37 protein-coding genes and 7 pseudogenes are annotated in these 43,945 nt (G+C 69.7%); 27 read left to right on the top strand and 17 right to left on the bottom strand.

What is annotated here, in order from left to right:
• Positions 1 to 93: pseudogene (locus tag AB0I68_RS35060) on the top strand (ABC transporter ATP-binding protein); the annotation flags it as partial.
• A gap of 144 nt (positions 94 to 237) precedes the next feature.
• Here the strand turns inward: AB0I68_RS35060 and AB0I68_RS35065 are convergent.
• Complete coding sequence (locus AB0I68_RS35065) at positions 238 to 453, bottom strand: hypothetical protein (RefSeq protein WP_363181447.1); 216 nt, start codon at positions 451 to 453, stop codon at positions 238 to 240.
• Between the two features lie 624 nt (positions 454 to 1,077).
• Here AB0I68_RS35065 and AB0I68_RS35070 point away from each other — a divergent pair.
• The 3 genes from AB0I68_RS35070 to AB0I68_RS35080 all read left to right on the top strand — a co-directional run bounded on the left by AB0I68_RS35070 (position 1,078) and on the right by AB0I68_RS35080 (position 6,524).
• The gene (locus tag AB0I68_RS35070) at positions 1,078 to 2,469 is read left to right on the top strand and encodes an NAD(P)/FAD-dependent oxidoreductase (protein ID WP_363181448.1); all 1,392 of its coding nucleotides are present in this window, start codon (positions 1,078 to 1,080) and stop codon (positions 2,467 to 2,469) included.
• A 322-nt stretch (positions 2,470 to 2,791) separates the two neighbouring features.
• The gene (locus AB0I68_RS35075) at positions 2,792 to 4,438 is read left to right on the top strand and encodes a serine/threonine-protein kinase (protein WP_363181449.1); all 1,647 of its coding nucleotides are present in this window, start codon (positions 2,792 to 2,794) and stop codon (positions 4,436 to 4,438) included.
• A 442-nt stretch (positions 4,439 to 4,880) separates the two neighbouring features.
• Positions 4,881 to 6,524, top strand: a complete 1,644-nt coding sequence (locus AB0I68_RS35080) for a sigma-70 family RNA polymerase sigma factor (protein ID WP_363181450.1) — start codon at positions 4,881 to 4,883, stop codon at positions 6,522 to 6,524.
• Positions 6,525 to 6,769: 245 nt separating this feature from the next.
• Here the strand turns inward: AB0I68_RS35080 and AB0I68_RS35085 are convergent, their stop codons facing one another.
• Positions 6,770 to 6,961: a hypothetical protein gene (locus tag AB0I68_RS35085; protein WP_363181451.1), complete on the bottom strand. Its 192-nt coding sequence runs from the start codon at positions 6,959 to 6,961 to the stop codon at positions 6,770 to 6,772.
• Positions 6,962 to 7,610: 649 nt separating this feature from the next.
• Here AB0I68_RS35085 and AB0I68_RS35090 point away from each other — a divergent pair.
• From AB0I68_RS35090 to galE, 14 genes and pseudogenes are all read left to right on the top strand, one after another.
• A complete protein-coding gene (locus AB0I68_RS35090; protein WP_363181452.1) occupies positions 7,611 to 8,015 on the top strand; it encodes a GFA family protein in 405 nt (134 codons plus the stop codon).
• A gap of 195 nt (positions 8,016 to 8,210) precedes the next feature.
• On the top strand, positions 8,211 to 9,596 hold the full coding sequence (locus AB0I68_RS35095) for a phosphotransferase (protein WP_363181453.1): 1,386 nt from the start codon (positions 8,211 to 8,213) through the stop codon (positions 9,594 to 9,596).
• A 48-nt stretch (positions 9,597 to 9,644) separates the two neighbouring features.
• The gene (locus AB0I68_RS35100) at positions 9,645 to 10,124 is read left to right on the top strand and encodes a GNAT family N-acetyltransferase (RefSeq protein WP_363181454.1); all 480 of its coding nucleotides are present in this window, start codon (positions 9,645 to 9,647) and stop codon (positions 10,122 to 10,124) included.
• Entirely contained in the window at positions 10,121 to 10,624 is a 504-nt protein-coding gene (locus AB0I68_RS35105; RefSeq protein WP_363181455.1) for an NUDIX hydrolase, read from the top strand. Before AB0I68_RS35100 ends, AB0I68_RS35105 begins: the two co-directional genes overlap by 4 nt.
• Positions 10,625 to 11,282 (top strand): annotated as a pseudogene (locus tag AB0I68_RS35110) (M15 family metallopeptidase).
• A gap of 34 nt (positions 11,283 to 11,316) precedes the next feature.
• Positions 11,317 to 13,692, top strand: a complete 2,376-nt coding sequence (gene fxlM, locus AB0I68_RS35115) for a methyltransferase, FxLD system (RefSeq protein ID WP_363181456.1) — start codon at positions 11,317 to 11,319, stop codon at positions 13,690 to 13,692.
• Positions 13,689 to 14,246: an AAA family ATPase gene (locus AB0I68_RS35120; RefSeq protein ID WP_363181457.1), complete on the top strand. Its 558-nt coding sequence runs from the start codon at positions 13,689 to 13,691 to the stop codon at positions 14,244 to 14,246. The genes fxlM and AB0I68_RS35120 overlap by 4 nt, the downstream gene beginning before the upstream one ends.
• A gap of 30 nt (positions 14,247 to 14,276) precedes the next feature.
• Positions 14,277 to 14,540 (top strand): annotated as a pseudogene (locus AB0I68_RS35125) (hypothetical protein); the annotation flags it as partial.
• 101 nt (positions 14,541 to 14,641) lie between these two features.
• Positions 14,642 to 15,223 carry a hypothetical protein gene (locus AB0I68_RS35130; protein ID WP_363181487.1) on the top strand — a complete coding sequence of 194 codons (582 nt, stop codon included), beginning with the start codon at positions 14,642 to 14,644 and terminating at the stop codon, positions 15,221 to 15,223.
• Between the two features lie 21 nt (positions 15,224 to 15,244).
• On the top strand, positions 15,245 to 16,003 hold the full coding sequence (locus AB0I68_RS35135; RefSeq protein WP_363181484.1) for a PIG-L family deacetylase: 759 nt from the start codon (positions 15,245 to 15,247) through the stop codon (positions 16,001 to 16,003).
• Between the two features lie 100 nt (positions 16,004 to 16,103).
• A complete protein-coding gene (locus tag AB0I68_RS35140) occupies positions 16,104 to 16,997 on the top strand; it encodes a carbon-nitrogen hydrolase family protein (RefSeq protein WP_363181458.1) in 894 nt (297 codons plus the stop codon).
• A 135-nt stretch (positions 16,998 to 17,132) separates the two neighbouring features.
• The gene (locus AB0I68_RS35145) at positions 17,133 to 18,722 is read left to right on the top strand and encodes an NUDIX hydrolase (RefSeq protein WP_363181459.1); all 1,590 of its coding nucleotides are present in this window, start codon (positions 17,133 to 17,135) and stop codon (positions 18,720 to 18,722) included.
• Between the two features lie 216 nt (positions 18,723 to 18,938).
• Complete coding sequence (locus tag AB0I68_RS35150) at positions 18,939 to 19,328, top strand: hypothetical protein (protein WP_363181460.1); 390 nt, start codon at positions 18,939 to 18,941, stop codon at positions 19,326 to 19,328.
• Positions 19,329 to 19,654: 326 nt separating this feature from the next.
• On the top strand, positions 19,655 to 20,650 hold the full coding sequence (gene galE / locus AB0I68_RS35155) for a UDP-glucose 4-epimerase GalE (RefSeq protein ID WP_363181461.1): 996 nt from the start codon (positions 19,655 to 19,657) through the stop codon (positions 20,648 to 20,650).
• An 88-nt stretch (positions 20,651 to 20,738) separates the two neighbouring features.
• Here galE and AB0I68_RS35160 read toward each other — a convergent pair whose 3' ends face one another.
• From AB0I68_RS35160 to AB0I68_RS35170, 3 genes and pseudogenes are all read right to left on the bottom strand, one after another.
• Positions 20,739 to 21,269, bottom strand: a complete 531-nt coding sequence (locus AB0I68_RS35160; RefSeq protein WP_363181462.1) for a hypothetical protein — start codon at positions 21,267 to 21,269, stop codon at positions 20,739 to 20,741.
• A gap of 150 nt (positions 21,270 to 21,419) precedes the next feature.
• Positions 21,420 to 21,644 (bottom strand): hypothetical protein, encoded by a 225-nt coding sequence (locus tag AB0I68_RS35165; RefSeq protein ID WP_363181463.1) that lies wholly within the window; start codon positions 21,642 to 21,644, stop codon positions 21,420 to 21,422.
• A 603-nt stretch (positions 21,645 to 22,247) separates the two neighbouring features.
• Positions 22,248 to 22,540 (bottom strand): annotated as a pseudogene (locus AB0I68_RS35170) (transposase); the annotation flags it as partial.
• A 295-nt stretch (positions 22,541 to 22,835) separates the two neighbouring features.
• Here AB0I68_RS35170 and AB0I68_RS35175 point away from each other — a divergent pair.
• The 3 genes from AB0I68_RS35175 to AB0I68_RS35185 all read left to right on the top strand — a co-directional run bounded on the left by AB0I68_RS35175 (position 22,836) and on the right by AB0I68_RS35185 (position 24,879).
• Entirely contained in the window at positions 22,836 to 23,453 is a 618-nt protein-coding gene (locus tag AB0I68_RS35175; protein ID WP_363181464.1) for a hypothetical protein, read from the top strand.
• Between the two features lie 194 nt (positions 23,454 to 23,647).
• The gene (locus tag AB0I68_RS35180; RefSeq protein ID WP_363181465.1) at positions 23,648 to 24,136 is read left to right on the top strand and encodes a GNAT family N-acetyltransferase; all 489 of its coding nucleotides are present in this window, start codon (positions 23,648 to 23,650) and stop codon (positions 24,134 to 24,136) included.
• Entirely contained in the window at positions 24,133 to 24,879 is a 747-nt protein-coding gene (locus AB0I68_RS35185) for a hypothetical protein (protein ID WP_363181466.1), read from the top strand. Before AB0I68_RS35180 ends, AB0I68_RS35185 begins: the two co-directional genes overlap by 4 nt.
• A gap of 85 nt (positions 24,880 to 24,964) precedes the next feature.
• Here AB0I68_RS35185 and AB0I68_RS35190 read toward each other — a convergent pair whose 3' ends face one another.
• The 3 genes from AB0I68_RS35190 to AB0I68_RS35200 form a co-directional block, all read right to left on the bottom strand.
• Positions 24,965 to 25,573, bottom strand: coding sequence for a hypothetical protein (locus AB0I68_RS35190; protein WP_363181467.1), 609 nt, complete (start codon positions 25,571 to 25,573; stop codon positions 24,965 to 24,967).
• A gap of 379 nt (positions 25,574 to 25,952) precedes the next feature.
• Positions 25,953 to 27,362: an NF041680 family putative transposase gene (locus AB0I68_RS35195; protein WP_363181468.1), complete on the bottom strand. Its 1,410-nt coding sequence runs from the start codon at positions 27,360 to 27,362 to the stop codon at positions 25,953 to 25,955.
• Between the two features lie 187 nt (positions 27,363 to 27,549).
• On the bottom strand, positions 27,550 to 28,419 hold the full coding sequence (locus AB0I68_RS35200) for an IS5 family transposase (RefSeq protein ID WP_363181470.1): 870 nt from the start codon (positions 28,417 to 28,419) through the stop codon (positions 27,550 to 27,552).
• Between the two features lie 266 nt (positions 28,420 to 28,685).
• On the opposite strand from AB0I68_RS35200, the gene AB0I68_RS35205 reads away from it, so the two are divergent.
• Complete coding sequence (locus AB0I68_RS35205) at positions 28,686 to 29,264, top strand: TioE family transcriptional regulator (RefSeq protein ID WP_363181471.1); 579 nt, start codon at positions 28,686 to 28,688, stop codon at positions 29,262 to 29,264.
• 94 nt (positions 29,265 to 29,358) lie between these two features.
• Here AB0I68_RS35205 and AB0I68_RS35210 read toward each other — a convergent pair whose 3' ends face one another.
• On the bottom strand, positions 29,359 to 32,016 hold the full coding sequence (locus AB0I68_RS35210) for a glycosyl hydrolase (RefSeq protein ID WP_363181472.1): 2,658 nt from the start codon (positions 32,014 to 32,016) through the stop codon (positions 29,359 to 29,361).
• Between the two features lie 802 nt (positions 32,017 to 32,818).
• On the opposite strand from AB0I68_RS35210, the gene AB0I68_RS35215 reads away from it, so the two are divergent.
• The 3 genes from AB0I68_RS35215 (at position 32,819) to AB0I68_RS35225 (ending at position 35,079) form a co-directional block, all read left to right on the top strand.
• Positions 32,819 to 33,019, top strand: a complete 201-nt coding sequence (locus tag AB0I68_RS35215) for a hypothetical protein (RefSeq protein WP_363181473.1) — start codon at positions 32,819 to 32,821, stop codon at positions 33,017 to 33,019.
• A 64-nt stretch (positions 33,020 to 33,083) separates the two neighbouring features.
• A complete protein-coding gene (locus AB0I68_RS35220) occupies positions 33,084 to 34,061 on the top strand; it encodes a transposase family protein (protein ID WP_363181474.1) in 978 nt (325 codons plus the stop codon).
• Between the two features lie 163 nt (positions 34,062 to 34,224).
• Positions 34,225 to 35,079, top strand: a complete 855-nt coding sequence (locus AB0I68_RS35225; protein ID WP_363181475.1) for a transposase — start codon at positions 34,225 to 34,227, stop codon at positions 35,077 to 35,079.
• On the opposite strand, the gene AB0I68_RS35230 is transcribed toward AB0I68_RS35225, so the two are convergent.
• From AB0I68_RS35230 to AB0I68_RS35240, 3 genes and pseudogenes are all read right to left on the bottom strand, one after another.
• Positions 35,037 to 35,468 carry a 2OG-Fe(II) oxygenase family protein gene (locus AB0I68_RS35230; protein WP_363181476.1) on the bottom strand — a complete coding sequence of 144 codons (432 nt, stop codon included), beginning with the start codon at positions 35,466 to 35,468 and terminating at the stop codon, positions 35,037 to 35,039. The genes AB0I68_RS35225 and AB0I68_RS35230 overlap by 43 nt on opposite strands.
• A gap of 69 nt (positions 35,469 to 35,537) precedes the next feature.
• Entirely contained in the window at positions 35,538 to 36,287 is a 750-nt protein-coding gene (gene istB / locus AB0I68_RS35235; RefSeq protein WP_363181477.1) for an IS21-like element helper ATPase IstB, read from the bottom strand.
• Positions 36,284 to 36,862: pseudogene (locus AB0I68_RS35240) on the bottom strand (IS21 family transposase); the annotation flags it as partial. The pseudogene AB0I68_RS35240 and the gene istB, both read right to left, overlap by 4 nt.
• A 62-nt stretch (positions 36,863 to 36,924) precedes the next feature.
• Between AB0I68_RS35240 and AB0I68_RS35245 the strand changes: the two are divergent.
• Entirely contained in the window at positions 36,925 to 37,200 is a 276-nt protein-coding gene (locus AB0I68_RS35245; RefSeq protein WP_363181479.1) for a hypothetical protein, read from the top strand.
• A 23-nt stretch (positions 37,201 to 37,223) separates the two neighbouring features.
• On the opposite strand, the gene AB0I68_RS35250 is transcribed toward AB0I68_RS35245, so the two are convergent.
• The 5 genes and pseudogenes from AB0I68_RS35250 to AB0I68_RS35270 all read right to left on the bottom strand — a co-directional run bounded on the left by AB0I68_RS35250 (position 37,224) and on the right by AB0I68_RS35270 (position 42,713).
• On the bottom strand, positions 37,224 to 39,689 hold the full coding sequence (locus AB0I68_RS35250) for a site-specific integrase (RefSeq protein ID WP_363181480.1): 2,466 nt from the start codon (positions 39,687 to 39,689) through the stop codon (positions 37,224 to 37,226).
• Positions 39,686 to 40,261 carry a site-specific integrase gene (locus AB0I68_RS35255; RefSeq protein ID WP_363181482.1) on the bottom strand — a complete coding sequence of 192 codons (576 nt, stop codon included), beginning with the start codon at positions 40,259 to 40,261 and terminating at the stop codon, positions 39,686 to 39,688. Before AB0I68_RS35255 ends, AB0I68_RS35250 begins: the two co-directional genes overlap by 4 nt.
• 49 nt (positions 40,262 to 40,310) lie before the next feature.
• A complete protein-coding gene (locus AB0I68_RS35260; RefSeq protein WP_363181485.1) occupies positions 40,311 to 40,910 on the bottom strand; it encodes a site-specific integrase in 600 nt (199 codons plus the stop codon).
• Positions 40,911 to 40,992: 82 nt separating this feature from the next.
• Positions 40,993 to 42,009, bottom strand: a pseudogene (istA, locus tag AB0I68_RS35265) (IS21 family transposase); the annotation flags it as partial.
• 191 nt (positions 42,010 to 42,200) lie between these two features.
• The gene (locus AB0I68_RS35270; protein WP_363181483.1) at positions 42,201 to 42,713 is read right to left on the bottom strand and encodes a 2-oxoglutarate and iron-dependent oxygenase domain-containing protein; all 513 of its coding nucleotides are present in this window, start codon (positions 42,711 to 42,713) and stop codon (positions 42,201 to 42,203) included.
• Positions 42,714 to 43,102: 389 nt separating this feature from the next.
• Here AB0I68_RS35270 and AB0I68_RS35275 point away from each other — a divergent pair.
• Positions 43,103 to 43,901 (top strand): annotated as a pseudogene (locus AB0I68_RS35275) (aminotransferase class I/II-fold pyridoxal phosphate-dependent enzyme).
• Positions 43,902 to 43,945 lie beyond the last annotated feature (44 nt).

Here is a 43,945-nt window from a genome sequence, read left to right on the forward strand (position 1 = left end):
CTCACCACCGGGCTCGACCCGCGAGCCCGCCGCGACACCTGGGAGCTGATCGAGGACGTCCGCCACAGCGGCGTCACCGTCCTCCTCGTCACGCAAGTCGGGGTGGCGCCTGCCGGGTGATGTTGCCGTGGGCAGCAGCAGTGCCGCAGCCTGCGCTCCCGGAACGCGGGCGGCCCAGCGACCGCGGTCTGCCACGCGCCCCGCCAGAAAGACTCGGGAGGACGGGCCGGGGCGTGGTCAGGCTGCCGCACCGTGCAGCAGGATCGACGTGATGAAGTCCGGGGCCTGGCGGGGGCCCATTTCGCCTTCGAGTGTCAGCTCCCATGCGGTCTCTGCCAGGCCGCAGAAGGTCGAGGCCAGCCAGGTGGCCGGCATGTCCTTGCGCAGCAGGCCGGCATCCTGGCCGCGCTTGATGAGCTTGACGGTCCGGGTGAAGATTTTCTCGGCCCGCATGCTGGCCTCGGCACACCCAGGACGTCGGGCTCGACGTAGACGAGGTTCCACAGCTGGGCGAACGGCGGGTAGTCGGCGACGAGCGAGGCCAGGACCTGCTCCATCGGGCGGGTGTCGGCCTCAGCTCGGGTCAGGGCCCGGTCGCAGTCGTCGAGGATCTTCCCGGCCATCGCCTGCACCAGGTCCTGGCGGGTGGGGAAGATGCGGACCAGGTCGCCCGGCTGATGCCCACGCCTCGGGCGATGACCTGCATCGAGGCCCCGCGGTCCCTGGCGAGGATCGGGATGGCCGCCTCCAAATACTTCCACCGCGTCGGTACGCATCGTCGCACCTAACCCCCAATGCCTCGTTTGACACATCGATGTATCAAAGTATCCTCTGCTGTATCGGCCTCATTGCAGTGAAGGGGCGGGTTGCTGCTGGTCGGCGCCCATATGGCGGAGGCCTGTTGGGACGGCGAGCGGTGCCCGCCAGGGTGCAGGAGGCCGTCCCGCACCACGGGGTACCCCTTGAAGCCCCCGCCGGCTTCCCCACCCACGGGCTGCCCGCCGAGTGCAACGGAGCGTTCGGCGGCAGGCTCGTATCAGCCTGTGTCAGATAGCAGATCGGTCAACAGCCATGACGATGTATCGCAGACGCTTCCTGCAGAGCGTGGGCCTGGGACTGCCCAGCCTCGCCCTGCTCTCCTCCCTCTCCGCCTGCGACGACAACGGTGATGAGACCGGGGCGGAGGACCCGTCCGGGCGCAAGAAGGTGATTGTCGTCGGCGCCGGGATCAGCGGGCTCGCCGCCGCCCGCTACCTGGCCGACAAGGGGCAGGACGTGTCGGTGCTCGAGGCACGCGACCGAATCGGGGGGCGCATCTGGACCAGCCAGAAGTGGTCCGGCGTGCCGCTCGATCTCGGCGCGTCCTGGATCCACGGGATCGACGGCAATCCGATCACCGATCTGGCCAAGAAGGCCGGCGCGAAGACGGTGGCGACCGACCTCGACAACGCCACCGAATATCTGGCCGGCGGCCAGGAAATCGAAGGTGCCCAGGCGCAGGCTTTCGCCCACTGGCGGGAGGCCACCGCCAACGCGCTGACCTCCTTCCAGAAGAAGGACGACGAGGACGCCTCGGTCCGCAGCGTCGTCCAGAACGCGCTGGGCTGGTCCAAGCTCTCGGACAGCGACAAGACCCTTGTCTCCTGGGCCCTGAACGACTACGAGCACGAGTACTCGGGCAGCGTCGATGAGATGTCGGGCCTGTACTTCGACGACGACGCCAAGATCAAGGGCAAGGACGTACTGTTCCCGGGCGGCTACGGCGCCGTCACCGATTACCTGGCCAAGGGGCTGTCCGTGCAGACCGGGCAGGTCGTCAAGCAGATCGACTGGAGCTCTGGCGGTGTGGCGGTCACCACCGGCAAGGGCACCTTCCGGGCCGACCACGTGGTGGTCACGCTGCCGCTGGGTGTCCTGCAGAGCGGGGCTGTCAAGTTCGGCCCCGGCCTGCCCCAGGACAAGCTCACCGCCGTCGGCAAACTCGGCATGGGTGTGCTCAACAAGTGCTACCTGCGCTTCCCCAAGGTGTTCTGGGCGAACACCGACTGGCTGGAGTACGTGCCGAACCTGAACAAGTACGGCCAGTGGGCGCAGTGGATCAACGTCGCCCGCCCCACCGGCCAGCCGGTGCTGCTCGGCTTCAACGCCGCCGACTTCGGCCGCACGATCGAGAGCTGGAGCGACACCCGGATCGTCGACAGCGCCATGAGCACCCTGAAGACCCTCTACGGCAGCGACATCCCCGCGCCGACGGACTACCAGATCACCCGCTGGGCCTCCGACCCGTACGCGCACGGCTCGTACTCGTTCACCAAGCTCGGCGCCACGTCCGACATGCGCGACCAGCTCGCGGCCACCGTGGACGGCCGGGTGCACTTCGCCGGCGAAGCGACGGACCGCAAGGACTACGCCACCGTCCACGGCGCCTACCGGTCGGGCCTCCGCGCGGCCAAGGAGATCGCCGGCTGAACCAGCCGACCCTGCGGGGACGGAACACCGGATCGTTCCCCCGCCGTGCAGGCGGCGGGGGAGCACGACCGGGGTTCGTCCACCAGGACCCGCGCCGGGGCGACCCCCGACGCCCGCGGGAGGGCAGCCCCCGTCGGTGCTTACCCCCGAACGCACCGGCGGGGCGTGCGGGCGGGCACCCCGCAGCCCGAACGAGCCCCCCTTGACCGGCTGCTACCCCGACGGCCATCACCGCTGGGGTCGGGCCCCGTTCGGCCGGTCGCGCTGGGGAAAGCCGCCGCACCGCGCCCCGTCTCCACCGCACGACCCGCTGGGAGCCAGCATGACCGCACCGCGCTTCGACACCCCCATGCCCTCGGCCTTCCAGGAACTCGCCCCGGACGACCCGAGCGAAGTCGGCGGCTACCGCCTCCGCGCGCGGCTCGGCGCGGGCGGCATGGGTCGCGTCTACCTCGCCCACACCCCCGGCGGACGCCCGGTCGCGCTCAAAGTGGTCCGGCCCGAACTCGCCGAGGACCCCGAGTTTCGCCACCGCTTCGCCCAGGAAGTCGCCAGCGCCCGCCGTATCCACGGCCTCTACACCGCCCAGGTCGTCGACTCCGGCACCGATGCCACCACCCCCTGGCTCGCCACCACGTACGTGCCCGGCCCCTCCCTCCAGCAGGTCGTCCACCGCCACGGCCCACTGCCCGAACGCACCGTCCTGCTCCTGCTCGCCGGCATCGCCGAGGCCCTGCAGGCCATCCACGCCGCGGGCGTCGTCCACCGCGACCTCAAGCCCGGCAACGTCCTCATCGCCGCCGACGGCCCCCGCGTCATCGACTTCGGCATCGCCCGCGCCGCCGACGCCAGCCCGCTCACCGGGACCGGCCTGCGCATCGGCTCGCCCGGCTTCATGGCCCCCGAACAGGCCCTCGGACTGCCCGCCACGGCGGCCACCGACGTCTTCGCCCTGGGCGCCCTCATCGCCTGCACAGGCTCCGGCATGCCCCCCTTCGGCGACGGCCCCGAGCCCATCTCCCTCTACCGGGCGGTCCACGAGGAACCCGACCTCTCCCACCTTCCGTACGGCCTGCACGAGCTGGTCCGGTACTGCTTGGCCAAGAACCCCGAGGACCGGCCCGGCACGGCCTGGCTGATCGAGGCCGCCCGCCGTCATCCCGCCACCGGCGGCGAACTCCGCTTCTCCGACGGCTGGCTGCCCCAGCAGGTCGGCAGCGAACTCCACCGCCACACCGACCTGCCGACCACGCCGGCCCCGCCCGCCACCGTCCTTGACCCGGCCCCGGCCCCGGTTCCGGCTGACGTCCCGACCGCCCGTGCCATGCCCGCCCCGGCACCCACTCGCCCGGAGCCTGCCCCCACCACCGGACGAAGAGCGGCAACCACCACACGCCGAAGCGCCCGCACCGCGCTCCTGACGACCGCAGCCCTCCTCACCGGCGCCGCGGCGGCAGCCTTCCTCCTGCTCAACGCCGACTACCTCGACGACCCCGGCGACCCCGGCGACCAGGACACCACCGCCACCAGCCTCCCCTCGTCCACCGGTACGACGCCCACCCCGTCCTCCGCATCCTCGCGGCCGACCACGACCCCCGACTACACCGTCCCCTACACCAACCTCGAACTCACCTCCCCCGACTCCGACTACGAGATCGACCTCAGGACCGGGAAGGTGAGCCGGGAAACCCCCGCCTGGTACCTGGGCCGCGAGACCGGCGAGTTCTACATCCCCGACGACAGCACCGCCTACATCCCACCGGCCGGCACCCCCACCCTCCCCGACTGCCTCAAGGGCCTCGACACCCAGCCCACCTCCGCCCTGCCCTTCACCACCCTGCGCGCGGGCCGCAGCTTCTGCGTCCGGGCCTACGGCGGCCGGGACATCGCCATCATCCGCATCCTCAATAACCCTTCCGACGACGGCCCGGTCAAGCTCTCCGTCACCTACTACCACCGCACCACCTGACCCACCCGCCCCTCTGAAAGGGCACCTGAACGAGAACCGCCTGGGACCGTACCGGCACCGGCGAGTGCCACCTGACCACGAGCGGCCGGATCGGCCTGACCGCACCGCCGGGGTGATCGCCGCCAGGCCGTGATTTCAACGGCTCGACCTCGCGTCGTGGCACGTCACGGCAGCGTCGACCAGCCCAGCCCCGGTCGCCTGCGGAGGTTCATCCAAGCGTAGGTCGCCACCAGAGGCCATCACGACGCTCCGCGCGACCCGAGCCCCGGCCCGGCCGACCACGAGCCGCCCGATCAAACCCAGCTCCGACGCCGATCGCCCACCGCATCGGCAGCCACGCCCACCAAGGATCCATGCATCCGCGATTTCTGTTACCCAACCGCACGTCGCAGGGTCTCCGATCACGTACGGCAAAACCAGAAGTGATCGAGGGAGCATGGAGATGACACGCACAGTGGTGGACGCGGAGCTGGTCGCGGCGGCTCGGGACGGATCGCAGGAGGCGCTGGACGAACTGGTGGGCCAGTACCTGCCGCTCGTCTACAACATCGTCGGCCGGGCTCTGCCGAGAAGCTCGGACGTGGACGACGTCGTGCAGGAAACGATGCTGCGCGTCGTCCGGGGCCTGTCCGGACTTCGGGACGAGCACGCGTTCCGGTCCTGGCTGGCCGCAGTGACGATGAACCAGATCCGCAGGCACCGCCAGTCGCGCCCCGCTCCGCCGGGTGCCCTGAACGAACTCGCGGACGTGGCCGACCCGGGTGCGGACTTCGCGGATCTGACGCTGACCGAGCTGGGCCTGTCCGGGCAACGGCGGGAGACCGTCGAGGCGACCCGATGGCTGGACGAGGACGACCGGGAGCTGCTCTCGCTGTGGTGGTTGGTCGCCACGGGTCATCTGACACGGGCCGAGCTGGTGGCCGCGATCGGCCTGGACTCCCACCACGTGACGGTCCGCGTGGGCCGGATGAAGGCACAGCTCGACACCGCGCGCGTGCTGGTGCGCGCGGTGGCCGTGGTTCCCCGCTGCGCCGAACTGGCCCAGATCATGCAGCCCTGGGACGGCCGCCCGGGCACGCTGTGGCGCAAGCGGCTGGCCCGGCACGCACGCGGGTGCCGGTACTGCGGCAGCCTGGGCGCGGATCTGGTCCCGGCGGAGCGCCTGCTGGTGAATCTCGCCTTGGTCCCGCTGCCGTTCGGCCACCAGGCGTTCGTCCTCGCGGGCTCTGCGGGGAGCGCCACCCCCACGGCGGCTGCGTCGATACGCACCGGGCCGGTGTCTCATCGACGTGTCCGCGCTCACGGGCAGGGGGGAAGGCCCCGGTTCGGGCCGTTCACCGGCAAGCCGCTGCTGGCGGCGGCCACGCTCGTGGTCACCGCCGCGGCAGCGGTGGGCGCTGGGACGCTGGCTCTGGGCCCCGACGGCGGGACCCCGACGGGGGGCCGGCAGCCCGTCCCCGCGGCGGCGGGCGCCGACAACAGCGTCCATGCGTCCTCCGCCGAGACGGCGACCGCGTCAGCGCCAACATCCTCGCCGAGCGTGACCGGCAAGCCCTCCCCCGCCAGCCCCACCGCGGCACCCACGCACGCGGCGAACCCGCCCACACCCAGCCCCACCGCCGCCCCCGCGCACACGGACCCGCCCGCCCTCAGTCCCGAAGCGGCGGCCGCGGCGCAGGTCTTCGCCGTCATCAACCAGGCCCGCGCGGCCCAGAGCCTGCCCCCACTCCAGCTCAGCACCGGCCTGGAGGCGAGCGCTGGTGCGCACAACCAGACCATGGCCGCGGGCTGTGGCCTGCAGCACCAGTGTCCGGGCGAGGCCGGGCTCAGTGACCGGTATACCGCGGCCGGCGTCAACAAGTGGGCAGGCGGGGGCGAGAACATCGGCACTGGCGGGCCCGTCGCGAACACCGCGGCCGGCATCACCAACATGGCTGCCGGCCTGACCAAGGGGATGCTCGCCGAACAACCACCCAACGACGGCCACCGCCAGACCATCCTCAATCCGGGTTTCCACCACATCGGCATCGCGGTGGTGCGCGACAGGTCGGGCGTTGTCTGGCTGACCCAGGACTTCTCCGGCTGACACTGCGCCAGGGCGTGCCGGGCGGGTCGGCCGGTGGCCATGGTGTGGCCGGCCGTCACTCACAGGCCCTCGCGCGGGATGCTGATCGCGCCTCGTAGTGATCATCCGGGTCGCGTTCGAGAAGGACAGACGGCACTGGCGGACAAAGCCTTCAGGGCCCTCGGCGGGGTGGCTGCTCATTCACAGGAACATCCCAACTCCCCTCAGGGAAGCCCATTTTACGCCGCGATCCGGCCATGCCAGGCTCAGGCGGACAGCAGCGGCACGTTGGTGAAGCGGCCTGCGGGGGTGCGGTGCAGGCAGCCCCGGCCCGCCAGGCGCTTGAGCTTGTCGCGCACCGGCTCGACCTGCCGGGCGTGGTGCCCCTGCCGAGTTCGATGGTCGGCGGGCAACGCGCTCGTGTCCATGCCCTGTTCCCGGTGAGGGACGAGCAGCATCCCGCCCGCCCCAGGCGCTGGTGACCCGTTCCAACTCGGCGGCCATCTCCAGGTCGTCGGTGTGCCCGGCGCGCGGAGCGTCGGCGAACTGCCCGAACACCACCTCAGCCGTCGCCAGTCGCGCGACTTGGGCATCGAGATCGGCGAGCTCCTTGCGCGGCTTCAGCGCGGTCGGCCTGGCGACTTCGCGTCCTCGGCCGCCGTCGGCCTGCTGTGGACACTGCTGAGCCCCCCGGGCATTCGCCTACGCCGCCGCGTGCGTGGACCGGCGCCTCCGCCCTGGCAATGTACGTGCTGCACTCAAGGCGGTAGAAGTCCGGCAAGCCGTCTGACCAAGGCCCTTGACGGAAGCCCGGCAGGAACTCATCGGTGAGCGAGAGCAACGGCACCCCGTTTCCACGGCCGAGACATGCGCCGGGACGGCCCCGCACGCGTGCCCTTTCAGTAGACCCTGTTGGCCATTCATCGCCCTTGCCTTCGAGTGATCCCAGCGCGCCGTCGAGGGGACTGATCGACCTACACCACTTTGGAGTGAACCGCTCCGCCGACACGTCCGCGTGCAACCTGTCTCATTTCACTGCGGGTACGCGAGGCCACCGAGATCCTTGAAGAGCCCTACCGCTCCGCACGTATCAAAAGGAGTTGCCCCATGACCACGCCGTCCACCACCACAACTCGTACGGGGCGCTGTCAGTGCCGGGAGATCCAGTTCGAGGTCTCCGGAGACGCTGACTACGTCCATACCTGCAGCTGTGAGCACTGTCAGGACCTGTCCGGTGGCCCGATGATGTCCTGGGTCTCCTTTCCCCTGGACAGTCTGAAGTGGACCGGTGCGAGGGGCGAGCCGGCCTGGCACTACACCTGGCCGGACTCCCGCCGGGGCTTCTGTCCGAAGTGCGGGAGCCAGCTGTGCGCGCTGGATGACGGCGCGGACAGCATCGCGATCACGCTGTCGGCGCTGGGTAACCCCGCCGATCTGGTCCCGGTCAACCAGAGCTGCCGCGACTCCGCAGTGCCGTGGCTCGCCCAGGTTCCCGACACCCGCCCCAGCTGACGCACGGGCCCGGGCACGAAAGACGCCGCCCTCGCCGCTGCCTCCACGCTGGACGCCGCGCACCCTGCCGATCGGAGACATGTTGACCATGTTCGACTCGTTGGCCGCCGAGTATCGGCAGCACGCCCAGGACGGCGTGCTGTACGAGGAGTGCCTCTTCACCGTGCTCCTCGCCCGCCGGGCCGGAGCCGAGCGGTGAGCGGCGGTGTGCGGCACACCGTGCCGATCGACGTCCACCTCATCCTGCGAAGGGAGGGTGCGGACGGCCCGGAGGTACTGCTGTCGCGGCGTGCCGGACCCGTCTACGCGAGCGGGCTCTACCACTGCCCGTCGGGGCATCTCGATCCCGGCGAGGACATTGTCACGGCGGTGATCAGGGAGGCGCGGGAGGAGACCGGTGTCGTCATCGACGCGCAGGACGTCACCGTGGCCGTCACGGTCCATCACCGTCCGCCGGTCGGCGCGGGCTCCAGGATCGGGGTGTTCTTCGAGGTCCGGCGATGGTCTGGAACACCTCGGATCATGGAGCCGGACCTGTGCGACGCGATGGACTGGTTTCCGCTGGAGGGCGGGCTCCCTGAGCAGGTGGTGGCATACTGCCGGGCCGGCCTGGACGCCTACCGCGCCCATCTGCCGGCCGCCGTGCACTTCCAGGAGCCCGACGACCCCATCCACCACGCTCCCGACCGTCCCGAGCGAACCCTCCTCCTGCCCGGCCCGCCCACCGGCGGGCCTGGACTGCCGTACGGGTTACGGGTGTTCGCGGAGAAGGCGGTGGGCCGGATCGCGGACGTCCGGGAGGTGTCCTGGGTGCGGACCGGAAGCAGGGTTTGGCAGGTCACCGGGGCTGGCGGCGGCACCTGGTACCTCAAGCGGCACCGTGGTCCGAAGTTCCACGCCCGTGAAGTCGCCGCTCTGAGAACATGGACGCCCGAGCTCGGCGCGCACGCCCCGCGCCTCATCGCGGCAGATCCCGGCGCGCTGGCCGTCGTCATCACCGCACTCGCTGGACTGCCCGTGCACGGCATGGTCATGGACCCGGCCGACGAAGCACAGCTCCAGTACGGGTTGGGAGCCCTGGCGGCCCTCCTGCACCACGCCGCCCCCGCACACCCCGCCGGGCCGTTGCCCTCGCTGGGCAAGCTGGATCGGCATCTGAAGTCGGCCGCCCCGCATCTGGCCGATGGTGACGAAGACCTGGTCCGCGCCCTGGCCCGCATGTACAACGTTCTCCCTCACGTGGCCGCTGTGCCCACGCATGGAGATCTGCAGTACCGCAACGTCCTGCTGACCGGGAGCGGCGAGGTGCAGCTGCTGGACTTCGAACGTGCCGAGTACGCCGCCGCCACCCGCGACCTGGTGCGCCTGAGCGACACCTGGACCGGCCGGGACGACCTGAGGACTGCCTTCCTCCGGGGGTACGGCAGGGGTCTCACACCCGAAGACGAGCTCCGCCTGGACTGCGAGGCGGCCTTCGACGCCGTATCCGGGATCGCCTACGGCATGTCGCACCAGGACCCCGAGGTCACCGAGCGCGGACACCGCACCCTGTTGCGCCTCCACGCCGCCCACCGCCCGTAGTTACCGGTTTTGCCCTACCGTCCCCCGCTCTTGAGGAAGGAGCACGGCATGTCCCAGGCCCGCATGGCCACCCCCGCCGACGCCGGCGAGATCGCCCGGCTGCGCTCGGAGCTGATCTTGTCCGAACCCCTCGACGAGACCTGGCTGAAGGTCTGCGCCGACCAGCTCACCACTCGCCTCCAGCCAGCAGGCGACGCCCGCGCGTACGTGGTCGATGCCCCGGGAGGGCGCCTGGCCACGTGCGCGCTCGGACTCATCCACCCGGTCCTGCCCGCCCCGAAGTACCCCAAGGGCTTGGCGGTGCGCATTCACGCGGTGGCGACCGAGCCCGCCCACCGGCGACACGGTTACGCGCGCGCCGCCTTGGCCGCGCTGCTGGCCCATCTGGAACGCGACGGGGTCACCCTGTACGAGTTGTACGCGAGCGAGGGCTCCGCCCCGCTCTACGAAGGACTCGGCTTCTCGAGCGATCCGGCGCTGATGAGGATGACCCGGTTCCCCGCCCTGACGGACGGGAGCACCTCGTGAGCCAGACGTGGCTGCCGCCGGAGGAGTTCGCTGCGAAGCTCCCCAAGGCCACCGTTTTCGGGGCGATCTTCTTCACCGACGAAGCCGACCGTCCCGTCCACCTCCACGCCACCTACACCACCACCCACCCGTGGCAGTGGCCCGGCGGAATCTCGGAGGCCGGCGAGCGGCCGTGGCAGACAGCGGTCCGCGAATGCCGGGAGGAGACCGGGCTGTGCATGCCTGGGCCGCCGCGTCTTCTCGCGGCCGTCTTCGGGCTGCCCGGCGCCGCATGGCCATTGAACACCGTGGGCTTCGTCTTCGACGGTGGCCGGCTCACGGCGGCGCAGCTCGAAGGGATCGTGCTCGATCCGGCCGAGCACGACGAGGTGCGGGCTCTGCCGGTAGCCGGCTGGGAGCCGCTCATGCCCGGACGGGACTACGCGCGCCTCCACGCAGTGATGGCGGCCCGGGAGTCGGGCGTGCCCGTGTACTTCGACGCGTGGGACTGGGAGGCGTAAATGAGCATCGTGCTGATGTCCGACCCGAAGGTGGCCGCGATCCCCGTGGCCGACAACGGGGATCGGCTGACCGACATCCGCGCCGACGGGCATTTTCCTGGTCGACGGGCGCCGCTGCGATGCGGCGGGCGCTTTCGCCCTGCTCCGGTCCGGCGTCGCGGACCGTCTCCTGCACGCCCAGGAGCTACTGCCGGACGGGCTGCACCTCCTGATCGTCGAGGGGTACCGGCCGCCGGACCTGCAGAAGCAGTACTTCCGGCAGTACACGGACCAGCTCCGCGCGGCCTACCCGGCCTGGACCGAGGAAGAGCTCCGGGCCGGGGCGAGCCGGTACGTGTCTCCGCCGGAGATCGCCCCGCACAGCGCGGGCGCGGCCGTCGACCTGACCCTCGTCGACGCGGACGGCACCGAGCTGGACATGGGCACCCGCGTCAACGCGACCCCCGAGGAGAGCGCGGGCGCCTGCTACACGCTCGCCGAGAACATCACACCTCAGGCCCGGCTCAACCGCACCGTCCTCAGCGGCGCCCTCACCACTGCGGGTTTCGTGAACTATGCGACGGAATGGTGGCATTTCAGCTTCGGAGACCGGTACTGGGCTCTGATGTCGGGCCGTCCGGCCGCCCTGTACGGGCCGACCGTCCCGCACCCGGCCTGACGTCCTGAACACCCACTGAAGGAGCACCCCGCCCATGAGCAACCCGCCCACCATGCAGGCATGGCACGACCACTACGACCGCGGCCGTGACTTCAAGCCGCTGACCGACGACGAGAAAGCCGTCCTCCAACAGCACCTGCCGCTCCCCGAGGACGACGATGGCGCCCGGGCACTGGATGTGGCCTGCGGGACCGGCGAGGTGGCCCGCCTGCTGGCCGCAGCCGGGTACCGGGTCGACGCGGTGGACTGGGCCGACGCCGCCCTCGACCGCGCCGAAGCCACGAAGGCGGACGCGATCAGCTATCACCGGCTCGACGTCACCGGCGGTGACCTCGCCTCCCTCGCCCCTGAGGGCGGCGGATACCGGGTCATCAGCATGCGCCGGGTCTTGGCCCACCTGCCCGACCGGACTCGCACCGTCGCCGAGCTCGCCGCCCTCCTCGACCCCGACGGCACCCTGTGCGTGATCACCCCGCACGCCGACCGGTACCCGGCGAAGCTGCGCGGGATCTGTCTGGACGACGCCGAGATCGACTTGCTGTGCGACGCCTGGGAACACGCCGAGCACATTGAGGCTGGCGAGTCCACGGTCCTGCTGCTGCGCGGCCCGAAGGCCGGGGCCGTCGTCTACGGGGAGAAGCGGACACCGAAGCCGGTCGCGATGGCGGGTGTCGCGGTCGTTGTCACCAACGCCCGGGGGCAGCTTCTCCTGGGCTGGAACAAGGCGCGCACCATGTGGGAGCTGCCGGCCGGGAAAGTCGAGCCGGGAGAGCCCTTCCAGGTCACGGCGGTTCGGGAGCTGGAGGAGGAGTCCGGGCTCGTGGCCCGTGCGGATGCGGTGTTGCTGCTGGGCACCCTGTGCGACGCCACGGTCGGGGGGTTCACCCGCGTCACCGAGGTCGCCCGGATCACCGACTTCACCGGCGAGCCGACGGTGCGGGAGCCCGACCTGTCCCGATGGGAGTGGCACAACCTGTCCGACCTGCGGAGCCTGCCGCAACCGCTGTTCACGGCCAGCGCCCAGGCCGTGAACGTCGCCTGGCCCGGGCTGCTGCCCAACGTCCCGGCCGCGCACCACACCCCCCGGCCCGCCGGAGACATTGCGCTCGGGTTCGGGGAGCCGCCGAGCGCCCTTCGGCTGCGCGAGCAGCGCGTACGCGATTTGGTCGACGCCAGATGGGCCGACACCGAGGAACTCCGGCGGGCTTTCGCGGCTGTGCCCCGGCACGCCTTCCTGCCCGAGCAGCCCCTTCACCGGGCGTACGCGAACGAGGCCGTGGCGACTGTCTTCGACGAGGCGACGGGCCGGTCGATGAGCTCGGTGTCCCAGCCCGAGATGCAGGCTGTCATGCTCCGTGAGGCCGGTCTGCGGCCTGGTGACCGGGTCCTGGAGATCGGGGGTGGCGGCTACAACGCGTGCCTGATCGCCGAACTCGTCGGCCCGACCGGGTCGGTGCTCTGCGTGGAGATCGACCCCTACGTGCACGCCCGCACCGTACGGTTCCTGGCCGAGACCGGATACGGGGACCGCGTCCGGGCCATCCTCGGCGACGGGACCCGCGGAGCCCCTGGCCCGGTCGTACCGGCTGGAGGCTTCGACGCGATCCTCGTGACCGTCGGCTCCAACGACATCCCGGTGGCGTGGCGCGACCAGCTCGCCGAAGGCCGAAGCCTGGTGGTGCCGTTGCGGATCGGCGGGTTCACCCGTGCCGTCGGGCTCCGCAAGCAAGCCGGCACGCTGACTTCGTCCTGGGTCAGTGTCTGTGGTTTCGTTTCGATGCAGGGTGACGGCCGGTGGGATGAGACGCCGGACCCGATCGGCGAGAGCGGCTACGGGATCCGCTGGGAGGACACCGCCCCGGCCCCCCTCGACGGCCTGGAGCGGGCCCTCACCGCTGCGGGGACCGACGTGTGGACCGGGGTAACCGTCGTCGAGAACGAGTCCTTTGAACACCTCCAGCTGTGGCTGGCGACTTCTGTGCCCGGGTTCTGCCGCCTGACGGGAGACCGTGAGCAGCCCGGCCCGGTCCAGTTGCCGAAGAGCATGGACGCCATGGCGATGGTGTCCGGCGGGTCCCTGGCCTGTGTGGTGGGCGAGCGCCTCGAACAGCAGGAGGAGCACGGCGGGACGCCCACGTGGGAGTTCCGCGTCCAGGGATTCGGACCTGACGGAAAGACCGCCGCCGACACGATGGCCGATGCCGTCCGTGCGTGGGACCGGAACCTGCGCGGACGCGCCGCCCCCGCGCTGACCGTCCTGCCCGCGGACACGCCCGACAGCTTCCTCCCCGACGGCGATGTCATCGAGAAGCGGTGGGTGCGCATCGTGACCAGCTGGCCCGGGCGTGACGGCGCCGCCAGGCGAGGCGTTGGGCAGGGTGCGGCAGAGGAAGGGGCCATCACACGGTGATCATCTGGGTCAACGGGGCGTCCGGCGCCGGGAAGTCGACGTTGGCCGCCGGGCTTCGTGCGGCGCTGAGCGGATCGGTCGTGACGAACCCTGAGGACGTCGGCACGCTCCTTCGTCAGAGCCTGGCCGGCCACCCCCGCAGGATGCGCGACTACCAGGACTATCCCGCCTGGCGGCGCCTGAGCGTCCAGTTCATCGCCGAGGTCCACCAGCTCACCAAGGGCCCCGTCATCGTCCCGATGTCCGTCCTCGACCAGACCTACGTGAGGGAGATGTTCGGGCCTCTCGCCGAGCTGGGGACTCCCTTCCACCATGTGGTGCTCCACGCCAGCCCTGATCCGCTCGAAGCCCGGATCGCAGCCAGCTGGGAGTACCCGGGCGATAGGGAGCGCAGCGAGGCTGTCCGTGCCCACCGGCGACGGCGTGCCACCGACTACCAAGAGGCCGCGGCCACTTGGCTTCCCGGCACCGCGTCGCAGGTCATCGACACCAGCCACCTCACCTCCGAGCAGACCCTCCAGGCCGTACTCACCCGCCTCCCGCTTTCTCCCTGACCCGTCGTGACCAGACCGGAGATCCGCACCGTGACCAGCCCTGTAACCTCCCGTACTGTCCGGCTCGGGACCCGCCCGAGCCCCATGGCGATGGAGCAGACCGGCCGCTTCGCCGACGCCTTCCGCACCCGTCACCCCGGCATCACCCTGGACGTCCATCAGATCGTCAGTGAGGGTGACGCGCACCGCGGGCCTCTCTCCGAGATCGGCGGGAAGGGTGCTTTCACCCGCCGGGGTGACGCGTACCTCCTGGACGGCCGTGTCAACGCGACCATCGCCTGCGCCAAGGACCTCCCCGGCGCACACGACCGGGCCCCGGGGCGGCAGGCCGGCTCTGGGACGGCGCAGCGGCCGCGGACGCCCAGCTGCCACGCGCCATCCCCCGGCCACGGATCGTGGACGTTCTGGAGTGGACGGCGGGCGATCACCGCTACCGCGCGGAGCTGTCCGAGCTCGTCCCCGGGCCGGTCATCCAATCCGGAGGGCCCGTCCTCACCCAAGACCCCGTCCTGCCGCAGGTGTGGTGGACTGAACTGAGCGCCGCTCTGGCTGCCATGGCGTCCGTGCCCACCGAGCGGCAGGCCGTCCGGCAGCAGTGGGTCGACAAGAACTTCGCCGTCTATCTCGGCATCCCGCCCGTGCAGGTCACCGCGTGGACCACCGGCCACGGGGATCTCCATTGGGCGAACCTACGTGGCGAAAATCTGGTCATTCTGGACTGGGAGTCCTGGGGGCGACTGCCCGTCGGATATGACGCTGGCCTCCTCCACGCCTACAGCCTCGCCCAGCCAGCCACGGCCGCCCGGATCCGCCACGAGTTCGCCCACGTCCTGGACACGGCCGCCGGACGGACCGGTGAACTCGTCGCGCTCGCCCAGCTCCTCCAGGTCGCCGGTCGCGGCGGCCACCCGGACCTCGCTCCCCGCTTCGCCCGCCGGGCCGAGCATCTCACCGGCACCCCCGTCCCCGTACCGTGACCGCACCTGGAGATCGCCGTGCTGCCCAGCCTGCTTGCCGTCTTCGCCCACCCGGACGACGAGTGCCTCCTCGCCGGGGGCGTCCTCGCCCAGCATCACGCCGCCGGGGCCCGCACGGCGGTGGTCACCGCCACCTGGTCCCCCGACAGCCGGCGAGCGTCCGAACTCGCGGACGCCCTGGCCGTCCTGGGCGCCGGCACCCCGCGCCTGCTCGGCTACAACGACGCCCGCAACGCCGAGGCCGCCCCGGGCCAGCCCCGGCTCGTCGACGCTCCCCTCGACGAAGCAGTCGGCCGCCTCGTCGCCCACATCCGGGACTTCCGACCCGACATCGTCGTCGGACACGACGCCCTCGGCCAGCTGACCGGCCACCCCGACCACGTACGCACGCACCAGATCACCCTGCTCGCCGTCGAAGCCGCCGGCCTCGCCCACCTGCATCCCGAAGCGGGCGCCCCGTGGCAGCCGGCCGCGGTGTACGCCGCCACGCACCCCGAGTCCGGCGTCGGCCTGCTCCGCCCACTCCTCGAAGGGGTGGGCAAGGCCGTCCTCGCGGTGCCGGACACGTACGTGACCACCAGCGTCGACGTCACCCCCTGGGCCGACGTGAAGTGGGCCGCCATCCTCGCGCACCGCGGCGAGGTCGCACGCGAACGGCCCCTGCCCAGCATCCTCGCCCGCCTGCCCGAAGCCGACCGCACCCAGATCATCCAGACCGAGCACTTCACCCGCCTCACCCCCGGCCCCACAAAGGGCGCCCCAGCCCAGCTGACCATCTGACACCCCGGCCCCGTCCGACCACCCCTTCACCGCCCACGAGCAAGCACTCACCGATCGGAGAGAGATGACGACAACTTCTGCATCCGACGAACGTCCCCGTGTGGCCAGGACATTGCGGCTGGCGGTCGCGCAGAGCACGGTCCCGGAAGACCCCACTGATCGAGGCGCGCTGCGGGCAGCCGGACAGGAGATCCGGGCCCTGATGGTCGAGGCCGCCGAGGCCGGTGCGCGGTTGGTGCAGTTCCCCGAGGGAGCGGTCACCTACCCGAGCAAGCACGTGATGGTGGCAGGCCCGGCCGGCGAGCTGGTGCCGGCTGACTGGAGCCGTGCCGCGTGGGATGTCCTGCGCGAGGAAGCGGAGTCGATCACTGCGCTGGCGGGAGAGCTCGGCGTGTGGACGGTGTTCGGGTCGATCCACCCCCTCACACCGCCGAACCGGCCGCACAACAGCCTCTACGTCGTCTCCGACCACGGGCAACTGGTCGCACGGTACGACAAGCGACTCCTCTCACACACCGAGGTGTCCTTCCTGTACTCCCCCGGACACCAGCCGCTTGTCATCGAGGTGGACGGCATCCGGTTCGGCTTCGCGCTGTGCATCGAAGCCAACTTCCCGGAGATCTTCGCCGAGTACGAACGCCTGGACGTCGACTGCGTCCTGCTGTCGGTGATGGTCGACGACGCGCCCCAGGCCCGTGTCGCTCAGTCCTACGGAACGCTCTACAACTACTGGATCGGCTACTCCATCCCGGCCCAGTTCAGCGCTACAGCGCCGTCCGGGATCGTGGCGCCCGGCGGCCGGTGGCTGGCGCGCTGCCCCGCAAACGGACATCCCGCCCTGGCGATCGCGGACATCGACCTCGACTCGCAGGACGAAGACATCACCATGGCCGTTCGCCGCGCCCGCCCCTGGAGGCGCTCTGCCCGAGCCGGACTCTACGACGAACGGACGCCCGTGGGAGACCCCCGGAGCGACGTCCGCACAGCGTTCTGACACTGCCTTACTGCCCGATTCGCCGGCCCGGACGGAAGACCGGCCACGAAACTGCGGCGCAGCTCGCGCTTCGCCGACAACCCCGGCCGTCCCCTGCAGCAGCCCGGCCCCACGACATGACCGGAGAGAGAAGCGATGACGACGACTTCCGCACCCGACGAACCTCCCAGCGTGGCGATGACCGAGGAGGCGTACGGGGTGCTGCGCGCCTCGCACGCCCTGTGGGCCGGCACCTCCGTGCTGATCACCAACCAGCGTGGTCAGGTCTTGCTTCAGCGTGTGACCTACCGGCCCACCCGGCTGCTGCCCGGCGGCGCCGTCGACAAGGGCGAGTCCCCCGCGCAGGGCGCCACCCGTGAGATGGAGGAGGAGCTCGGCGTCACGGCGACCGTCACCCGCGGGCTGGCCGTCGACTGGGTCTCCCCCGCCGGCCGCGCCACGCCCCCCGCCATGAAGTTCCCCGGAGAGTTCCTGCACGTCTTCGACGGCGGCGTCTGGGGCGAAGATCAGATCGCGGCGATCCGGCCCCGCCCGGGCGAGATCGACGGCATCAACTTCGTCGAGCCCGCTGAGCTGCCCGCTCTGATGTCTCCCGGCGACGCCCGACGGGCCCTGTCCGCGCTCCGCGCCCGCATCAACGGCGGCGGCCCCGCGTTCCTGGAGGACGGGCTCCCCATCGCCCCCACCGTCCTTGACCGAGTCGGCGTCCTGCGTACCGCCCGAGCCTGCCACCACTTCCCCTTCCACCCCGTCCCCGTCCCCGCCGGCCTCACGGTCCGCCAGTCCTGGGTCTGGGCCTTCGCCCCGGACGGGCGCGTCCTGGTGCTCCTCGAACCGGACACCGGCGCAGCGTGCCTGCCCGGCGGCACACCGGAGCCCGGGGACCGCGCAGACCCCGAGACCACGTTGATCCGGGAAGCGCGTGAGGAGGCCGCCGCCGAGCTGGCCGGCACCTGGTACCTCGGATACCTGTCCGATCCCGGCGAACCCTGCGCGCGCGTCCGCTACGCCGCCGCGCTCACGAGCCTCGGCCCGGCCCCTGTCGATCCGGCCACCGGGCGCACCTACGTCCGCATCCTGGCGACCCCGGAGCAGGCCCTAGACCCTAGAACTCTTCGGCTGGGGGCCACCTGCGGCCGAGCAGCTCCAGGCGGCCCACCAGGCCCGCAGCCTCCTCGGCATTCCCCAGGCCGGTCGCCAGCCCGTCACCGAACTCAGCAGCCCCACCGCCTGGTGACTCAGCACCACGCCCGAAGCGACCCAGTCGCGTCGAGGAACCCCATCGATACGGGCGTCGTGATCTTCCCTGACCTGGCCAGGAACAGCTGGCCGAACAACCGCCTCATCAGAAGAAAGAGACGCAGTATGCCGCGCACCATACGCTTCACGCCTCTCATCGCCCAGATACGAAGGCCCCGCTCCACCAGCACCCTCGACCAGGTGCACGAGGCCACGACCCCGCTCGGCAGCTCGGCCTGCCGCCGTGCACAGAACCGGAGGGCCTCACGACCACGGTCCGGATCGTCTCCTACAACACGCTATTCGGCGCCCGCGATGACGACGGCCTCGGCGACGACTCCCGGTGGCGTGCGGCCGCGCCGTTCCTCAAATCCCTTGACGCCGACCTGTGGCGGATGCTCCAGACGGGCCCGCGCGCGTCGAGTCGGGCGTTGGCCCAGCCGAGCACGTGGTGGTACTTGTTCTGCTCGGCACCCTGCCCGGTGACGCTCCACCGCGGCCCGGCCAGCAGGGCGGTGTGGAATCGATGGCCGGCGGTGGTGACGTTCGCCTCGGCCAGATACGCCGAGGTCATGCCCAGCTGTTCGCGGGCCTGGTGCAGGCGCCGACCACCGAGTAGGTCCCAGAAGTTACATTCCTGCAACGCGTACAGGTTTCTCGTCTCCGCAGGCACCCCTTGGACCACACCACCAGGAGGAACCAGTGTCATACCCGCAACGGCTCACCCCCGAGGAGAAGCTCGCCGACGCGAAGAAGCTGTTGAGCCTCCCGCGTATCGTCGTGATCTGCGGCTCCACCCGCTTCATGACCGAGATGAACGAGGCCGATCTGCGGGAGACCAAAGCCGGAAAGATTGTCGTCAAACCGGGCTGTGACATGAAGTCGCCGCACGAACTTTGGTCCGATCCCGTCGAGGCCGAGGCGCTGAAGGTTCGACTCGACGATCTGCACCGGGCAAAGATCCGGCTCGCTGATGAGGTGCTCGTAGTCGGCGACTACATCGGAGACAGCACCCGAGCCGAAATCGCCTACGCCCGGTCGCTGGGCAAGCCCGTGCGGTTCACGCACCCCGAAGTCGACCCTGACGCCTGACCGCCCGCTGCCACCTCGACAACCAGGGCCGCCAGCCCGCCGCCTGACCGTCTCGCGGTGGCTTCGGCCGCCGCCCACCTCACACCCTCCGCAGGCATCCCTTGGAATTGATCACCTAGAAGACTGATGAAGATCTTGTTGGGGGGCTGTCCGGCCGTGGGCCGGGCGGCCCCTGGATCTATGTGGTGGTGGGGGTGAGTACTGATTCTGGCAGGCGTCGGCACCGCCGGCTTGCGCACCCAGATTGTTGCCCACCCGCGCACGGATTCTCCGCTAGCCTGCTGCCGGTCGCCTACTGGGCCGTCGAGGTCGGGAAGAGTTGCATCGTGACGACTGTCCTTATCGCCGGAGGAGCCGGCTACATCGGAAGCACCGTCGCTTCGGCCTGCCTGGATGCGGGGATCACCCCGGTGATCCTCGACAACCTCGTTCGGGGCCGCCGCGAGTTCACCGAGGGGCGGACCTTCTTCGAGGGCGACATCGCGGACGGCGCACTGGTCGACCGGATTTTCTCGGAGCACCCGGACATCTCCGCTGTGGTGCACTGCGCCGCCCTGATCGTCGTCCCGGAGTCCGTCGCGGACCCGATCGGCTACTACGAGGCGAACGTCAGCAAGAGCCTGTCCTTCGTCAACCACCTGCACCGCAACGGCTGCGACCGCATCGTCTTCAGCTCCTCGGCCTCCATTTACCAGGCGGAGGACGGCTCTCCCGTCAACGAGGACTCGACGCTCGCGCCGCAGAGCCCCTACGCGCGGACCAAGGCCGTGTGCGAGGAGATGTTCGCCGACATCGCCGTGGCCGGACCGCGGGTGCTGTCGCTGCGGTACTTCAACCCGGTCGGCGCCGACCCCCAGCTGCGCACCGGGCTCCAGCTCAAGCGCCCCAGCCACGCTCTCGGCGTGCTCATCCAGGCCCACCAGGAAGGCCGGCCGTTCCCGATCACCGGGACGAACTACCCGACGCGCGACGGCACCGGCATCCGCGACTACGTGCACGTGTGGGACCTCGCCGCAGCCCACGTCGCGGCGATCCAGCGCTTCGACTCCATCCTCACGGACACCAAGCGCTCGACCTCGATCAATCTGGGCACGGGCAACGGCACCACCGTCCGAGAACTGTGCGATGCCTTCAACGCGGTCGTCAGCACGCCGCTGGCCACGGTCGACGCCGACCCGCGCCCGGGTGACGTGGCCGGCGGCTACACCAAGAGCGACCGCGCGGCCGAGCTCCTGGGGTGGACCCCCCAGCTGTCGCTGGAGGAGGGGATCCGGTCCGCCCTGGACTGGATCCCTGTCCGCGACGAGCGACTGAAGGACTGACAGCCCACGCTCCCGCCTTCACCCCTCCCGTGCACTGGGGCCCGGGTGAAGGCGGGATTCGAGGGCCAGTAGATGCCGCATCACGGGGTCAAGCCACGGCGCTCCAACGGTGTTCCGCCGGGGCGTTCCTGTAGGCGTGGTGGGGGATGTCGAGGCGCTGGAGAAGTTGACGGCCGGCTGTCCAGTCGGCCTCCAGGGTGCCGATGCCTCCGAGCGCGATACGGCGGGCACCCGCGCAGCTCTCGCCGTGACGGCGCAGGTTCGAGGGCACGTCGTACTCGTCCAGCCGGGCAGCTTCCCCAACGAGTTCGACGAGCTGCGGGTGGGGTGGCCGCTCGCTGAGGAGCGAGGGATCCCAGACGCTGGCGGCCGCGAAGACGGCAGGGTGCCGGGCGATCAGGTTGAGGGCGGCGAGGAGGGTGGGCACGACCACCTGGGTGAGGTGGCTCTCCTGCTGCTGGTTGGCGCGGCTTGAGTGGTTGACCAGCCACGGCGATGCACTGAACGTCGGTGCGGCGAAGAGGGTTCCTTCGCGCAGGGTCGCGGGGAGGCGCCTGATCTCCTCCAGGCCGCTGCCGTACTTGGTGCCGTCGTGCTTCTCGACGGGCAGGACAAGCACGATCCGGCGGACCGGCCCGTGGGGCCGGAGCAGGGTGACCGCGGTGCGCCCGGTTCCTGGAACGGGCTTTCCACCGGGATCCTGGTCGCAGGTAGCGGATCGGCCTCGGCCGCCGTCGGAGTGCGTTGGCCGGTCGGCATGGGGCGTTCGTCAGGTGCGGAGGGTGGCGACGGCATCTTCGTAGGTCCTCCAGTTGTCGCAGCTGAAGCGCATCTCGGTGGTCAGGAGCGGATGCGCGGTGATGTTGGCTCCGGCGTGAATCCAGCGCTGGATCGCGTCGATGAGATAGAGCTCGCCGTTCGGGCGCCGGGGGCAGGCGCGGAGGGCCTCGAAGGCGAACGGGCCGAGGACCGAGCGCGCTGCGCAGGCGAACACCCATCGGGCGTCGGTCAGGTCGAGAGCAGGACTTCTCCTTGCCTCCGCCGGCCGCGACCACGACGATGTCGCCGGGCTGCGCGAGGTCGATCGCCGCGCGGCGGACGGTGATGCCCGGGCCGAGGGCGGTGATGGCGCTGCCGCACAGCACAAGGCCGGGGGTCAGCAGGCGCAGGCAGTACGACAGGGCGCCCGTCTTGCCCAGGGCGTCCACGATCGAGGCAACGGGGAGCTGGGACAGGGCGGCGATCTCGTCGGGGGTGGGGCGGTCGATTTCGGTGCGGATCTCGCGTGCGGACATGGGACAGCCTTCCGTCAGGAGGAACGGTTGATGTTGGATAGTTCGCGCAGCGGCGCGAGGTCTTGGGCCATGAGGTCAGCGAGTGAGGCCCCGGCCGCGCTGGGGGCGCTGCCGGTGGAGAGCGCGGCACGGGTGGTCCGGCACACCAGGTGGGCGACGGACTGCACCAGGGCCGCGAACGCGAAGTCGTCCGTGGGCGGGGGCTGGAGCCGCTCGGAGTGCGGCTGGGCCGGGCCGTTGCGGTGGAGAACGAACAGCCGGACGTCTGCCTCGGCGGCCGCGCGGATCGCCTCTACGCCGCCGCCCGGCGCAGGATCTCCCGCTCGAGCTCCCACTCCTTCTCCGCCTTGCGCAGCCGGCCGTTCTCCGCAGGCAGCCGGGCCAGTTCCTCATCCCGGCTCTCTCCGGTCTCATCACCGCGGCCGTGTCCACGGCCCACGTGCTCGTCAGCCTGGCGCACCCAGCTCCGCAGCGTCTCGCCGGTCACCCCGACATCCACCGCGACCGCCGCATACGTACGCTTCCCGCCCGCCGCGCGGTACAACGCGACGGCATCGTTCCTGAACTCCACCGGATACGGAGACTTCCGTCCCACCAGGACACCTTCCCTCGGATCTGCGAGATCCATTGTCAGAGTGTCCACACCTCCGGGGGCACCTCACGGGGCCGCGTCCCCGGATCACGCACTGGACCGGTCACTGGCCGGACCAGCTGAAGGCCGCAGCCCGCGAACAATGGGTGAGCGTGTTGGCGGCGGTTCGGGCCTTCTACCTCGACATCGCCAAATGGGCTCTTGAGGATCCGAGCTGGGCGGCCTGGGCAGTACCAAGCCCGGTCCGCCGGTCCGACACCGGCGGTTTCACCAAGGTGAAGAAGAAGGCCGGGCCAAGATGCACCAGCGTGTCCGCGAACGGCTGCCCCGCCTTCCTGAACTCGTCGACACCACCGAGGGGCACCACGCTGAACAGCAACATCTGCTGACGGCAGCCGAAGCTACTCCGGTCGGTGAGACGTTCGAACAAGAAGGCCGTCAGTACCGGCGCATCGATCGGAAGGACGACGAGACCCGGAAGAGATTTCACTACCGGCCCACCATCGTGCTCGTCCAAGACCTCGCCACCGGCGAGCAACTCGACCTCACCCGCAGCGAGGACGAGGCGTTTGGGGCCTGGCGGCCATCGAGACGCTCAGGCACACCGGGATCCGCCTCGAAGAACTCCTGGAACTTACCCCCCTGGCTCTGGTGTCTCACCAGCTCCCCAACACCCGCGAGGTCGTTCCTCTTTTGCAGATCGTGCCCTCCAAGAGCAACGAGGAACGGCCTGCTCGTCAGCCCCGAGCTGGCCAGCGTCCTGGCCACCATCATCAGCCGGCTCCGCGGCGACAACGAAGGCGTCGTCCCCTTGGTCGCACGCTACGACCCGCACGAACTGGTGACCGGCCCGGTACTGCCGCACCTATTCCAACGCTCCGCACCACCAACCCACCTGACTCAAGCCGACGGTTGAATCGGGCTGGCGCCCTACCCACGGGCGTCACCGTGCTGCCCCGGGACACCCCGAACCTCGCCGACGCCTGGTCCCAGTCGCGAGTGCAAGCCCTTCCGGCTGACGTCGGGGCCGGCCCGAAACCCCTTGGACGGCGCGGGGACCGGCTTGCTGAAATGGGAAACGGCCGCTGTTGGAGTCGAAGGGATGCCGCGATGACCGAGATCAGGCTGCACCTTTCGGTGCGCGGCCTCACCGACGCGGACCTGCCGTCCTGCGGCTGGGCCGGCTCCCCCAAGCACGTGCGCGAGCTCGTCCACCAGATACGCCGCGCCGAGGCGGGCGAGATCGACTACCTGGCGGTGTGCACGCCGGTCGGGCTCCCGGTGGCGGTCGGCGGCATCGACTACACGGTCAAGCCCGGCGCCGGCACGCTCTGGCAACTCGGTGTCCACCCGGCCCTGCAGTCCTGCGGGATCGGCACGCTGTTGATCCGCTCCGCCGAGCAGCGGATCGTCGCCCGGGGCCTGACCCGCGCCGAACTCGGCGTCGAGGACAGCAACCCGCGCGCCCGCGCCCTCTACGAACGCCTGGGCTACCGGGCCTTCGGCCGCGAGCTCGACTCCTGGGACGTGGAGGCCGAGGACGGCTCGCTCCAGCGGCACGAGACGATGTGCACGCTGATGCGCAAGGACCTGGCGTGACGCTGGATTTCGAGGCGTTCGTCGCCGATGCGACGACCGACCCGGCCGTCGTCGGGCTCGTCCTCAAGGGCTCCCGGGCCCACGACGGCATGACCACCCGTCACTCCGACCACGACCTCTACGTCATCCTCGCCGACGACGCGATGAGCGAGCTGGCCGCGCTCGACGGCTACCGCTCCGCGCGGCTCGACCTGGTCGTCACCACCCTCGAACGGTTCCGCCGGCCCGCCGACTGGGAGCGGTACGCCATCGCCCGCTCCCGGGTGCTGGTCGACCGCCACAACGGGGAGATCACCCGGATCGTCGCCACGATGGGACGGCTCGGCGCCGAGGAGGCCTTCCGGTCCGCCGCCGCCCTGCTGGACGCCTACGCCAACTCGCTCTACCGCTCGGTCAAGAACCACCGCGACGGCAATCCGCTCGCCGGCCACCTCGACGCGGCCGCCAGCGTCGGATTCCTGCTCGACCTGCTCTTCGCCCTGGACCGCCGACCGCGCCCCTACAACAAGTACCTGGCCTGGGAGCTGGACCGATTCCCACTGCCCGGCTGGGAAAGCGCCGCGCTGCTGGACACCGTCGCCCGGATCACCGCGGCCGGCGAAGTGGCACCGCAGCAGCGGCTCTTCACCCAGGTCGAGGCCGCTGCCCGGGCCGCCGGCCACGCAGCGGTGCTGGACGCCTGGGGCGAGGACCTGCTACTGATGCGGCCACACCCGGACGCCCCGGCCCACCAGCCCTCCTGACCCAGCCAACAGTCGAATCGGGCAAAAACGGCTCAGAATGTGTTACAAGATTCACTTGGGGCGTCGAGAGCTTGGTGCGGCTGGACTACCGCGCCCAGCGTCCCATGGTCGGCGCAGTGCCGATCAGGCACTCGATGTCGGTCGAGAAGCCAACGAGGGCGTGGGCGGTCAGGCGCAGGTGGCCCTCAAGGCAGACCAGGTTGTCCTGCCTCTCGCCGACGAGGATGAGCGGAGGAAATCGCTCGCCTCTGATGAGCGCATGGGCTGCGTCGACGAACGGTTCGTTGGGCACGTCGAACGCCCGCAGCCCTGCCTTGATGCGTGCAGCCGCGTCGGTCGGCCGGCGACTGCCACCCGACAGTTCGACCCAGTAGGAATAGTCGAGGTAGCGCACGCCGGCCGCCTCGTTGACGGACAGGAGTGCTCTGATCCACGTGACGTGAGTGGGGAAGTTCTCGAACAGGTCGCGGTTCTCGCCATACCCGCGTGTCGCAGCGAGCAGAGCGCGACGGACGAAGTTCGCTCCAGCGTCGGAAAGGTCCGGATGCGTCAGCAACTGCTCGGCCTGCCCGGCTACCGCCAAGTGGGACCGGAGGTTCTGGCCGAACCTCTGGCTGGACAGCTCGCCGCTCAAGAAGCAGGCGACCATCTCATCCTCATTGCTCATGCCCAGTACCTGCACGACCGTCAGCATAGGAGCGACCTTGTTTGCCTGGCACCGCCCGGGCAACTCCGTCACACCGCCCATCAGCCCAGCTGACCCACGCCACGGGTCGAATCGGGTAAAGCGGTTCAGAACGTTCTCTCATACTGCTCACCGGTGTCTGCCATCGCCCACCCTCTTCGTCAGACCGATGTAGCGATCATTCCACGATGGTGACGGCCCGCACATGGCTATGTACGAAGCAGCCGGTGGGCTTGGCCGATGGCCGGCCCCGCTGCGGGGCGCATCGCGAACCCGGGGACAAGGGCGCCCTGTCGGCCAGATCCCGGCGCGGGCCCGCCGAGCCTGGGCCAAGGCGGTCCCGCTTCACTTCGCCCAAGTCGCACAGGCCACCGCCTAAGCTTGGCGTTTAACGTTGCTGGGCTTGGTGTTCCTTGATCGATTCGGCGCGTTTGACCGTCTTGCCGACGTTGTGGTGCCTGGCCTGGTGTTTGTTCTTCGAGCCCGGGGGTCGTCCAGGGCCCGGGCGAGACGGTTTCGGTGCGGCCGCCGGGCGGACCGCCGTCGCTCGGACGTTGCGAAACCCCCGCCTCACTCGGGCGGGGGTGAGGCGGCGGGGTTCGACTCGCCGCTCCCAGGGACGGCGGAGGTCCTCGGCGAGGGGGCGAGTGAGGCGGAGCTGGGTGTGGGCGGCGATGATCAGCCAGGTCCACAGGTCGGCAGTGTCCGCGCGGCGGACCTTCGGCGCGGTCCAGCCGAGGGTCTGCTTCATCAGCCGGAAGGTGTGCTCGAGGTCGAAGCGGCGTAGGAAGGCCTGCCACCACCGGTCCACATCGGCCGGCGCGGCCGAGGTTGCGGAGCACCACAGCCAGACCGGCTTCGGATCGCGGTCGCCCGGCAGGTACTCAACCTTCAGCCGCACCAACGTGCCGTGCAGGACGGGCAGTTCCTCTTCCGCGTGCTCCAGCCAGGGGCCACGGTGGGTGAGCCTGGGATGCATCCGGTCCCATGCCGTCGCCTCTGCCTTGCCGTAGCGGGTGGTGTCCGTGGCGGTGGTGACGTCGGGCTCGTGCCAGGTGTCGGGCTTGGCGAAGGACAGGACGCCGCCGTGCCGGCGGGGCCGCCCGCCCTTCGGTCCCGAGCGGGCGGGGCCCGGGTCGCGGAGCATGACGCGGGCCGAGCGCAGTCGTCCGAGCAGCGCGACGGGCAGGTCCCTCAATGCGTGGGAGAGGTAGGCGACGTCGTAGCCGGAGTCCATCACGATCAGGATTTCGGGGTCACCGGGCTTCCAGTGACTGGCGCTGACCAGGCGTTTTACGACCTCGCGCAGTTGGGCGGCGGTCACGAGCGTGGCGTCGTCCGCGGGCCCGAGGCGCACGGCGTCAAGGAGTTGGCACCAGGAGGTGCGGCCGGCCTCCAATACGGCGACGAAGGAGTACGGCCAGCCCGGGATGAGCTGGTCCGAGCTTCGGTCGCCGCGTCCGTAGACGTGGCAGAACAGCCGGTCGTCGCTGGTGGGTGCGTCGGGTCGGAGCCAGTTGCTGACGTCCACGGCCAGTACGATCCGCCCGTCGGCCGCCTTCGGCAGCGGCAAGGCCGCCAGAGCGCGACGCAGACGCGTCGGTTCGATCCAGCCCCTGTCCAGCGCCGAGTACAAGGCGCCGTGTCCGCGCTGGTGCTCGGCCGTCAGCGACAGCTCGACCAGGGTGTTCACCGGCCCGTCCGTACACAGGACCGCGTCGGTGAGCTCGAAGAGCGCGTCGGCCCGGGCGTAGAGGCTCTCGTAGAACTCGACCCGAAAGCGGGACAACAACCCCAATGCCCCACCTGCAGGCACGACGGCGGGCAGACTCACAAGCAGCGGCCGTTCTCTCGCACTTCGTTACTCGACATCTCGAAGCGTGAAGAACGGCCGCGTCTCGTGCGCCCAGGTTCCGGTGATCTCAGCAGGTCGAGTGACCGGCGACGTTAAACGCCAAGCTAAGAGGTCGTTTTATCCCTCTGTTTCATCCCAGGATCGGCTGTTTGGTCTGCTGTGTCGGGTCGCGCCAGGAGATGGTGTTCTCGCCGGTGAGGCGGCGGGCCATGAGGTCGGTCATCGCGATGTGGATGATGGCTTCGGAGCGGGTGGGCAGGGTTTCGTAGTCGCGGGCCAGGCGGCGGTGGAGCATGAGCCAGCCGTAGGTCCGCTCGACCGTCCAGCGCTTCGGGATCGGCGTGAATCCCCTGGCCCCGGGCTTGCGAGCGGTGATCTGCATGTCGATGCCGAGGGCGGCGGCGTGCTCGACGAGGTGCTGGCGGTAGCCGCCGTCGACCCACACCTTGCGGATGGCGGGGTGGTCGGCGGCGATCTGGTCGATGAGGCGGGTGCCGGCGACGGAGTCCTGCACGCTGGCCGCGGTGACCAGCACGGCGAGGAGAAGGCCGAGCGTGTCGGTGACGATGCTCCGCTTCCTGCCGACGATCTTCTTGCCCGCGTCGATGCCCTGGCCGGCGGCGGGAACGCTGGTGGAGGTCTTGACGCTCTGGGCGTCGATCACACACGCTGAGGGCTCCGCGTCCCGTCCTTCCTTCTCCCGTAGAAGTTGACGGAGGAGTCCGTTGAGCTGGGCAAATATGCCCTCCTCCGCCCATCTGGCGAAGTAGCCGCAGACGCTCTGGTGCGGCGGGAAGTCATGCGGGAGATAGGCCCACTGGCAGCCGGTGCGGTCCACATAGAGGATCGCGTTCATGATCTCGCGCAGGTCATGCCGCGGAGGCCGGCCGAAGGCCAGAGCCCGACCGCGGCGCTCGAAGCGCCACGCGGACAGCACCGGCTCGATCAACTCCCAGCGCGCATCGGACAGATCACTCGGATACGGACGTCGCGTTGTCATGATTCCGGCGTACCGCCGCGGGCCGAGTGCGCCCAGGCGCACAGCAACGACGGCAGAAGCACACAGGCCGCGAAGGCCGGACATTCTGGAATGAGACAGGAACAAGACCCAACCCGCCCCACCCGTCACCCCACCCGGCTCACAGCCATCAACTGCATATGTGGTCACTACCGCACCACGACCGACCATCTTGAGAACCACACCAAACTAGGCCAGTACAGGTTAAAACGACCTCTAAAAGCATCGCAGGTGGTTCGCCGCTCGGGGTGAACATCTCGTTCAAGGACTCCTTCCTCGCCCTGCTGCCCGGCCACGGCCGCCGGACGGCGACGTCGATCAGGCGGGCCGTCAACGGGGGCGCGGTCGACGAGGCGTTCCGCCTCATCGACGAGAGCCACGCCGAGCTGCTCGACGACCGGCAGACTCTCCAGGCCGTGGAGAGCGCCCTCCGCCACCTGGAGTCCGGCGCGCAGGCCGAGCCCACCGCATCGCCCGAGCCCGGCGACACGTTCATCGGACCCCTCGCGGCCAGGCTGGGCATCCGGCCGGCGACGCTGCGCAAGTGGGAGCGCGCCGGCCTGGTGCGCCCGCGCCGCGACCCGCGGACCGGGTACCGCGTCTACGACGAGGCCGCCGCACGGGACGCCCGGCTCGCCCATCAGCTCAGGCGGGGCGGCCATCTGCTGGAGCGGATCGCCCCGCTGATCGCGCAGGTACGGGCGGCCGGCGGCCTCGCACCGCTGGAGGACGCGCTCGGCGACTGGCACCACCGGCTGACGGCGCGCGGGCGGGTGACGCCGGCCGGGGCCGCGGAGCTGGAGACCTACCTCCGCGAGCGCGGATGACGCCGCGGCCACCGGTGCGCGGAACGGCGGAGGCCCCCGGAACCCGAAGGCGGATCCCGGGGGCCTCGCTCCTACAAGGCTGGAGCAGCGGGCGTTACGGCGTCGGCGTCCGCCAGATGCCGCGGCCGTGTGTGGCCACGTACACCTGGCTGCCGTCCGGGCTCGGCGAGAGGTAGACCGCCGGCGAGGTGGGCAGGTTGGTGCCCAGGCGCGCCCAGTGGCCGGTGCCGGCCGTGGAGCTGGTGAAGACGCCCAGGTCGGTGGCGACGACGAGGGTGCCGTCTTTGGTGACCAGGGCCGAGTTGGCCGGGGCGTCAGGGAAGGAGTCCGCGGCGGCGGTGTCGCCGCTGATGTCCGTCCAGGTCGCGCCACCGTCCGCGGTCTTCCAGACGTGGCCGTAGCCGGCGCCGGGGCCCTCGTTCCAGTGCCGGGAGAAGCCGTTGACGATGGCGTACACCGTCTTGCCGGAGGCGTCGGACGGGTCGATGGTCACGCCGGAGATGTAGCGGTTCGGGAAGGCGGCGGGCAGGTCCACCTGGTGCCAGTTGCCACCGTAGTTGGTGGCGATTCCGCGTCCGAAGGTGCCGTCGGTCTTGGAGCAGGGGCCGCACCAGGCCGCCCAGGTGACGTGGTGGCGGCTGGCGACCGCCGAGGCGGAGCGGCCGGCGCCCAGGTCGTACAGCTGGGTCCAGTCGGCGCCGGAGGTGCTCTGCCAGGTCTTCGTGTTGCCCCAGACGTACTGGCCACCCGCGACCCACAGGCCGTTCGGGTCGGTCTCGTCCGCGGCGAACGGGGCGATAAAGCGGGCACCCGGGTCGCCCGGCGCGATGTCCGTGATCACGTCCTCGGCGCCGTCGTCGCTCGCCGTGAAGCCGCAGTTGTTGGTGATCTGCAGGGCGAGGTCGACGTACTCGCCGACCGTCTGGCAGCCGTTGTCCGGGTTGACCAGCTGGTCGCCGCCGTCACCGCCGAACGGCGCCACCATCTCGCCGTTCGGGTTGAGCTGCTGGCCCTGGTACGTGGCACCCTTCGGCGCGAGCAGCGACACGCCGTTGTCCTGCAGGCCGCCCCAGACCGCCTCGCCGCTGCCGTCGGGCAGCTTCCCGGCGCGCACCGAGTAGTACTGGAGGTTGCGCAGGGTGCCGGACTCGTTGAGGTTGCGCCAGCCGTCGGAAGTTTGCGTGGTGGGCCGGGCGTAGGCGCCGCCGTCGTTGCCGACGTACACCTGCGGGGTGCCGCCCTGCCACTGCGAGAAGGCGAGGGCGTGCTGGTCGGAGTGCATCACGTCGCCGTCGCAGGAGTTCGCGGCCGCGTCGTACGAGAAGCAGGGCATGCCGAAGTTCCAGTAACGCCCGATCGCCTTCCAGGTGGCGCCGCCGTCCCTGGACTCGAACATCTCCTCAAGGCCCAAGTAGACGTGGTTCGGGTCGCTCGGGTCGACCGCGATGACCTGGTCGTACCAGGCCTGGGAGCCGGGCTGGTAGCCGGAGCCGATCTCCGTGAGCTTCATCGCGGAGCCGGATGCCGACAGCGTCGAGGATGTGGCGATCTGCTTGAACGGCCCGTTCGCGTCGCCGCTCTGGCTCACGTACACGCCGGCCAGGACCGAGGAGGCGCCGGAGCCGACGGGCTTGTTGAGGAGCTTGGGCGACTCCATCGACACGTACAGCCTGCTGCCGTCCGCCGCGTACGCGAAGGCGGCGTTGCCGATCTCGGCCGGGTTGATCGCGCCCGTCGGATTCGCGCGCTTCCACGTGGTGCCGGCGTCGGAGGAGTAGTAGAAGCCGTTGTAGTCGGCGCCGCCGCGCCAGGCCACGTTGGCCAGCAGCTTCCTGCCGTCGCTGCCGGGCTGTACGGCGATGTCGTCGGCGATGTCCGCGTAGTGGGCGTCGACCCCGCAGCCGACGCCGCTGACGCCGACGCCCGCGCAGGGAGCGAGGACCTTCGACCAGGCTGTGGACTGCACGGCGGAGAGGGGGCGCCGGAAGACGCCGTGCGAGGAGGCCGCGAAGACGTATCCGGCAGCCTTGTCGAAGGTGAGCGTGTGGACGGAGGCCGAGTCCAGCTCCGTACCGCCCACCTTGTCGTTCTCGCCGAAGGTGCCGGTGACCGGGGCGGCGAGCCGGTACACGCCGCTGCCCAGGTAGTTGTCGGACGCGGTGGTGGCCTCGCCGGTCGCCAGCCACAGCGCGCCGTCCGGCGCGACCGCGAGCGCGCCCACGGACAGCGCGGGCAGCCCGTCGGCGATCGGCGTCCACGTCTTGCCGTCGTCGCTGGAACGGAACACGCCACCGCCGGCCGCGCCCGCGTAGACCACGCCGCGGTGCGTCGGATCGGTGGCCAGGGCGGCGATACGGCCCGCCGAGTGACCCGTACCGGCACCGGAGTTGGACGCCGACTGGTCACGGTAGTGCAGCGCGTCCTCGTCGTAGGGGGACGTGGTCACCTCGGACCAGCCGCCGGACCGGACGGGCATGTTCTTGATGTGCGACCAGGCGCCGGCGTACGCGCCCGGCGCGACCTGGTCGGCGGGGGAAAGCCTCGGCTCGTTGAACGAGTCGAGGGATTCCATCAGTTCATGGGACTCCTCACCCGCCTCCTCGTGGCGGCTGGAGCCCGGGGCGCCCTCCCCGTACGCGGCGACGGGTCCCGCCCCCGCTATCAGGAATGCGGCGGCGACGACGGCGAGCGCCGTTCTGCCGCCGCGTTCCGCTCCGCGGCGCGATCTGCGCCGTGCGGAATACTCACGCATGGACTGTCTCCGGCTTCTTCGGCGTAAGGCGCGTCGCCCTTGCGGCTGCACGCGATCTCCTACTGCCGAGCGCCGGAACCGTACTCCTGTGCGCCACCGTGACCCCAGGGGTTTGCGGCGACTTTACGATCACCTGGTCGCTCGCACGTGGTGGGACTTCACGAGGCCGCCCGTGCGACCGCGACCGCCCGGCCGATGTAGACGAGGTTGACCACCGGCTGGACCGCCACGCCGCCGGTACGAGGATCGCGGCTCCGACGGCGATCTCCGCCGCCCCGCTCGCGGTGACGAGGAGACCGACGTGGCCCAGCCACGAGGGCACCAGGGTGCGGAAGTATCTGCGGAGCAGGAAGCGCCCGGTCCCCAGGGGCATCAGAAAGACCGCCAGTGTGATGACGGCGGTAGCGTTCACGGACGTGATCGTGACTCCGACCCGCGCCTGGACGCTTGAACGAAACGATCGCCGGCTCCACTTCGTGGCCGGTCTCGAAGCGACGATCTCTAACAGCGTGGTCCGCGATTGAGGTCGGGGTGTGCTGGCCTGGCGTGCTGGCTGGTGGGCGATCAGCAGGCCGGCTGTCGGGCGAGCACAAGTTCGGTGCTCGGCCTGCGGCGGGTTGGACGGCATGGGGAGCGAGCGCGATCGGCACGCGACGCTGCGGGCGTTTTGCCGGGCGGTCGGCGGGCAGGAAGCTGCCCCCGATGCTCTGGTCGACTCCGGGCTGCTTCCTGCATGTATCCCCGCTGGGAGGGCGGCTCGCGAAGTAGGCTGTGCGGCACAGCCTTTCAGGGGGGAGCCGCCATGGCGAAGGTCACCATCAGCCTTGACAGCGATCTGGCGATCGAGGTCATGCTGCTGTCCGGCACCAGAAGTCCTCAGGACGCGGTCGAGTTGATCGTCCGGGACTATCTCGCCACCAGGAGCCGCACTGAGGCTCGCACCGGCGAAGCCGCCGACCAGCATCGCCTTGTCGACCGGCCAATGCGCGCGGAGGAGGGCTAAGACCCCCTCCGCGGGGGCTGCCGAACGGCCGTGACGTGACAGTGGCCGCACGGGTTCTTCGAGTGTGACCAAGAGGTGGGCCCGTGCGGCCTTGTCCCATCCTGCTTTCTGTGGCGTCTCCCGTACACATCTCGGCGATTTGATCGAGGAGTTGGCAGATCCATGGCTTGCCAGGTGCGAGTCGGCGCTGCGTGAGCGACGTGGCGCCGAGCGGCAGCGGGAAGCCGGTGCCGGACCCAAGTACGATCTCCCCTTCACCGACCGGGTGCTGGTCACCCTGGTTCACCTGCGCACCGGGCTCCCGCATGCGGCACTGGCCGAGCTGTACGCCACGGCCCGCTCCACGATCTCCCGTGCCATCGGCGAGATTCGCCCGCTGCTGGCCGCGCGCGGCTTTGCCGTCCCCGACCGCCCCGGCGTGCGACTGCGCACCTTGGCAGACGTGTTCGCCTACGCCGAGGCCGAGGGGATCCGGCTGCGGATCGACGGAGCCGAGACCCAGGTCCGCCGCCCGAAGGCCGGCCGGCCCGGACGACGGGCCTTCGTATCCGGCAAGAAGAAGCAGAACACCATCAAGACCACCACTGTCAGCGACGGCCAGGGTCGCCTGCTGTGGTCGGGTGCTGACCGGCCCGGTCGCATGCACGACCAGACCGCGATGCGCACCGAGGGCATCGCGGAGCAGTTCCGGCTCCACCCGGAGGTGGGAGCCGAGGCCGACGAGGGCTACCGGGGCCTGGCCAACGAGTTCCCCAATCAGGTCAGCGCCCCGCCCAAGAAGCCGAAGGACGATGCGTCGCTCGGCGAGCGGTACGCCTGGCGGGAGATGCGCCGACGGCAGTCCTCGAACCGGATCTGCGTCGAGCACACCAATGCCGAGTTACGGCAGTGGCGACCGCTCCAGCGCTACACCGGCCCGCGCGAGGACTACGCCGGGACCCACCGTGCAATCGCCTCGCTTGTCTCGGACCGCTCTGCCCGCCGGCCGACCCGCCGCAAGCCGAGCACTGAACTGGTGCTCGCCCGACAGGCGGCCTGCTGATCACCCACCAGCCAGCACGCCAGGCCAGCACGTCCCAACCTCAATCGCGGACCACGCCGTAAGCTTGACTCTGTTGGGGATCTTGGCGTTTCCCGGTGCGGCAGCCTGATCAACGGGCATGCTCGGGTCGTTCCGATGACCGATGCAGCTGTCGAGGTGCCTGTTGTCCCTCCGTCCCCGTTCCGGTGAGCAAGTCCCGTCTCTGACCGCGCGGATCGCGCGGGCGAGCAACCCGAACGGCACGACGGCGATATGGGTGCGCGACCGGCTGGACGGACTGTGGTGTGACGAGGACTTCGCCGACTGGTTCCCGCGCGACGGACGCCCGGGTCTCTCGCCCGCCCAACTGGCCACCGTCTGCGTGCTGCAGTTCCTGCTCGGCCTGTCGGACCGGCAGGCCGCCAAGGCAGTGCGCTGCCGCATCGACTTCAAGTACGCGATGGCCATGGAGCTGGACGACCCTGGCTTCCACCACAGCGTGCTCGCCGATTTCCGCGACCGTCTCACCGAGGGCAACCGCGCCGACCGCCTCCTCGACCTCGCACTGGCCCGGCTCAAGGAGGCCGGTCTGGTGCGCGAGCGCACCACGCAGCGCACCGACTCCACCCACGTCCTGGCCGCGGTGCGTGACCTGACCCGGCTGGAGCTGGTCACCGAGGCGGTACGCGCCGCGCTGGAAGAAGTCGCCGGCACCTCCCCTCACCTGCTGGACGAGCTGGTCGGCGAGGAGTGGGGACGCCGCTACGGCCGCCCGGTCCGCCTGGGCAAGAACCCCACCCGCCCCAAGACCAGGATCCCCTCCCCGGGATCCGCCTGCCCGACCTCGGTGCCGTCGGCGATGGGCGATGGCCGACTGGGACGAACCCGCCCTTCAACCAGGACCCCGCAGGACACGGGTGTCGGGATGGTACCCAGCCTCGATCACATCGATGCCAGCGGCGAACAGGACCGGGGCACACATGCGGACAGGAACGCTCAGCCGGATCCGAGAAGCGACTTCAGGAAGGACATGTACTGACGCCCGGTATCGAACGGCTCGTAGCGCGCTGGATTTCCTTCGCCGAGAAAACGATCCAGGGGTGAGACGACGGCGTCGTGTCCTGGCCTGTGCTTGTACTGAATCGACAGCCTCTGAGTCCTCACCTGCCTGACGCGGTGCTCGCCGGCCACGTACAGTCCGTTCGTCCATCGCTGGAGGTAGTCACCAAGGAAGACGAAGAGCGCATCCTGGGCGAGAGGAACGCAAATCCACTCGCCCTCGGGACCCCTTACTTCCAGGCCCGGCTCGTTTTGGGTCAGGATCGTGAAAATGGAGAGATCCACATGCGGCGACATCGCGTAATCCACCGTGTTGCCGATTTCCTCGGCATGCCCGACCCCGTAGTGGTTGAAGCCGAGCCTGTGCATCTGTGAACGGTCACGATATTCCCCAGGGCTGGGGTCACGAAATTCCCCAGCCCCTCGCCTGATCGGGGGTCAGTCCGTGGACTTCTTGGGGCGCTTGTTCGGCCGGAAGCTGGGGCCGTTCATGATGACCTGATGGCTGGTGTTGATGAGCCGGTCGAGGAGGGACTCGGCGACGACCGGGTTGGGGAAGAGCGGATACCAGTCGCTGGGTGCCCGGTTGCTAGTGATGATCAAGGACCGGCCCTGCCGCTCGCTGACGAGTTCGTAGAGGTCGTCAGCCTGGGCCGCGGTGAGCTGGCGCATCGCGAAGTCGTCGAGGATGAGCACGTCGGGCCGTACCAACTCGCGGATCCGCTTGGCCCAGGTCCGGTCCGCGTGACCGCCGGCCAGGTCCGCGAGGATGCGGCTGGTCTTGGCGAAGCGGACGTTGGCGCCCTGGCGGACGGCGAGATGACCCAGGGCCTGGGCGATATGCGTCTTTCCGACCCCGACCGGGCCGAACAAAATTACCGACTCCCCAGCGTGCAGCCAGCGCAGGGCCCCGAGGTCGCGGATCTGGGCGGCGGGAAGCTTCGAGGAGGCGGCGAAGTCGAACTCCTCCAAGGTGGCCTGCTGCTCGAACCTCGCCCGGTGCAGGCGCCGTTGGAAGGCGACGGTCTCCCTGCGGGTGATCTCGTCCTGGCAGAGGATTTGGAGAAAGTCCAGGTGGCCGAGCTCTCCGCCGTGGGCCTGAGCCAGGCGGGCGTCGAGGGTCTCCAGCATCCCCGAGAGCCGCAGGGCCTTCAGCGATTCACGCAGGGCGGTGTCCATCACGCTCATCGAAGGGTCTCCTCGGCGTCGTGGTGGACCTGGTCGCCGAGATCGCCGTCCGCGATCCCGGTGGGTGCGACGGTCGCGAACAACTGCTGGGGTCCGTGGAGGAAGGCGGCCGCTCCAGCATCACCGCTGGTCTCGGGCTCGGGGTCGGTCTCGGTGCCGGCAACCAGGATGCCCTTGATGGTGCGATAGGAAGGGTCGCCGACCGCGATCGCCTTCGCGCAGGCCGCTTCCAGTCGCGTCTCGCCGCACTTCTTGCGCAGGCCGAGAATCCCTTGGGCGGCGCGGAGCCGGTAGAGCGCGTTGATCTCCAAGAGCAGGTCGATGACGGTGCGGCAGGCGTCCCCGACCTCCGATGCCTGGGTGCGGCACCAGATGGGCGTCCGCATCTGGAAGGCGATCTTCTCGGGCGGGTAGTCGCCCCGGTCGGTTCGTTTTCCCTGGTCAAGGGCCACATGAGTCTTGACCAGGTCGCCGTCGAGGAAGACCTGCACCATCGTCGCGGTGGAACGGACGTCGACCCGGCGGCCGATCAGTTTCCAGGGAACCGAGTAGAGGGTGCGGCCGACTTTGATGTGTTCTCTGAACTTGCCGGTGGGGACCTCTCGACGGCCTCCAGGACCTCGATAGAGTCGGGGCGATGACTGGGAACCGAGGCCGCTGGCCAAAGACCGATGAGGATCGCGGCGTCGAGGACGTGACGCTCTTGATACTGGAGTGGCTGGGCGAGCAGGGGGTGAACGCCATGATCAGGATGGACGCGGAGAGGCTGGCTGACAACGCGCCAGCGTGGACGTTCGCTGCCAGCGGCGGCCCATTGGCGCATGGCATGCGAGCTGACGGCAGGACTGTCCAGCAGTGCATGTCCGTCGCTCTGGCCCAGCTGCGCGACGCTGGACTGTCGGTTCCGTTTTGATCTTCGCCCGCCGTTGACGTCGATCACGATGCCGGCTTCGTCGTTTCGACGGTTCCTGTGGACTGCCCGAAACCTGGCATGCCGAGTTCGACGGCGGTCGACCGCCTGTTGACGAGCGCGTCGATCTGGGCGAGCTTGTCGTTGGCGCCCGCCAGGCTGGCTTGCAGGCCCTCGACCTCGCCGAGCCATCCCTCGCGCTCGGCTTCGGCGATACGCGCGATGAGGTTGTCGCGGATCTCCTCGATACGGAAGCGCTGGTCAGGATCGGGCCAGTGCATCGAACATCGCAGGCAGGCGTGTTCATGAATGCAAGGGGTTGAGAAAGCGCGTCCGCAGAGCCCGGTGGCGACCTTTCGCCGCTCGAAGTGGCCGAGGAATTCCTGCCACTCGGCGTCGGTGGGAGTGCGGTATTCCTCGCTCGGGCGAAGGGCTCTGCGACGCGCGAGGAAGGCCAGGTGGGACCTGATGGTCTCCTCCGGATATACGGCCTTGTAGCCGATCGTCACGGCTATGTCCTGGTGCCCGGCGATCACCTGGGCGATGTGCGGGGGAAGGCCGTTGAGGATGGCGTCCGTGATGAAGATTCGGCGGAAGTCGTGTGGGGTGTAATGCAGCGCGGTGCCGTCGGCCTGGTCGATCAGGCCGGTGCGGGAGAGGGCATCGTCCAGTAGCGCGCTGACCCGCTCCCGGGCGATGCGCTGCGGTTCGGCGGCGACGTGGCGTTGGAACAGCAATGGGGCCGGTGGCAGCCAGATGTGTTCGTGGTAGTCCCGGGCGCGGACGAGTGGGACCGCGCCGCTGGCGTCGCGGATCCGGCAGATGATCGCGCTGAGCACGTCGGCCAGTTCGGGGCTGACCACCAGAAGCCGTTCGGCATCGGTCTTGGACGGGGCGATCTGCAGCAGTGGGACGATCTCCCCGGTCGTCGGCAGCCGGTATTGGACCAGGCTGTGGTGGCTCAGCTCCAGCATCTCCTCGGCGCGGACACCGGTGTGCCGCAGGACCTCGATGATGGCCCAGGCCCAGAAGGCGTTGTCCTCCTCCCGGTTGAGCAGGCGCCGCTGCCCGGTGGCCAGGTCCTCGCCCCAGACGTTGTCCGGGTTCGCGTGCGGCCGGCGGATCCGGATCAGGGTCTGGCCGGCGGCACTGAACTGCTGCCCCGGGCCGGCCAGTCGTCCAGCGGCGAGCAGGGCTGCTGAGTCCCGGCGCTGCTGGTCGGCGGACCGGACGAGGATCGGCAGCACGGGGAGCCGTTCGCGGGTGCGGGCGTCCATTCGTGCTTTGCGCCGCCGGGTGGTCTTGCGCCGGTTCAGGTCCTGCTGGCTGACAGGGCAGGGCGCGACCCACTGACCCCACCGGCCGGGGTCCTCCAGGGCCCACTGGGCCAGATCCAGGTAGAACGCTCGGACGCAGGCCAGGGTGTCCTGGTAGCCGAGCCGCTCGACGGCGACCTGGATCCGGTCCCCGCTGCCGGTGGTGGTCGTGGTCCGCCGGGTGCGCAAGCGCTGCTTCCAGGCGGCTGCGACATCGGCGGCAAGACGCAGCGAGTCGATGCCGGGATGGTGCAGCTCCAGGTCCTGCCAGAAGCACTTGGCCAACTGGTAGGTCTGCCCGCGCAGCGTGCCGTAGTCCAGGGCGGGCTGTCGTTCCTTGAGATACTCCACCAACAGATCGCGGATCGGACGGCAGGCGATCGGGTAGCGGTCGACGAGCTCCTCGACTGACCGCTGGCCGATGCTGCGGATCTCGCGCAGTGTGGGGACGCCGGCGCCGAAGACGCCGGTCTCGCGCAGTGCCCGGAACGTGGCCGAGCCGGAGCGGCGGCTCCCGCGCAACTGGGCCTCGACCGCCAGAACCTCCAGCAGGTCCCCGACCACGATGTCGGCCACCGTCCCGCCCTTGGCGGCGATGGTCACCGCGGTGCGGAACAAGACGGCGTGACGGGCCAAGTCACTGATCCCGGGATCGGCCCGGCAGAAGTCGTCCAGCCGGACGAAGCCGCCGGCGTCGCGGGAGCGGATCATGTTCCGTGCGAGCTTGCGCTTCTTGCCCCCGGTGAGCAACCAGCCCAGCGAGGGCCGGATGACGTCGGCCCCGATCATGACGACCAGGGAGCTGGTCATGGTCTCCAGCCGGCTCCGCGAGAACTTGCCGTGCCGCTCCAGCCAGCTCGCCGGGCCATCGGCCCAGCGCTCACCAGCCGCATCGGCGCCGCTCGCGTGCCAGCGCTCGTGCCAGGTCCGGCCCGGTTGCTCCTGCAGCCAGTCCAGCATCAGCATCAGGCCGCGCCGACGGAAGTCGTGGGTGCGAGGGTCCTCCTGCCGCGGCGTCGCCTCGATCCACATCCGCAGCACTCCGTCGCGGTCCATCTCGGCAGCAGGCCAGTGTGCCGAGACGGGTCGCGGCGGGAACTTCTCGGTCTGCTGCTCGGCCGAGAGATGAGGCCGGGAGACCACAGGTGCAGCGGCCAGGAGGTCAGTGACGATCACGCGATACCCTTGCCGAACAGCACGTTCATCGTCTCCGGCCGATAGCCCGGCGCCGGAGCGGGTGCCTTCCGCTCGGCGGCCTGCCGACTCTGTTCAGCGTGATGGACCAGGACCCGACGGATCACGTCTTCCTTGCGGGGCGTCAGGTAGAGCTGTGTCGTGGTGAGCTGTGCATGTCCGAGGACGAGCTGGACGTCAGTCAGTGGCAGCGCCGGGTCCTCGGCCATGCGGAACGCTGCAGTATGGCGTAGTGCGTGGAGCGTCGCCGAGGTTCCCACCAGCTGATTCACTCGCTCGAACATGCGGTGCACCGCGTGGTAGGTCAGCGGGCGGACCGGGCGTCGAAGTGTCCACCACAACGGCAGGCGACGGCCCCTCGGGATGAGATCGTCCATCTGGACCTGGTAGAGCCGCAGCCAGACGAACGCGTCGGTGGACGCCGGGAGTTCCTGGACCGCCCCCGTGCCCTTGCGGACCACCGAGATCAGCTGTCGCCCGGGGGCGACCCCGCCTTGCAGCGTCGACAACAGCTCCGAAGCCCGCGCCCCGGTGGAGACGTAGAACGCGACCAACGCCCGGTCCCGGTGCGAGGGGAGCTTGGCGAAGATCTCGTTGAACTCCTCATCCGGGATACTGCGCGGAATGCGCTTCGGGACCCGGGGCCGGTAGAGACCTGTCCCCGTTGCGGTGCGGCTCCATCGGGTTGTGGTGCGCGTTCACCCGGCCGCTTCGACGCGATCGGTCCAACGGGAACGGGTTGACCAGCATGGGCCCGGTAGCGATGTCCAGGTGAAAAGCGTAGAAGCAGCGCAGCACCGTCTCGTTGTGAGCCCGCACCGAGGCCGCGTACGGCTTCGCCGGGCTCGGCGACGGTCCCGATGGCTGCCCCGAGCGCCAGTGAGGGCGATCGGGCTGTCCGTTGATCAGCAGCCACCGGCAGAAGTCTCTCGCTTCGATTCGCGTGGCACGGTCCCACGACACGTCGATCGCCCACAGGAAGCGGAACCAGCGCAGCAGGTCCATCCCGTAGGAACGCACCGTTGATTCGGTGCGGCCGGCTGCCTGCAGGTCGCGGAAGTAGTCCGTCACCGCCTGGACGCCGGCGCCGCTCGGGTCGACCAGACGATACGGCTCCCATCGGCTTCCGGTCGCCAGCAACGACCCGACCGCAGGAACGGCCAATGCGGCCAGATCTCGATGCTTTTCCTCGTCTCCGATCACGACCAGGAAACGTAGACCCTGGAGCGCGTATCCGTCCCCTGAACTGCGGAATCTCTGGCCGTAGTTCAGTCAACAGAAGGATGTCGGGGCCGACCGTCGCCGTCGACCAGCGGGCCAGGACGAACGCGGTGGGCGGCAGCGGCAGCAGCGTCTCCGCCTCCACCGCCGCGAAGACGGCCGCCGGTGCTGCCCCGTCCAGCGGCCGGCAGTCACGGCGCCCGGCGATGTCGCGGCTCCAGATGACCGCATCCCTCTGCATCTGTTCGAGCGAGGCGAACTCCCGCCCGCGCCAGAACGAGTCCCTGATATAGGGCATGGGCCGCTCCACCCGGGGCTTGTCTTTTGGCTTCAAAGCGCGAGCTGGATCTACCAACGCGCCATAGTGGGTGGCGAGTTCGGCATAAGCCTTGTTGATTTTCGGGTCGTAGAGATCTGGCTTGTCGACCCCGGTCTTGAGGTTGTCGGGCACCAGCCGCCGCGGGACGCCGCCGAAGTACTCGAACGCCGCAACGTGGGCCTTGGTCCAGGCGTGCTGGTCGAGATGCACCACGGGCCTCATGAACATGTGACGCGAAGCGGGCAGCACCATCACGAACGCCCAGATCCGGTGCCGCTTGCCCGTCCTCGGGTTGATCCACTGCCCCAGGAAGCCGTAGTCGATCTGGGCCTCCGAGCCCGGCTCGACCTCGTCCCGCAGGACCGTGACCTGCGACTTCTTCACCTCGTCGGGCAGCGTGTCGCGGATCCAGCGGCGGAGGGAGGACTGGGAGACCACGAGTTTGTGCTCGTCCCGCAGCCGCTGGTGGATCGTCGAGACGGTCACTTTCCCCAGCAGGCTCTCGACGAAGTCGCGGTGCTGGTCGATCTCGGGCCAGGTCAGCTGCCGCAGGCGCCGATCAGCCAACTCCGGGAACCACCCCTTGATCAGCTTTCCCCAGTCCGCCTCGCTCATCGGGGGCCCGCCCGGAGCGATCCCCGACGCTTCCGCCGGCGCCAGGTACTTCCTGACCGTCTTGCGGTCCACCCCCAGCGACCGGGCCAGATCGCTCTTCGAGCGCCCCGCGTACCAGTGGACGTAGATCTCGGTGATGTCGACCACGACCAGCGTTCTCCTTGCCATCGGCGTGTCCATCGGCTGTCCGACCAGCAGGTCCAGGGACACATCACCGTCGCCGCGATGACCAGGTCCCTCGATCCCGAACGCCTTCGTACCCATGGCCAATTAGGAGAAATCGGGGTGAGGAATTACGTGACGCTCAAACCACCCAAGATGGGGAAAACCGTGACCGCTCACAGCATCGGGGAGTTCATGGACGAGTCAAAATCTGCCGCTGGCAGGCCCAGGTCATCCGCACATGCCGAGAGCACCCTGTCCCCCAGGTCCACCAAGTGCTTGAAGAGACATGCCCCCTTCTCGAAAGGGGCATGGTAGAAGTCGGCAGCTACGGGTGCACCGAGTGCGCCCTTGGTGTTTCCGATGCGGTACTGTTCGCACGCCTCGGCACCGGCGTGCGCCGTACTCTTCTCCCGGCCCAGACCGCGGTATCCCAGAAACTGGGACCGCTCACTGGAATTGTATTTGATCTTCTCTGCGGCGGGCAGACGATAGAATCGCCGTGTTTCTTCGTACACGGCAGACAACAAGTCGGCATCGATCCCGTGATGGTACAGAAAGAAGTACCCGCCGCTCCGGCATGCGGCACCTATCTCAGCGGCCACTCTGGCCTTGTCTTCCGCGGTCCAGTCCCCGCCATGGTTCGGCAAGCGCACATCCGGTATCACGGGACGCTTTGCCTCTGCCACTGGACCTCCCCTTCGCGTTCCTCTCTCCCCCGCACGTTCGGGGCGAGGCCCCACAGGATTCCGGCCTGGCCGTCGCCCCAGATGACAGTGAGGCATCGAACCGCCACGCCGGTAGGGCGCGTATCAGCCAGACGGCATCGGCAACGGACCGACGTAGTGGGCAAGATGGTGGCGCGGCTGCTGGTCTTCGGCATGTGGGCCGTAATGTGCTCGTTCGATTTCAGGAGGGCCTTTTGCCCAGGCGTGCCTCACGTCTCTTGCAGACCGACGACTACCTGTTCTCCTTCATCGACCGGGCCCAGGGACGGGCGGCGCGGGACGGTACGGCGCCCGTGCCGCTGGGGGTGGGCGACTGTGATCTGCCGACTCCGCCGCACATCGTCGAGGCCATGCGCCAGGCCGTCCGGGATCCTTCGACGCACCGGTATCCGCCGTACGCCGGCACGCAGGCGATGCGCGAGGCGGCCGCCGGACATCTCGGGCGCCGCTTCGGGCTCCGCATCGATCCGGAGACGGAGGTCCTGGCCACGCTGGGCAGCAAGGAGGCGATGGCGCACCTGACGATGGCTTACGCGGAGCCGGGTGACGTGGTTCTGGTGCCCGATCCGGCGTACCCGGTGTACGGGACGTGGGCGCGGTGGTGCGGTGCGGAGGCGGTGCGCGTACCGCTGCGGGAGGAGAACGGATTCCTGCCGGACCTGGCCGCCATCCCGGCCGCCGTCGCGGCGGGCCAAGCTGTTCTGGGTCTGCTATCCCAACAACCCCACGGCAGCGCTGGCCACTTCGGGCTTCTACGCCGAGCTGGCGCGGTTCGCTGTGCGGCATGACATCGTGGTGGCCTCCGATGCCGCGTATAGCGAGATCTACTACGACTGCGCGCCCCCGCCGTCGTTCCTCCAGGCACCGGGCGCAATGGAGTGCGGCATCGAGTTCCACTCCTTGTCCAAGGCGTACAACATGCCGGGCTGGCGCGTGGGGTTCGCCGCCGGAAGCGCCGACGTCGTGGACGCCCTACGGGCCGTGAAGACCCATACCGACTCCGGGACGTTCACCGCGATCCAGCACGCCGCCGTCGCCGCGCTCAACGACACCACCGGCTACCCGGAAAGCCTGCGCGCGGTGTACCGCGAGCGGATGCCCTCTCTGTCAGCCTTAGGCGAGACGTCCCGCTTCGGCGGGTTAGCCTGATAGGGCACCGACAGGAGAACCACCCCCCTCATGACCAGCACCAA

Source organism: Streptomyces sp. NPDC050448, from assembly GCF_040655295.1.
Taxonomy (GTDB): domain Bacteria; phylum Actinomycetota; class Actinomycetes; order Streptomycetales; family Streptomycetaceae; genus Streptomyces.

Coding starts and splice junctions, on each gene's coding strand:
- AB0I68_RS35065 (WP_363181447.1), bottom strand. CDS start 453: ATGCGGGCCGAGAAAATCTTCACCCGGACCGTCAAGCTCATCAAGCGC.
- AB0I68_RS35070 (WP_363181448.1), top strand. CDS start 1,078: ATGTATCGCAGACGCTTCCTGCAGAGCGTGGGCCTGGGACTGCCCAGC.
- AB0I68_RS35075 (WP_363181449.1), top strand. CDS start 2,792: ATGACCGCACCGCGCTTCGACACCCCCATGCCCTCGGCCTTCCAGGAA.
- AB0I68_RS35080 (WP_363181450.1), top strand. CDS start 4,881: ATGACACGCACAGTGGTGGACGCGGAGCTGGTCGCGGCGGCTCGGGAC.
- AB0I68_RS35085 (WP_363181451.1), bottom strand. CDS start 6,961: ATGCTGCTCGTCCCTCACCGGGAACAGGGCATGGACACGAGCGCGTTG.
- AB0I68_RS35090 (WP_363181452.1), top strand. CDS start 7,611: ATGACCACGCCGTCCACCACCACAACTCGTACGGGGCGCTGTCAGTGC.
- AB0I68_RS35100 (WP_363181454.1), top strand. CDS start 9,645: ATGTCCCAGGCCCGCATGGCCACCCCCGCCGACGCCGGCGAGATCGCC.
- fxlM (WP_363181456.1), top strand. CDS start 11,317: ATGAGCAACCCGCCCACCATGCAGGCATGGCACGACCACTACGACCGC.
- AB0I68_RS35145 (WP_363181459.1), top strand. CDS start 17,133: ATGACGACGACTTCCGCACCCGACGAACCTCCCAGCGTGGCGATGACC.
- AB0I68_RS35175 (WP_363181464.1), top strand. CDS start 22,836: ATGCACCAGCGTGTCCGCGAACGGCTGCCCCGCCTTCCTGAACTCGTC.
- AB0I68_RS35180 (WP_363181465.1), top strand. CDS start 23,648: ATGACCGAGATCAGGCTGCACCTTTCGGTGCGCGGCCTCACCGACGCG.
- AB0I68_RS35190 (WP_363181467.1), bottom strand. CDS start 25,573: ATGCTGACGGTCGTGCAGGTACTGGGCATGAGCAATGAGGATGAGATG.
- AB0I68_RS35200 (WP_363181470.1), bottom strand. CDS start 28,419: ATGACAACGCGACGTCCGTATCCGAGTGATCTGTCCGATGCGCGCTGG.
- AB0I68_RS35210 (WP_363181472.1), bottom strand. CDS start 32,016: ATGCGTGAGTATTCCGCACGGCGCAGATCGCGCCGCGGAGCGGAACGC.
- AB0I68_RS35215 (WP_363181473.1), top strand. CDS start 32,819: ATGGCGAAGGTCACCATCAGCCTTGACAGCGATCTGGCGATCGAGGTC.
- AB0I68_RS35230 (WP_363181476.1), bottom strand. CDS start 35,468: ATGCACAGGCTCGGCTTCAACCACTACGGGGTCGGGCATGCCGAGGAA.
- istB (WP_363181477.1), bottom strand. CDS start 36,287: ATGAGCGTGATGGACACCGCCCTGCGTGAATCGCTGAAGGCCCTGCGG.
- AB0I68_RS35245 (WP_363181479.1), top strand. CDS start 36,925: ATGACTGGGAACCGAGGCCGCTGGCCAAAGACCGATGAGGATCGCGGC.